The sequence below is a fragment of the Bradyrhizobium sp. Kon10 genome (genome assembly GCF_055807395.1).
In genome coordinates this window covers 167,798-221,517 of record NZ_JBVVOZ010000010.1, presented here as the reverse complement: position 1 = coordinate 221,517, position 53,720 = coordinate 167,798, and the positions used below count along the sequence as shown (strand labels likewise).

Genomic DNA, 53,720 nt, shown 5'->3' with positions numbered 1-53,720 from the left:
ATCGTGATCACCCAGGCATAGACGATCGAGCTGGCGACGTTCCAGCGCACCGCCGAAAGGCGGCGCGCGGCACCGACGCCGACGATCGCACCGGTGATGGTGTGGGTGGTCGAGACGGGAACTCCGAGGAAGGTGGCTATGAACAGGGTCGCAGCGCCACCGGTCTCGGCGCAAAAGCCTTGCATCGGCGTCAACTTGGTGATGCGCAGGCCCATGGTGCGGACGATGCGCCAGCCGCCCATCAGCGTCCCCATCGCCATCGCCGCCTGGCACGACAACACCACCCAGAACGGCACGTAGAATTCGCCGCCGAGCTGGCCCTGCGAGTAAAGCAGCACGGCGATGATGCCCATGGTCTTCTGCGCGTCATTGCCGCCATGGCCGAGCGAATAGAGCGAGGCGGATGCAAATTGCAGGATGCGAAAGGCCCGGTCCACGGCAAACGGTGTCGAGCGCACCGACGCCCAGGAGACGATCGCGACCAGCACCATCGCCAGCAGGAAGCCCACCAGCGGGGACAGCACGATGGCGATGACCGTCTTGGACAAACCACTCCAGACTGCCGCCGAGAGCCCGGCCTTGGCGACGCCTCCGCCGAACAGGCCGCCGATCAAGGCGTGCGACGAGGACGATGGAATGCCGAGCGCCCAGGTGACGATGTTCCAGACGATGGCGCCGACCAGGGCGGCGAAGATCACCTGCGCATCGACGATTGCGGGATCGATGATGCCGGTGCCGATGGTCTGGGCGACGTGCAGGCCGAACACCATGAAGGCGACGAAATTGAAGAAGGCGGCCCAGAACACCGCGTATTGCGGCCGCAGCACGCGGGTCGAGACGATGGTCGCGATCGAATTGGCGGCGTCGTGCAGGCCGTTCAGGAAATCGAACAGCAGCGCGACAGCAATCAGTCCGAGCAGGACGGGAAGACCCAACGCAGCATCCACGGCGCGGCCCCTGCGCTAGACTTGTTCAATGACGATGCTGTTGATCTCGTTCGCCACGTCATCGAAGCGATCGGCGACCTTTTCGAGATGGTCGTAAATCTCCGCCCCCACGATGAAGTACATCGCACTGCCGTCGCGATGCTTGAGGAACAGCTCCTTCAGGCCGATGTCGTGGAGGTCGTCGACCCGGCCCTCCAGCTTGCCCAGTTCCTCCGTGATCGCCGTCAGCATGGCGACGTTCTGGCCGATCGCCTGCATCAGCGGCAGCGCGCGCCCGACCAGGTTGGCGCATTCGATCAAGAGCCCGCCGATCTCGCGCATCGGCGGTTCGAAGGTGCGGACCTCGAACAGCATCACGGCCTTGGCCGTCTGCTGCATCTGGTCGATGGCGTCGTCCATCGACGTGATCAGGTTCTTGATATCGCCACGGTCGAACGGCGTGATGAAGGTGCGGCGTACCGCGGTCAGCACCTCACGGGTGATGTTGTCGGCATCGTTCTCGAACTGGTTGACGCGCTGGCAATAGACCGGCGTCTCCTCGCCGCCGTTCAACATGCCCTGGAGCGCGATGGAGCCCTGGATCACGGTCTGGGCGTGGCGGTCGAACAGGTCGAAGAACCGTTCTTCCTTGGGCAGGAAAGCGCGAAACCATCGCATCATGGGGATAGGCTACCGGTTGAAAATGGTACGACCCGATCAGGCCGTCATTAAACCGTCATAGACCATTTTCGATCCGCGCGCGTGCCACCTCACGCCCGCGGAGCCGGATCATCCACCGCTTTCGATCAGCAGATAAACTGACGTGATATCAAAGATTTAGAGCGATCGCCGGAAGTAATGCGCGATTTCCCCGACCACGCCGCGGCGGAAGGTGAGCACGCAGATCACGAAGATCGAGCCCTGGATCACCGTCACCCACTGGCCGAAGCCCGCCAGATATTGCTGCATGGCGATGATCGCGAAGGCGCCGACCACGGGCCCGAAGATCGTGCCGAGACCGCCGACCAGCGTCATCAGCACGACTTCGCCCGACATCGACCAGTGCACGTCGGTGAGCGAAGCATTCTGCGCCACGAACACTTTCAGCGATCCGGCAAAACCGGCGAGCGTGCCCGAGAGCACGAAAGCCAGGAACTTGTACTGGTCGGTCCGGTAGCCGAGCGAGATCGCGCGCGGTTCGTTCTCGCGGATGGCCTTCAAGACCTCCCCGAACGGCGAATTGATGATGCGGTAGATCAGCAGGAAGCCGCCGAGGAAGCCAACCAGCACGACGTAATAGAGCACGGTCGGCTTGGTCAGATCGAACACGCCGAACAAATGCCCTTGCGGAATGCCCTGGATACCGTCCTCACCATGGGTGAACGGGGTCTGCAAATAGAGGAAATACAGAAGCTGCGACAGCGCCAGCGTGATCATCGAGAAATAGATGCCCTGGCGGCGGATCGAGATGTAGCCGGTCACGATCGACAGCACGAAGGCTCCGGCGACACCGACGAGGATGCCGAGCTCCGGCGGCAGGCCCCACACCTTGAGCGCGTGCGCGGAGCAATAGCCGGCAGTGCCCAGGAACATCGCGTGGCCGAACGACAGCAGGCCGCCATAGCCGATCAGCAGGTTGAAGGCGCAGGCGAGCAGCGCGAAGCACAGCGCCTGCATCACGAAAAACGGATAGATGCCGCTGAATGGCACCGCGGCCAGCAGCAGCGCCATCGCCGCGAACACGATCATCTCGTCGCGCATCGCGCGCGGGGTCACCGGCAGCGTGTCGTCCGTCAAGGCTGTCATGTCAGGCCGCCCTTCCCGTCAATCCGGTTGGCTTCACCAAGAGCACCAGCACCATCAGCACGAACACGACGGTGTTGGAGGCCTCGGGATAAAAATACTTGGTCAGACCCTCGATCACGCCGAGCGCAAAGCCGGTGATGATCGATCCCATGATCGATCCCATGCCGCCGATCACAACGACCGCGAACACGACGATGATGAGGTCTGCGCCCATCAGCGGCCGCACCTGGTTGATCGGCGCCGAGAGCACGCCGGCGAGCGCGGCAAGCCCGACGCCGAGGCCGTAAGTCAGCGTGATCATCCGCGGCACGTTGATGCCGAAGGCGCGCACCAGCGTCGGATTTTCGGTCGCGGCGCGCAGATAGGCGCCGAGCCGCGTCTTCTCGATCAGGAACCAGGTGGCCACACAGACGACCAGGGAGAAAATGACGACCCAGGCGCGATAGATCGGCAGGAACATGAAGCCGAGATTGATGCCGCCCTTGAGCTGATCCGGAATGGCGTAAGGCAGGCCGGACGAACCGAAATAGTTCTGGAACACGCCCTGAACGATCAGCGCGATGCCGAAGGTCAGCAGCAGCCCGTAAAGGTGATCGAGCCCGGTCAGCCATTGCAGCATGGTCCGCTCCAGGATCATGCCGAAGATGCCGACCACGATCGGCGCGATCAACAGGGCCCACCAGTAATTCAGACCCGCGAGGTCCAGCAGGAAATAGGCGCAGAACGCACCCATCATGTAGAGCGCGCCGTGGGCGAAATTGATGATGTTGAGCATGCCGAAGATCACGGCGAGCCCGAGACTGAGCAGCGCGTAGAACGAGCCGTTGATCAGTCCCACCAGTAGCTGTGCATAGAGAGCCTGCATCGATCCCGCACCCAGTCCCTTCGGCGTTCCTCTGAAAGTCGCCCGCAGACCTGACGGCCTGCGGGCGGTCGTCTTATTTCTTCAAAAGCGCACATTTGCTTTCGGACAGCGGCGTGAAGGCCTGGTCGCCCGGCACCGTGCCGACCAGCTTGTAGAAGTCCCACGGTCCCTTGGACTCGGAGGGCTTCTTCACCTCGAACAAATAGGCACTGTGAATGGTGCGGCCGTTGGGCTGGATCTCGCCCTTACCGAACAGATCGTCCTCGGTCGGCATCGACTTCATCTTGTCAACCACCTTGATGCCGTCATGCGGATTACCGCCGAGCGCGTCCAGCGCCTTGAGATAGTGGCGCACGCCTGCATAGACGCCCGCCTGCACCATGGTCGGCGGCGCGTTGTTCTTCATCTTCGCGGAGAAGCGCTTCGAAAACGCCCGGGTCTGGTCGTTCATGTCCCAGTAAAAGGTCTCGGTGAAGTTGAGACCCTGCGCGGTCTCAAGACCGATCGCCTTGACGTCGGTGAGGAACAGCAGCAGCGCCGCGAGCTTCTGACCGCCCTTGACGATGCCGAATTCGGCCGCCTGCTTGATCGTGTTGGTGGTGTCACCGCCGGCATTGGCAAGGCCGATGATCTTGGCCTTGGAGGCCTGCGCCTGCAGCAGGAAGGAGGAGAAGTCCGGCGTATTAAGCGGATGCTTGACGCCACCGACCACCTTGCCGCCATTGGCGATGATGACCGCCGTGGTGTCACGCTCCAGCGCGGCGCCGAAGGCATAGTCCGCGGTCAGGAAGAACCAGGTGTCGCCGCCGGCCTTCACCAGCGCCTGACCCGTCGTGTGGGCCAGCATGTAGGTGTCATAGGTCCAGTGCACGGTATTGGGCGAGCACTGCGCGTTGGTGAGGTCCGAGGTCGCCGCACCCGAATTGATGTAGACGCCGTTCTTTTCCTTGACGACGTTGTTCACGGCGAGCGCGACGCCGGAGTTCGGCACGTCGACGATGGCGTCGACCTTGTCGACGTCGAACCATTGCCGAGCGATCGCGGTGCCGATGTCCGGCTTGTTCTGGTGATCGCCCGAGATGACATCGATCTTCCAGCCCTTCGCGGCCAAGCCCGAATCCTCGACAGCCATCTGGGCCGCAAGCGTGGAGCCCGGACCGCCGAGGTCGGCGTAGAGACCGGACTGATCGGACAGCGCGCCGATCTTGACGGTCTTGTCCTGCGCGAAGGCAGCGCCTGCCGCAGTCAACGTCAATGCCGTACCGAGCAGAAACGACGCAATCGACTTTGTCTTCATGCTACTTTCCTTGTGAATCTTCTTTAGCCGTTCGACTTTGTGCCGCACTAGACGCCGAGATAGGTGTGGAGCTTGTCCATGTTGGCGGCGAGCTCCGAATTGGCAAATCCGTCAATGATCTTGCCGTGCTCGACAACGTAATAACGGTCGGCGACAGTGGATGCGAACCGGAAATTCTGCTCGACCAGAAGAATGGTAAAGCCCTCCTTCTTGAGCCGCGCGATGGTGTGGCCGATCTGCTGGATGATGACGGGCGCCAGGCCTTCGGTCGGCTCGTCCAGCATCAGGAAGCTTGCGCCGGTGCGCAGGATGCGCGCGATCGCGAGCATCTGCTGCTCACCGCCGGACAGCTTGGTGCCCTGGCTGTTGAGACGCTCCTTCAGGTTCGGAAACAGGTCGAAGATCTGTTCGAGCGGCAATCCGCCGGCGCGCACCACCGGCGGCAGCAGCAGGTTCTCCCGCACGTCGAGGCTGGAGAAGATTCCCCGCTCCTCCGGACAGAACGCGATGCCCATGCGCGCGATCTTGTCGGAGGTCGCACGGATGATGTCCTGGTTGTTGAATCTGATCGAGCCGGTGCGCTTGCCGATGATGCCCATGATCGACTTCAGCGTGGTCGTCTTGCCGGCGCCATTGCGCCCCAGCAGCGTGACGACCTCGCCCGCATTCACGTCGAAATCGATCCCGTGCAGGATGTGGGACTCGCCGTACCAGGCTTCCAGGTTGCGCACGGCGAGGATGTTGCCGCCTGTCGCAGCCTTCGCCGGAGCGTCGGCAATCGCAGTATCAGGCATGACCGGCTCCCAGATAGGCTTCCTTGACGCGCTCGTCCTTGGTGAGTTCGCTGTAATGGCCTTGCGCCAGCACCTGCCCGCGCGTCAGCACGGTGATGATGTCGGAGAGATTGGCCACCACGCTCAAATTATGCTCGACCATCAGGATGGTGTATTTCGCCGAGATGCGCTTGATCAGCGCGGCGATCTTGTCGATGTCCTCATGGCCCATGCCGGCCATCGGCTCGTCCAGGAGCATCATCTCGGGATCGAGCGCGAGCGTGGTTGCGATCTCGAGCGCGCGCTTGCGCCCGTAGGGCATCTCGACCGCCGGGGTGTTGGCGAACTCGCTGAGGCCCACATCGTTCAACAATTCACGCGCGCGGTCGTTGAACTGATTCAGCACCGACTTGGAGCGCCAGAAATCAAACGAGCTGCCGTGCTGGCGCTGAAGCGCGACGCGGACGTTCTCCAGCGCCGTGAGATGCGGAAACACCGCCGAGATCTGGAACGAACGCACCAACCCCAGGCGCGCCACGTCAGCGGGCGCCATCGCGGTGATGTCCTGTCCCTTGTACAGGATTTTTCCGGCAGACGGTTTGAGGAACTTGGTCAGAAGATTGAAGCACGTCGTCTTGCCGGCCCCGTTCGGCCCGATCAACGCGTGGATACTCCCACGGCGAACCTTGAGCGCAACGTCGCGGACGGCAAAGAAGCCCGCGAACTCCTTGGTCAAGCCTTCCGTTTCGAGAATGAACTCATCGGCCAAACAAATTTCCCCCTGCCCGCGCAACGCGCCTGGCTATCCTTGTTTCCTTCGGCTTTCCGGAGGCCTTGGAGCCTTCCCGGAACGCCGCCTCCGCGCGCGGAATATGCCGGAGGTGACGGGGGTTAGGCAAGGCGGAAAGCTGAGCAGGTCAGGCCTCCGGCCGGGAGACTTATGCTCCCTTAGTCGGAGGTGTTTTGATGTCGCGCCTGCCCGGCCTCCCGGTTCGCAAGGCACCGGTCATCAACCGTCGATAACGGTGTTTGCTCCCGCGCGCCAGCCTTCATCGAAAATTTCGCGCGCGCCGCATCGGTCGCGTTCTCCAGCCGGTCGCGGCGCCGTCACCGATCGAGCTGTACTAGCTCTTGCGCGCTTTGACGCCGACTTCCTTGTCGTAAATATCCGGCTTGAAGCCGACCAGGAGCTTGCCGCCGATTTCGAGCACAGGTCGCTTGATCATCGATGGTTGCGCTAGCATCAACGCCAGCGCCTTCTTCTCGGTCAGGCCTTCCTTGTCCGCATCGGGCAGCTTCTTGAAGGTGGTGCCGGCGCGATTGAGCAGCGTCTCCCAGCCGAGCTTCTCGCTCCATTGCTTGAGCTTGTCCTTCTCCACGCCCGCGGCCTTGTAGTCGTGGAACTGATAGGCGACGCCATGCGTGTCGAGCCAGGCGCGCGCCTTCTTCATGGTGTCGCAGTTCTTGATGCCGTAGATGATGTTGGGCAAGACGTCCTCGCGCATGCGTCGTGTGATGCTGTGGCCGCGGCGTTGTACGAAACTCCAGTTCACGCGACAATATTGCGAGCGAGATTTCCAACTCCCTGAACGGACACATCATGCACGTCACTCACGACCCCGCCGCGGCCTCCTCGCCGACCATCGACTTCAACAGCTTTCTTGCGGTCGATATCCGCGTCGGCACCATCGTCGATGCAAAGCCGTTTCCGGAGGCTCGCAAGCCCGCGTGGCGGCTGTGGATCGATTTCGGCCCGGCCATCGGTGTGCGCAAGAGCTCGGCGCAGATCACAGAAAATCACCCGATCGAGACGCTGGTGGGACAACAGGTCGCCGCCGTCGTCAATTTCCCGCCGCGCCAGATCGGCCCGGTCGTCTCGGAGGTGCTGACGCTCGGTTTCCCCGATGCCGACGGCAAGGTCGTGCTGGTGCAGCCAGGCAAGCCCGTGCCGAACGGCGGACGGCTGTTCTAGCTCACGGCCGTTTCGGAATGTTCAGCCCACGCTGCACGGCGGGACGTGCAAGGCCGCGTTCGAGCCAGCCAGCGACCGATTTGAACTGGCTGAATTCGACGAGATCGCCGGCGCCGTAGAAGCCGATGAGATTGCGCACCCAGCCGAGCATGGAAATGTCGGCGATGGTGTAGTCGTCGTCCATGAACCATTGCCGGCCGGAGAGATGCATCTCCATCACACCGAGGAGGCGCTTCGATTCGCTCGTGTAACGCTCAAGCGGACGCTTGTCCTCAAAATCCTTGCCGGCGAATTTGTGGAAGAAGCCGACCTGGCCGAAGATCGGCCCGATCCCGCCCATCTGAAAATGCAGCCACTGGATGGTCTGGTAGCGGCGCGCGGCATCCTGCGGCAAAAGCTTGCCGGTCTTTTCCGCAAGGTATTGCAGGATCGCCCCGGACTCGAACAGCGGCAGCGGCTTGCCGCCGGGACCGTTGGGATCGAGGATCGCCGGAATCTTGCCGTTCGGATTGAGCGAGAGAAACTCAGGCGTCTTCTGGTCGTCCTTGCCGAAATCGACGAGATGGACCTCGTAAGGCAGCCCGATCTCCTCCAGCATGATCGAGACCTTGACGCCGTTCGGCGTCGGCAAGGAATAGAGCTGAAGCAACTCCGGATGTTTGGCCGGCCAGCGCTTGGTGATGGGAAAGGCGGAGAGATCGGACATCGGGACCCCGGCTTGGTGCGTCAGATGTCGCCTAGTCTAGGGGAGCGGACGAATGACGCAAGGCCGGGCAGCCGTCGCACGATCTCGCCACGCGGAGTCCGCGTTACAATGGCCGCAGCAGATGACTGGTGGAATAGATGACATCGCGTTGCGCGCGTTGCTCGGTGAAGAGCTGCCCGGTGACGAGCAGTGCTCCGGCGAAAACGAGCGCGAGCATCGCGGTCGCGAATTGACTGGCATCATTCATCGCGGGACTTCTCTATGCGGTTCGCACGGGAAACGCCGCCCGACCATCGCCGGTTCCTTCACACCTCAAATAAATTGCCACATATTCCCGAATTTCGACTCGTCCGCCGGAGCTCAATAGTGGATCTCCATCCGAAGTCCGCGCGGATCGATCTGGTCCTCGCCGAGCCGCTGCGTGCTGTCGCGCGCCGCGACCGCGCAGGCACAGGCGTCAATGAGATCGTCACGCCCGATGCCGGTGCCGTGGCGCTGCGTCAGCCATTCCGGCAGGCGCGTGAAGCCGCGCTGCTCCAGAAGCGCGATGCGCTGCTGGCGGCCTTGCGCTGACGTCTTCCTTGCGAGCCGGGCGCGCCCTGCCAGATTCCAGAAGATCAATTCGGGATGCGCTTCTCCGACGATCGCCTGCCGCGCCGGCGTCATGATCTCGTCGACTTCCCTGATCTTGTCCCTGATGTTCCAGAGTTGAGCCGACACGCCCCGGCCCTTGCCCTCGCTCTTCCAGTAATGCCTGTTGGCGGCGGCCATGTCGGCAAACGTCCAGAGATCACGGCGCGCGCCGAGAAACACGGCGGGGCCGACCAGCTCGCGGCCGCGCAAGTCGCACGCGCGGTAGCCGTTCGCGCGCAATCCGATCGGCATGTCGATCATCCCGCGCGCATGCGGTATCGCGAGCAGACGCGTGAGGCCGGGCGAATAATCGAAGCCATGCCGACCATGATCATCGATCCAGGCTGCGACCCAGCCGAAGCGGAAGCCGTCGAGGCCGAGATAGGTTGGCACGGATCGCCGACCGGCCTCCCTATGCATCAGCCCCCAACCGCTTGATAGGCCAGCCGCTTGAACTCGAAGAAGAAGGGATTCCAGTAACCCATGTAGCGCTGGGCCATCAGCACACCGGCTGTATTGGCCTGCGGGCAGATCCACCAATGTGTGCCGGCAAGGCCGCCCCATTGGAATTCGCCAGTCGAATTCGGGGGATCAAAGGGCATCGGCGCGAAGGTGACGGCGCCGCCGAGACCAAAGCCCTTGCCGGGGATCGGCCCGAGGGTTGCGAAGCGAATGACCTCGCCTGCCGGCAGCTGGTTCGTCATCATCTGCCGCAGCGTGTCCGGCTTCAGGAGCGCGTCCGAACCGGGCAACAGCGCGCGCACCAGCGCGAGCATGTCCGGCAGGGTCGAAACCAGTCCGCCGCCACCTGACAGCCGCGGGAACGGCCGCCGATAGGCTTGTGGATAAGGCACATCGTCGGCGCGCGTCAGCCCGGGCTTCATCGGATCGAGCACGTCGGCGCCATTGTAGAGTGCGACCAGCCTGCCCTGCTCCGCCTCTGGCACTGAAAAGTCGGTATCGGTCATTCCGAGCGGATCGAAGATGCGCATCTTGAGGAAAGCATCCAGCGACTTGCCCGAGACGACCTCGACGACACGCCCGAGCACGTCTGTCGCAACCGAATATTCCCAGCTCGTGCCGGGGTGATAGGACAGCGGCAGGTCGGCGAGCTGGTCGATCATGTCGGTCAGCGGCGTCAGCGGATTGAGCACGCGTGCTTCGTTGTAGGCTTTGAAAAGGACCGTCCCTGGATCGAAGAAACCGTAGCTAAGGCCCGAGGTGTGGGTCAGCAGCTGCCGGATCGTGATCGGGCTTTTCGCCGGCTCGACATCAGCAAGGCTCACAGCGCCCTGCTTCAGCACCTTGCGACCACCGAGTTGCGGCAGGAATTTTTCAACGGCGTCATCGACCCGGATGCGGCCTTCCTCGACCAGCAGCATGATCGCGCAGGTGACGAATATCTTGGTGTTGGAAAATGCCCGAAAAATATGGTCGGATCGGAGCGCAACGTTGGCCTCGCGATCGGCGAAGCCGACGCATTGCTGATCGACGACCTCATGGCCGCGCAACACCGCCCAGGACGCGCCCGGAATGATCTCCTGATCGACGTAGCGCTGCATTGCCGTCCGCACGGCGGAAAAATCGGTCGTCCTGGCGTCCATGTGTTTCCCCGAATTGTCGTTGAGATGGGGTATAGCGCAAAATCACCGGATATGAAGCCCGGTGATTGGCGCTCATCCCTCTTTCATTAGCGCGGTCACGTACAGGCGGCGCCGGATTTTCATCCCCTGCCGCTGATACAGCGCGATCGCGGACGCGTTGCTCGAAAACACGTGCAGGAATGGAATTTCGCCACGCGCCTCGATCTGGCGCGCCACGGCCGCGAGCAACGCCTGCGCGTAGCCGCGGCCGCGATATGCGGGATGCACACAGACCGCTGTCATCTCGGTGAAATTGCCGGGCTTCATCCGTTCGCCGGTCATCGCGACCAGCTCGCCGCCGGCGCGGATGCCGAGGAACGTGCCGAGTTCGTGCGTGCGAGCGGCAAACGGGCCGGGCTTGGTCAGCTCGGTCAACGCCATCATGGCGGGAACGTCGGCTGCGCCGAGCGTCACAATCGTAGCATCGCGAAGCGGACTATCGGCCGGCGAGCCAATCATCTGCTCGCCGCTCTCCGCGAGCACGACCTTGAAGCCCGCGGGAACGTTGACGGGCTCCGGCGTGAACAGCGCGGCGACCTGCGAGCCCGACAGGAGGTCGCCGAGCGCGGCGAAGCTTGCGGCGGACATGTCGACCATATCGGCGAACGGCGTCATCGCGACGGGATAGCGCAGCGCGCGTGGGCCGCCCTCCGCCAGGCTTTTCTGGCGCGTCGTCAGCGCACTCCAGATCGGGCGATCCAGCAGCCGCTCATCACGATCCGACATCGGTTCTAGTCCTTGTCGAAGCTGACGATGACGGCAGCGTTGGCGATCAGGATGGGGTCGTTGGCCTGCTCCGTGGCCGAGGGAATCTCGAGCCCGCCCTTGACCGCGTTGACGGTCACGGTGCCGTAAGGCAGCTCCTTGGCGACGGCTTCCTTGTCGACGGCCTCGGGGTTCGGCACTGCGATCGTGACATCGACGAACATATCGTTCGCGGTCTTGCCGATCATCCGGAAAAACCCGAGGCTCGAATGCCTGATCGCATCCGACACCGCACGCTTGGCCGCTTTGGTGGCGTCCCTGCCGTGAACGTCGACGCCCATGCCCATTTCGGTGATACAGCGAACGCGAGTCATGTCATATTCCCGTGGTTGATTGATTGTTCGAATGTCGGCGATCGCGGATCGCGACACAAGTGCGGCTCAGATGTCGGCAAGCGGTTCTCGCCGAGAGCTCCGTCATTGCGAGCGCAGCGAAGGATCTTTCCGCGGCGACAGATTGGATTGCTTCGCTGCGCTCGCACTGACGATGTGGAAATCGTTTCGCCTCATCAAATCACATTTTCGATTCCTCCCGCGCCCTGCGAGGGCTCAGGTTCGTTGAACACCTTGGCTGTTGGCGACGGCGCGTGCCGATAGCGTGACGACACCGAGCAGCATGGCAAGCATGGCGAAGGCGACCGGCAGGCTGACGATATTTGCGATCAGCCCGATGCCGGCAGGTCCGACAAGGACGCCGGCATAGCCTGCCGTGGTGATCGCAGCGACCGCGAGCCCTGCCGGCATCGCGGTCTGTGCGCCCGCGCGCCGAAACAGCACCGGCACGAGATTGGACGCACCCGCGCCGATCAGCAGAAAGCCGGCCATCGCGATGGCGGCGATCGGCGCGGCGAGCAGCACGACAAACCCCATGATTGCGAGCAGGCTGCCCCAGAGGAGCGTCCTGCGGTCGCCGATCCGCGCGGTGACCGCGTCACCACCGAGGCGGCCTGCGGTCATCGCAATCGAGAACAGCATGTAGCCGAGGCCGCCCTGCGCGTCCGGCACCAGGCCGCGGCCGACCACGAGCAGCGCACCCCAGTCCAGCATGGCGCCCTCCACCAGGAAGGTGGTCGCGGCGAGCGCGGCCAACAGCAACACGATGCCGTGCGGCAGGACGAACAGCGGCCCCTCCTGCACCTGCACCCTCGCCAGCAACCGCGGCCAGGCCAGCCCCATGGTGATCAGCATCAGCATCGCGCAAATCAGGCTGCCCGCGAAGGCGCCGATTTGCAGCGACAGCAGCGCGGTCATCACCGCGGATCCGGCAAAACCACCGACGCTGAATAGCGCGTGAAAGCCGGACATCAGGGGACGTGCCGCTGCGCGCTCGACCTCGACGGCATGGATATTCATGGCGACGTCGATCGAGCCGAGCGCGGCGCCAAACGCGAACAGCGCCAGGCCCAGTGTCCAGGGGGTGCTCGCAAGCGTGAGCGACGGGAGGATGAAGGCCAGGCCGATGCCGCCCACAAGAATGATCGGCTTGCTGCCGTAGCGCGCGCTCAGCGCACCCGTCAGCAGCATCGCCACGACCGAGCCAATGCCTAGGCAGAGCAAGAGCAGACCAAGCAGACCGTCATCGACCGCCAGCCGTTGCTTCGCGAAGGGCACCAGCGGGGCCCAACAGGCGATGCCAAAGCCGGCGACGAGAAACGAAAGGCGGGTCGCTAGCCGGGTTGCCGGGCGATCGGCAGAGGACATCGGTGGAAACTCCGGAAATTGGCTGCAGGCGGAGGGTGGTGGTCAAGAGCAAGGTAAGGTAACGCCCAGGCGCGGGCGGTGAGCCATAAGGGCACAAACACTTACCCGCTCGCAGCCTCTGTCGTGCAGTGACAGTTCGCTGCGGCGAATTCGGGGCGGGCGGTGTCGTCCCACGTCACGATTTGTCGTGAGATCGCGGTCGACCGCGCTATCGCTGTCAACCGAGATGCGCCTTGAGGGTCCCGTTCGCCAACATCAGGGTGCCGCAGGCCGCGCCGTCTCCATGATTCGATTTCGTTCCGCGATCTGCGAACGTGTCACGCAATGGCCCCGCAGTTTTTCGAGGCTATCGTGGCGCGTCAAGCTGCCCCGCGGCGCAAAGTCGTAGCCAAGGTGGAGAGTATGCCGGCCAGCCGGTCTGCGATCTCCGGAGACGGAAGCGGAACTCTGAGGCTTTGGGTGCCGCTGGTCGGGTCGCGTTCGATCCAGGGATGATTTGGCGAGCGGGAGTCCATCACGGCGCCGAAGAACTGCGCGCCCATCTGAACCAGCGCCTGCCAGGGATCGGAAGCTGCATCGTGAGCTGCCGACGCGTGTTCTGCGGCGGCTTGCGACACCGAAGCCTCGCTTGCGGGAACGCTCGCGGCCTCGACACCGCCGGTGCGGTCGGCCGGCCCAGCCTCCTCCGCGCTCGAGACCACCTCGCCGCTTCCCATGCTCCCGGTGACACTCTCGACATCCTTCATGAAGCGGGTCAGCCGCGACCCGCCCAGCGAGATCTCGTTGCTGCCGCCGTCGAGAATGCCTTCCGCCAGAGATCGCTTGAAGGCGAGGACCGACAGCATGCCTTCCTCGATGGTCCCCTTGGCGACGAAATTGACGATCTGGACCGGACGTCTCTGGCCGAGGCGATGGATGCGTGCGATGCGCTGCTCGAGAACGGCGGGATTCCACGGCAGGTCCATATTCACCAGCGTCGAGGCGTGCTGGAGATTGAGACCCGTGCTGCCCGCATCCGTCGACAGGAACACACGACAGTTCGGGTCATCCCGGAAGCGCTGGACCAGCTCCGGCCGCTTCTCGGACGGTATGCCGCCGTGGAAACTGACATAACCGATCCCGCGCGCTTCGAGGCGGCGGATCACGATGTCATGAGTGCGCGTCCACTGTGAAAACACGACCGCTTTGGCGTCCGGTGCGGCAAACAATTGATCCAGCAGTGCTGCAAGTTCGTCGGTCTTGACGCCGTGGTCGCTTTCCTGATCCAGCAGGTAGGTGCTGTTGCAGGACATCCGCATGTTCTGAAGTGCGCAGGCCAGCCGGCGCTGGTCCTTGTCTGAGAGAAATTTGGTCTTGCGCCAACGTTGCACGATCTTGGCCACGTCGTCGGCGTTCTCTCGATGCAAGTCCATCTGTGGGCCGGTCATCGGCACCAGCATGGTCTGATCGGTGCGGTCCGGCAATTGCCGTAACACCTCCGACTTGCGCCGACGGATCATGATCGGAGCGAGAGTGTCGCCGATCCTACCCAGATCTCGATAGCCGGTGACACGGCCGGTCTCATCCTTGACCTGATGTTCGTTCAGCAGCTTCCAGGTCGGTCCCAAGCGATGCTGATCGACGAACTGGACGATTGAGATCAGTTCTTCGAGCTTGTTCTCCAGGGGGGTTCCCGTAAGCACGATCGCATAGGGGCTGTCGATGCGCTTCAGCGCCCGCGCCGCGATCGTATTCCAGTTCTTGACCCGTTGGGCTTCATCGACGATGACCAGTTCCGGCGACCATGCGCCAATCAGGTCCAGATCCGGCTGGAGCTTCTCGTAGTTTGTGATCTTGCAGAAATCGTCCAGCAAATAGTCGTTCTGTCGTTGCGCGCGGCCACCGCCGATGACGCGGGCCCCGCGCTTGTCCTTTCGCCCGGAGAACCGGGCGATCTCGCTTTGCCACTGGTACTTGAGCGAGGTCGGGCAGATCACCAGCACTCGCGACACGCCGAAGTGACGGGCCAGGATTTCGGTCGCCGCAATCGCCTGGATGGTCTTGCCTAACCCCATGTCGTCGCCGATCAGCGCCCGGCCGGCGCGAACCGCAAACAATGTTCCCTCAGCCTGATACGGATAGAGGTCCGCCTTCAGCAGTCGATGCAGCTTGGGATCTGCTGCCCCACGCGGAAACAATCGGGTGAGCTTCGCGGCGCGGCGCTCTGCATCCCGTCGTCCCGCGACGAAATCGAGCACATCGTCATAAGCGCGCAGCTCATGCCCGCTCTTCGACACCGCGCCAATGAAATCGTCGAGCTCGCTCAGACGATTTTCGGCCAGGATGCCGTCGTGCGCCGGATCGAACAGGCGAACGGCGGCCTTCTTCACGTCGGCCGGGCAATCGGTTCCGGCACGGAAATGAATGCTGCGTCGCCCCTGGTTGCGCAGATAGAGTTCCGAGAACGGCGGCTGGTATCCTCTTGCGAACGCCATCTTGGCGCCGCGCTTCTTTTCCAGCCGGGCAAGCGTAAACTCGAGGTGCTTGCAGGTGCCGAGCTCGTTGGTGGCATAGTCCGGGCAAGAGCAGAAATTGCCGCCCGGGCCGCGGCCGCGCACCGCCACGCGATAGCTCGATTTCGAAGCCGGATTGGTGACCCTGAACTCCGAGAAGAACGGTTCGACGCCCAGATTCTCCAACAGGAAGGATTGCTCGCGGCCGAATTGGCGGCGCAGCGCACGTTGCCACTCGATCGGCGATAGATCTGGCGGCGCGGCCATACGCGACAGCTTGGCCGGTTTGCGTGCTGCGGCGCGTCCTGTTGAAGATGTCATTTCGGGCTTCCGTTCTGCGCAGATCATGAGTGGTGCACCAGATAGTAGCGCCGGCGCAACCGCGGCAGAACCGGTTTCGGTTCGAAATCCACCGGCCAATTGACAGAGACAAATACCTGACTAAAGTCAGGCATCATGCTCGACCCCGTCTCCCGCGTCCGCCGCTTCAACCGTGCCGTCACGTCCGCCGTCGGCGCGCTCGACAATTCGTTCCTCGGGCGCGGGCGGCCGCTGGGGGCAGCGCGCGTGCTCAACGCGATTGGGCATGGACGTTCGGACGTGGCCGAGATTCGCGACTATCTTGGGCTCGATTCCGGGCTAATGAGCCGGCTGTTGCGCGGCCTCGAGGACGAAGGGCTGATCGAGACCGCGGCGCAGATGGACGATGCGCGCCGGCGCGTCGTCCATCTGACGCGCGCGGGCCGGCGCGAGTTCAATGCTTACGAGGCGCTGTCGAACACGCAAGCCGACGGCTTCCTCGGCCGCCATTCGCAACGCGAGGCGCTGTTGGCGGCGATGGACCTGGTCGCCTCGGCACTGACACAGGACCGGATCGCGCTGGACGAGACGGACCCGCGCAGCGACGCCGCGCGCTATTGCCTCGGCGAGTATTATGCCGAGCTCGGCCGCCGCTTCAAGCAGGGGTTCGACGTCTCACTGTCGCGCGATCCCGACGCCAAGGACATGCGCCGGCCGCGCGGAACATTCGTGGTCGCGATGTCGGACACGCTGCCGATCGGCTGCGTCGGGCTGAAAGGAACCGATCACGGCTACGCCGAGATCAAGCGGCTGTGGGTCGCACCCGCCGCGCGCGGATTGCGGCTCGGCCGGCGCCTGATGGAGACCGCCGAGAATGCGGCGCGCGAGCTCGGCATCGGGCTGCTGCGGCTCGACACCAACAGCGCGCTGGCGGAAGCCGGCCAGCTCTACCGCCGGAGCGGCTGGCGCGAGATCCCGCGCTTCAACGACGACCCCTACCCGGACCTGTTCTTCGAAAAACGTCTCTGAGCGACGGCGTCGATTGCCCTGCTGCCGCGTTATGGCCGAAGCCGCAGGAGCATCGCCGTGACCCGATCAGACCTCGCCGATATCTATCGCAACTACATCGCCTGCCTGAACCGGCAGGACTGGGCGATGCTCGGACAATTCGTTCATGACGATGTCGCCCATAACGCGCGACAACTCGGACTGTCCGGCTATCGCGCGATGCTGGAGCGGGATTTTCGCGAAGTTCCGGACCTGCTTTTCAACATCGAGCTGCTGGTCTGCGATCCGCCCCACCTCGCCTCCCGTTTGAAATTCGATTGCACGCCGGTTGGACAATTCCTGGGGCTCGACATCAACGGCAGGCGCGTGTCCTTTTGCGAAAACGTGTTCTACGAGTTCCGCGACGGAAAGATCTGGCAGGTGTGGTCCGTGATCGACAAGATCGCGATCGAGGCGCAGCTCTAGCGCGGCGCCTCGATCAAACCCGTTCACGCCGGGACAGGCGCCGCCTGCTCTCGTGGCTTCGCGAACGGGCGGAAATTCATCGCCATCAGGAAGGCGCCGAGGCCCATCGCCCAGGAGCCGATATAGAGCCAGGCGTAGCTCGAGAACGCGTCGTAGATCAGGCCGCCGGCGAGCGGACCAGTCGCCATGCCGAGGCTGCCGGCCATCGCCGTGCCGCCGATCACCGTGCCCATCATCCGAAGCGGAAAGTTTTCCCGCACCAGCACGGCGTAGAGCGGCATCGTCCCGGCATAGATGAAGCCGAATACGGCGGCGACCGTGTAGAACGTCGCGAGCTGATGCGCGAAGACATAAGCCAGGGCGCCGAAAGCCTGCAACAGCAGCCCTGAGACCAGCACGCGCTTGGCGCCAAAACGGTCGCCCATCAGGCCGAAGGCGATGCGACCGCCCAGGCCCGCAAGACCCTCGACGCTGTAGATCGTCACCGCCGCGATCAGCGGGATGCCGCAGCTCACGGCGTAGCTGACGGTGTGGATGATCGGGCCGGAATGGGTGGCGCAGCAGAAGAAATTGGTCGCAAGCAGGATGATGAATTGCGGCGAGCGCAGCGCCTCGCCGACGGACAGCTCGCCCTGCGCAGCGCCCGCCGCCGACGGCGCGACTGGAGCGTGGGCCAGCGCCGGCGGACGGCGCACGAGCAGCGACACCGGAATCATGATGGCGCCGACCACCAAGGCCACGATCTGCATCGCGGTGCGCCAGTCATGGTTGGAGACGAGCCAGGCCGCGAGCGGCGCCATCGTCATCGGCGCCACGCCCATGCCGGCCGACACCAGCGACACCGCGAGGCTGCGATGGGTGTCGAACCAGCCGGTCACGGTCGCCATCATCGGCGCGAAGATCGCAGCGCAGGAGGCACCGACCAGCAGACCGAACACGAACTGGAACGCGATCAGTGACGTTGCATGGCTCGCGGCGAAAAGGCTGAGCGCCAGCACCGTCGATCCCGTCAGCACCACGGGCAGCGGCCCGAACCGGTCGGTCGCGGTGCCCCAGGCCATGCTGGTGCAGGCCATTGCCAGAAAGCCGATCGTCATCGCGCTGGAGATGCCGGTCACCGACCAGCCGGTCTCCTTGGCGATCGGCTGCAGGAACACCGGTAGCGAAAACATACCGCCGATCGCGACGCACCCAAGCAAGCCGCCGGCGGCGACGATCACCCAGCGATAAGAGGAAGGTTTCATTTTGGTCTCCCGTCAGGTCTGTCTGGGTGGAAGACGAATGGGAACTTCGGCGGCCGACATCGGCAATGGACGATATCGCAAGATTTTTTTGGCCCGCAAAACAAAAAACGCGAGAAACAACCCCATGCACAGTAGCCGGCACGTGCGGGATCAATGACTTACCGACCGCAGACAACGTCAGAACGCGATTTGACTCGTCGGGCAAAACACCGGCACAATATCATCATCCCAGCAAATGCGATCGCTGAAGGCGCCTGCCACATGCGCACCGCTACGCGTCGAAGGCAGAAGGAAACGCTCGCCCCTGTCCGCGAGTGCCGTCAACGATTCGGGGCTGAAGCCGGGCGCCGAAACCAGCGCGGCCAGCAGCGGCGCAAGATCGCGCCGCTCGCCTTCGATCTCGATGCCGAGTGACAGTTCGAACCAGTCGATGCCACTGGACTCGAACTCAGCGTCAAAATCGCCCGACGACTCCGCCAGCCGGAACGGAAAATCGTCGTCGACCAGGATCTCGAATCCCTCAGACCGCAGTTGCTCGGCGTGCAGAGCGAGAAAATCGAACCAGCCGTGCTGGTCGCGCAGCGTAAAGTCCATGGCATGGCGGTAATCGAGCATCGGAAGCACCGACCTTGCCTCGATGAGCCCCGCGTCGGCGAGGCGCTTACGCGCTTGCCTCTCCTTCGGCTGACGACGGATGATCGCATAAACCTGTCCGCCCTGGAACAGCTCCAGTCGGCTCGCTCGCTGGCTCGGATCGATGTCGAACCCACCGTAGCGGAAGCCGAGGCTGGCCACGCCGGCCGGGCCCGACTGTTCGTTCTTGTTGCGATAGTAATATTAGCTTGCACCGACATGACCCAGCTTCAGCCGCAGCACGGGACGCGGATCTTCGTCGACGAGCACTGCAGCCGCCGGTGGCACCGGCAGCAAGCCGTGGTGAAGCTCAGGCAGCCTCTGGCTGAGGCGGCGCGACACTTCTTCGAGTTGTGCGCGGGGAATGGAGGGCGCAGCCAGGAACTGGCAGGCGAGCCGAGGCGGCAGGCCGAGTTGGACGGGCCCGATCACATTGCGGGCTTCGTCGACATAGACCGGCGGTTCGGCGTTCAACGCGACCGCTCCCGATACGACGAGGGTCGGTGCAACACCCTTGCCGCGCCCTGGCTGCCATTCGATCCGGCCCTCGCGCGCGTCGCCCCAGCTCAACGGCGCTCCCTTGTGGTCAAGCCAGAATGCGCGGCCGGTCGCGACAATCCGGCGCAGAAACTCCTCCGAATACGGCCCCTGAGTGTAGTGGTTGCGTAAACGGCCGGATATCTCCGTCACAATATCGACGTCGACGTCGCGGAAATATTTTGGCGCCCGGTCCGGCTTGAATTCGTAAGGACTGGGACTGCTATAGTTGGCGGCATACGCTCCACCCTTGCGCAGCTGGACCGATCGCAGGGACACCGCGAGATAGGGCATCGGGCCGTCCGACGCCTGCAGGCAATACAGCAATCGCGGGCCCTCGTCCGCGGCATCATCGCTGCTCCGTACCGCGCGGCCCACATTGTCGATCCAGCTGTTGACCTCGATGCCGAGGACCGGCGGAGCCGAGGTCGCTTGCGCCAGAGCGGGCTTGGCTACCTGCGGGGTTGGCACAGGAGCCAGTTTCGACGGTTCGTTGCCGCTCAGCGCTTCAAGCAGGGTCGCCGCGACATGCTTGCAGTTGAGGGCCATCGGACAACTGCAATCGCCATCCATGTCGACGAGCCTGCCGCGGTCGAACGTTAACGCGATGTCGACGCGATAATTCCTGGACTCGCTGCCTCGCACCTGGAACTGACGTGTGTCAGGTCGTCGCTGACGTCCACCGCCGAGACCCGGCCCTGCGCCTGATAGGCGTGCGCCTTCTCCATCGCCGAGCGGCTGAAATAAGTATAGATTTCTTTGCGCTTGAGAACGTCCGAGAGCACTTGCAGCGATTCCGCGACCCAGCTTTCCAGTAGTATAACCGTTTCGGCTGGAGCGTTGTAGTCGCGGAATCCGCTTCGCCCGCGGAGAGCCCGTCGGCGCCGGCCGGAATCACCCCGTCAAGTCATTGCCGTAGAGCGCTGAGAGGATGGATGCATCGATCGGCCGCGAATGGTAGGAGCCTGCATGACCATCCGCCCCATCGTCCGCTATCCCGACCGCCGGCTCGCGATCCCGGCACGCCCCGTGACCGAATTCGACGACGCGCTACGCGAACTTGCTGCGGACCTGCTTGAGACGATGCGGGCCGCGCCCGGCATCGGCATCACCGCGCCGCATATCGGCGTGCCCTTGCGCGTCGTCGTGCTCGAGCTCGACGCCAGAGGCGGCGCGCAGACCTACGTCAATCCCGCGGTTGAATGGGCCTCGCCCGAGGTGATCATGCATCGCGAGGGCAGCGTCTCGATGCCCGGCGTCAACGACGAGGTCCAGCGCCACGCGCGCGTGCGGATCAACTATCGGGATCTCGACGGCAACATGAACACGGAGGAGTCGGACGGCTTGCGCGCGGTGTGCCACCAACACGAGATCGACCAGCTCGACGGGATGTTCTGGATCCAGCGGCTGTCCCGGCTGAAGCGGGATCGGCTGCTGAAGAAGTTCGAGAAAATGTCGCGGAACTCGTAGTTGTGGTCCCGATCTTGAATTCCGCGGTCCAAAGCACGACGATAGCAGGATGCTGCTCGTGCGCGCCTTTGCGGGACTCGTCTTCCTTTTCGCGACCATCTCCGTCGTGCTATTCGGCTCGGCGGGGACACTGCACGTCGGCCGCGCCTGGATGACCTTGGCAGTGTTTTTTGGATGCGCCGCGGCGATCACCGTCTGGCTGTGGCTTCACGACAAGGCGCTGCTGGAACGGCGCGTGAAGGCCGGACCGGGGTCTGAGCCCGATCCGATCCAGAATGTCGTCCAGGCGCTGGCAGGACTCGTATTCATTGCGACCTTTGCCATACCGGGGCTCGACACGCGCTTCGGCTGGTCACACGTGAGCCTCGCCGTTTCGGTGGCTGGTGCGGGGATAATCGCCATCGGGTTCCTGATTGTTTTCCTCACCTTCCGGGAGAACACGTTCACTGCCGGAACCATCGAGATCGCGGAGGGCCAGCAGGTGATCGTCACTGGTCCCTATGCGATCGTACGCCACCCGATGTACTCGGGTGCGCTGGTCATGGCTGCGGGGATACCTCTGGCGCTTGGCTCGTGGTTTGGGCTCCTCCCGGCCGCACTGCTGGTCCCGGTTCTCGTCTGGCGACTCATGCGCGAGGAGAGCTTCCTGCTGGCACATCTCGCCGGCTACAGCGATTACTGCGATCGCGTGGGCTACCGGTTGGTGCCGATGTTCTGGTAGGTGTCGAAGCCGACGACTGTCGCGCGCTATGGCAGGTCGCCGTCCCCGCAGCCCAGTTCGCTTCACTCTGTCCCCCTGACGGATGGCATCTTATCCCCTAACGAACGACTCGGCTGTCCAAAACGGATCGATGGACAAGCCTGCGAGAGCGGTTATCCGCTTGGCTCGATAGGCGGCCTCATACGGGCGGTGCATATATGCACAACCGATGTCGAGGATTCCGCAGTACCGCTTCGTGGTGCACTCCCCAATTAATTCCACGATGAGGCGGTAGCATGCGTCTTGCTTCGCGGTCGGGCGGCCTCCTTACCAGGATCAATCGAGAAAATAGAGGTCGAAATGCACGAGGCAATCAGGTGGCCGCAGGACATGACTCCCAGCCGGTCGCCGATTCATTTTACAAACGAGCTAGAGGTCGCAGCATCTCCCGAAACGATCTGGTCGCTGCTCGTGGATACCGCCGCCTGGCCGAGCTTCTACCCGGGTGTCGAACATGTCGAATTGCTGGGCGGGCATCAGCAGTTGCGCCTGGGCACACGTTTCGAAACCAATCTGGCCGGCCAGGACGTCTACGCCTCCGTGCAGGAATTCGAACCGATGACGCGCATCGCCTGGGGCGGCGGCCCCAAGGCGTCGCCAGAGTCCAGAGCCTATCACGCCTGGATCATCACGCCCACGCCGAATGGGACTCACCTCTGGACCGAAGAAACGATGCAGGGACCACTGTGGATCGAGCTGGCGAAGCAGGCTCCCGACCTCTTTTGGCGCACGCATCAGAAGCTTCTGGAAGATCTCGCGAAGGTCGCCACACAGGGCGGCAACTCTCCCACGCGATAAACGGCCGGGATAATCAGCATCAACGCAGAAAGGCGGTCAGCTCGTGCAGGCGCGGGACAAGAGCTGGGCGTCATTGATCTCCCGGGATCTGTTCAAAAGGACAAATGAACCATGTACGACCATGTCAACTGGCCGAAGCAGTATGCCCCCAGAACGTCGGCCATCTATGCGCTGAACGACATCGACATCAAGGCGCCGCCTGAAGTGGTCTGGAAGCTGCTCGTCGATGCCGAGAATTGGTCGAGCTACTTTCCCGCCGAAGATCAGGTCCATATCCTGACCGGTGAGCCGGAACTGGCGCTCGCAACCAGATACAGCCGGGTGACGGTTGGATTCCCGATGAGTCTGGTCGTGACGGAGTGCGAGCCGTTCCGCAGGCTTGCGTGGGCAACGACAGTCGATGGCGACGAGACCGGCTCGAGCGCGTACCACGGTTGGGTCATCACACCGACGGCCAATGGCTGCCATGTGCTGACCGAAGAGACGCAGCAAGGCCCGTGGTTCATCGAGGAACTCGGACGCAAATATCCCGGTGCGCTCTATCGCTATCACCAGGAATGGGTCGAAAGCCTCGCCCGCGCATCGGAGGCAGTGGTCGCGAAGACGTCAGCTTGATGCTGTCTGTCCGAGTCGCTTTCGACCGAAGGTGACAATGCGGGTGTCTAGCCCAGATCAGCGCATTGATCGCCGCACCTCTTCAATCGGAGATAAATCAGATGAATATCGACTTCAACGGCCGCAAGGCGATCATTACCGGATCCACCGCTGGTATCGGCCGCGCCACGGCGGAGGGACTAGCCCTTGCCGGCGCATCGGTCGTCATCAACGGCCGTGGCGCTGCACGGGTCAACGATGCGGTACGGCAGATGCGGCAGGCCTTTCCCGGAAGCGACATCTCGGGAGTTGCCGCCGATCTTGCAACAGCGGAGGGTGCCGAAGCCCTGATCGCACGAGCGCCGGACGCCGATATCCTCGTCAACAATTTGGGTACGGCGCACATCCGGGACTACAATGGCATCGAGGACTTCGCGAAGATCCCCGACGAGGACTGGCTTGGCCTCTTCCAATTGAACGTCATGAGTGGCGTGCGCGTGACCCGTCATTACCTGCCGCGGATGGTGGCGAAAGGCTGGGGCCGCGTCGTGTTCGTGAGTAGCGAGTCCGCAGTCAACATCCCCAAGGAAATGCTCGACTACGGCATGACCAAAACAGCTCAGCTCGCGGTCTCGCGCGGGCTTGCCGAGGCGGTCGCGGGCACGGGCGTCACGGTCAACGCCGTCCTGCCGGGACCAACCCGCTCCGAGATCCTGGGCGACTTCATGGCCAAGCAGGCCGAAGCAAACGGAATCACGCAGAAGGAAGCCGAGCAGGGCTTCCTGAAGGCGATGCGTCCGACCACCCTCATCCAACGCTTCGCGACCACCGATGAGGTGGCCAACATGATCGTCTACGCTTGCTCGGAGCAGGCTTCGGCGACAACCGGCGCGGCTCTGCGGGTGGATGGCGGCGTCGTTCGTTTCGTCGCGTAGCAGGGCGACCGAATTTGTTCCGTTCGCCCGCTCGAGTCCGCACCTCAGGCAGTTTATTACACCATCGCGGCCGCGCCCATACGCGGTTTTCAATTCCAGTGCAGCGACTGTCAACGCGACACCGGAAGCGGTCACAGCTCCGTCTTCGTGTTCGCGCGCAACGCGGTCTCGGTGACCGGCGAGCTGCGCGAAATCGCGCGCACTTCCGACAGCGGCGCCGTCAAGCGCAAGGGGTTTTGTCCAAATTGCGGCTCGCCGATCTACAACCAGCCGGAGGAGAAGCCGGACTACATCGGCATCTATGTCGGCACGCTGGACGATGCCAGCACATTCAAGCCATCCGTCGTGCTGTTCTGCTCGCGCGGATACGACTGGGATCGTCTCGATCCTGAGATCCCCAAAACTTCCGGAATGGCATCCGGGATCGAAATAGATGGAGTCGCGACCAAAATCGGTCGGGAGAACAAGACGGCTGAAACCCGGATTGAGCTTGCAGGATTGGGGGCGCAGCGATGCCCATCCTCGATCGGTTGAACCGAAGGTGCTGCGACGACGACTACAGAAGCGCACGGTCCCTGTGCTCAAAACGCTCATCGGTGTTCCGATGATCGGACGGTGCAGTCTGCTGTTCTTCGACTTCAGGGGGTGAGCGTGGAGACGTACCGCACCGGTGGAATGACCGCGATAGCTGTGCTCAACGTCATCTTGGGCGGCATCGGAATCCTCAACGGGTTATTCCTGCTTCTCGGCGCCCTCTACCTCATGGCCGAGTTATTGCGATTGGGCGCTTTCTACATCCCGATAGCCCGCCTGGCGTTCTGTCTCCTGATTTTGGCAACGGGAGTCGTCGGGCTCGTCGCAGGAACCGGAATATTCAGACTGCGCTCGTGGGCGCGCGCATTGAGCCTTGTCTACGCTGGACTGCTGTTCCTTTCGTCTGCGCTTTCCTACCTTACCGTCCCTGTTATCGCGACCATCGGTAGCTACGACATGGGTTCGATCAGTGCAGACGGCTTGGTACGGCTGATCTTATTCGGCGCAATATACGTTGGATTCCCCATTCCCTATTCTGTTCTTTTGTGCGTCGTTTTCTACAAGCCTGCATGGAAGGCCGCCTTCGCAAGAGGCGGGACGGCATAGTGCAGCGCGTAGGAGGGTGGAGCGCTGCGAAACCCATCAGCTCCTTTGTGGAAGAGCGATCACGGGTTTCGCTTCGCGCGACCCATCCTACACCTGGAGGGCGCGCTATTTCAGCGGCAGAAAAACCTCCGCGACCGCCTCGTGCTCCGGCACCTCCGGGAACAGGCTCAGCCGCTGGCAATAGATCGGGAAGTCGCGGGCCTCCTCGCCGCTGGCCGGAAGCCAGTCGCGGTAAAGATACAGCGCGGCGGGCTCCAGATTGTCGGTGTTGCCGATGACGCGCAGCACCGCACAACGTCCGCCGGGGATCTCGCCGGCCTTGATCTGTTCGCCGTTTGCCTCGATCGGCTCTTCGGTCCCGACGCAAAGGTCCGTGCAGTAATCGGCAGGCGACGCGGGACGCCGCTCGGATCGCCAGACATTGAAGGTGGGACTCGTGCTGGGGTGCAGACCCGCTTTCTTGCGCCACGCGATGAAGCGCTGGATGGTGGCGCCGAGCGTCGCGGGGCTCCCCCGATGCTCCATGATCGCCACCCGTGTGGGAGGCACGTCGCGTATCGTCACGTCGTCAGTGGTAAAAGTCTTCATGAGTTTGCTCCTGGCGCGGTCGAGAGGCCCGAAGGCCGCAAGCCACGGCTCCCAGTCGGGAGAATTCCGGAACGACGACGGCGATTGCCCGAACCGTTGCCGAAAGGCGCGGGCGAAGGCGTCGGGTGCGTCGTAGCCGGCATCCATCGCGATCTCCGTGACGCTTTGGCCGTCCGTGTAGGCCAGCCAATGCGACGCGCGCTTCAGACGGGCAAGCTGGACATAGCGATGCACGGACAACCCGAAGGTCGCGGTGAACTGCCGGTGGAAATGAAATTTCGAGAAGGCCGCAACGCCGCTCACCGTGTCGAGGTCCAGATCGCTTTCGAGGTGCCGGTCGAGATAGTCCAGCACCCGCCGCATCCGGGCCTGATAGTTTTCAAGCGCCGCCTTCATCGTCCCTCCTCCGTGGCGGCTCCAGTTAGTCGCTGACGGCTGCGAATTGCTCGACCGATCTTGCGGTTTTGCATGGATCGGGCTGAAATATCCAGCGACCGCGTTCAGACAAGTCCGGGGCAACGAGGCCCATTGACGTTTTTTTCATTTGAGGCGTATGTTCGCCTCACGTGAGGTGAAGTCCATATGGGTAGTCAAGCTACTATTCTAGCCGACCTGTTCGGCATCAAGTCGAGGACACCGGAGACAACACTCACACTGGCCACTTCGGTGGAAAAGGGCCTTCCGGTGTCCGCGCTGGACAAGCTCGCCGGGCGCATCTCGCCGCTGGACGTGCGCGGCTTCGCCCATCGCATTGTGCCGAAGCCGACGCTGGAGCGCCGCCGCAAGCATAAACAGCATCTGACGACCGACGAGAGCGACCGCTTGGCGCGTGTTGCCAAGGTCTTCGCCTTTGGCCTCGAAGTCTTCCGCGACGAAGCGAAGGTGCGCGACTTCCTCAACCGCCCGCATCCGATACTGGACAACAAGGTGCCGCTGGACCTTGCGCTCGCGACCGGTCCCGGCGCCGATGCTGTGCTGAATCTGCTGGGACGCGCGGCTTACAGCGGCGGCGTCTGAACGTGCAAAAAAGCGATCGCGTTCTCAGATGCTATCGCATCGGCGATCCCGACGGCGCGTTTCCGATCTATGACGCAGAGGGAGCGCGGCTCTATCCGGGGCGCTGGAACACGCCCTGGAGTCCGGTGATCTACACTTCCGAGCACTATTCCACCGCGATACTGGAGAAACTGGTTCACGCCAATCTGGTGATGCCCGCCAACCAGCACTTCATCGAGATCACCATTCCGAACGGTGTCTCCTACGAGGTCTTTCAGACCGCCGCCCATCCCGGCTGGGATTCGCGCAACGAGACGATCTGCAAGAATTTCGCGCAGGTCTGGTACGACGAAAAGCGCTCGGCGATGCTGATCGTGCCGTCGATCCCGGCGCGGCTGGAGCGCAACTTTCTGATCAACCCGACGCATCCCGACGCCAAGAGCCTTAGTCATACGATGCCGGAACCGGTTTGGTGGGATGAGCGGCTTTATAGTCGGGGGACGTGAGGCTGCGACGCCGCCCGCTATCTGCTAGTCCGGCGCGGCTGCATCGGATATTAGTCATGCGAGGAATTGCCGACCGATTTGCGCCCATGGATTCGCCTATTGCTTGAAGCAATTGTCGCGATGCCATTTCAGGAAATGAGGATGCGGACGATCTGATAGCCGCCGCGGCTCTAGCGCGTGGCCGGTCTTGTTGACAATCGATCTTACGCTCTCGGGATCGTTTGTCTGGCGTGAGATCAATATCTCCAGATCATCCGCCAGACTGATGAGACCGCGATCGAACATCCAATGCGCGGTGCCTGAAAGAGCAATCCCGTTGCTAACGATATCCGGCCCGTTCGCTTCGACCGGCCGGATGTGAGCGGCGGCCACCTCGGCGCGCCCCATTCCATTGATGAGCTTCAGCCCGGTGATCGCGCAACGCTCGTCATAGGCGCGAAGCACGATGCGGCGGAAAATCCGGTCGCGTAAAATTCTCGATACGGTCAGGCTGACGCGATCACGCTGTTGGTCGAACCTGAACAGCGCCTGCTCCTCGTTAAGATCGAGCGATCGGACATCGTCGTCACGCCGGGGCAGGAGCGGTACATTCTCGGCGAAACCGAGCTCGCAGATTCTATCGAAATCTTCGTGCGAAACTGGACGGACAGCGGACTGAGCCCGTCCCGAAATTCGTCCCTGCTCGTTCAAAATACCCCGCTCGACCGGCCCGTTCGAGCCATTGAACGCGACCGGATTGGCGAAATCGAGATAGCTGCCTGGCTCGATCACCGCGAGGTACATCCCGGCAGTACCGGGATCCGGAATCACTTGCTGAACCCTTGCAATCGCAAAGTAGCCTCGCGTGTCAGCTACCTTGCTCGGCTCATAATAGATGACCCAATCGCCGACGCAGGCCTCGACACGATGCAGGTACTGACTGGGAAACTGATAACGTTCAGCCGGGCTGTCATCGTAGATCGAGTCAGATCGATGGATGAACACCCCGAATGCCATTGCTCGATTTAACTCGTCGGAAGCGATACCCGTCAATCTCGTTCTGCGGTTGCGATGGGTTTCGCTGCGCTCTACCCGTCCTACTTAGACCCGCCTACGCGAGCTATCCGGCGTCGACGTCGGCAAGCCCTCGCATGAGGTTCGGCGTGGACCAATTCGCGAACCCGGTCCCAGCACTTGGAGCTGAATGCACCCTCACGGGGAGCCCGCCGTATCGCGGCCCCTCTCGTACGTTCCGACGCGATCCGGCTGCTACTGGCCAGCAGGCGCCAGCGCCTTTTGCACCATTGCGGTGTCGACATATTGCGTCATGCTGGCGATCCTGCCGTCCTTCACCAGATAGAGATGCGCGAAATTGGCGCGCATGGATTTGCCGGTCGCCTTGTAGGTTCCGGAGTAGACGCCGAAGGCGGCGACGCGGTCGCCGTCTTCGAGATAGGTGTGAACATCGGCGCGATAGCTGGTCCATTCGGTGGCGAGACGCCGGAACACGCCGGCGATGATCGCGTCGGGTCCCACATAGGTGCCCGCGTACGGAAACCCTTCCGCTTCGGTCCACGCCGCATCGGGGGCGAGAGCGGCCAGGAGATTGCGGCCGTTCTCTTCCGACGATGATCCCTCATAGGTGGCGCGGATCAGGTCGAGATTCGCACCCACCTCAGCCCCACTTCATTTCGCCGGTGGCGACCTTGGCGCCGATGTCGAGCGCAACGCCCATGCCGAGGCCGGGGAAACGCGCTTCCATCGCCGCCTTGAGCGCCGCGGAATCCTTGGCCCTGGCCAGCTCTTCGTCGAACGCCTTGAGGTAGGCGATCGTGTGCTCGACACCGGACAGATCGGTCTTTGCATCCACCGACAGATGGCCCGCCACGACGATTGCCGGCTTGCGCGCCGCGATCTTTTCGAGATTGGCGATCCAGGCGGCGCGCTGCTCTTTGGTCGGCGTGTCGGCGGTCCAGACATGGACGCCGGAGAAGATCAGCACGCCGCCGAACACCGCGTTCAGCGACGGCACGAACAGATAACGCCGGTTGACCAGCCCGTCTGCGCTGACGATCTCGATGGTCTCGCCGTCCACGCTGAGCGTCTTGCCGTCGAACGCGTCGGGGATGACCACATCGGCGAGCACTTGCGGGCCGTTCGCCTTGAGCTGCGGACCCCAGACGGCAAGCTTCTTTTCGACGCTGGCGTTAATGGCCGCCACTGTTGCGGGCGCCGCGATCACGCGAGCCTCCGGGAACGCCGCCTTAATGGCGCGGAGACTGAAGTAGTAATCCGGGTCCGACTGGGTGATGTAGATGGTGGTGAGCTTCTTGCCGGTTGCCTTGATGGCGTCTGCGACGGCCTTGCCATCGGGCAGCGTGAAGCCGCCATCGATCAGCACGGCTTCGCTCGGCCCGGACACCAGAACGGGAGCCCGGAAGAAGCCGTTCTGTCCGGCCGGAAAATGCTTCCAGGCGAGCCCGCCGGCGGCATGGCCGAGGCCTGCGGGTGCGAAGACTGCGGCGACGCCCGCGGCGAGAGTGGTTTTCATGATGGTTCTCCTTGTCGGCATGTTGGTCTCCTGGTGTGGTCTGCGGTCGCGAAATTGAAGCTGGATGTCCGGTCTCTGTTGATCGCTGCGCTCAGGCCGCCTTCAGTCCGTCGACGAGGACGTCCAGGCTGCCGAACAGCGCGCTTGCCTGCATCAGGCGCCGATCATTGCCGGTCCCTACGATCAGGGCCGGGACGCCATTGGCGCCGAACCGGCGCATCTCGGCACGCGCAGCCTCGAGGCGCGCGCGATACGCGGCGACCAACGCGGCGTCGGGCGTCGCCAGACGCGCGGCAGCCTCCGGCAAGTTCATCGCGCGCAGCACCTCCGACAGAACGCCGATGTCCGTGCTGTCGCGGCCTTCGACATAGCGGACGACCTGAAGGGCCTTCAGAGCCTCGAGCTCCCGATCGGGAGCCGTGAGCGCAACGCCCGTGAGCGCCAGCGTTGCCGGGCCGGAATCGAACAGGCGCGTGCGGTCGCCCAGCACATCGCGGCGATAGGCTTCGCTGAAGGGCTGGCCGCTCGAGCGCGAAATCCGCTGGTCGTTGCTCCAGGCGTAGGCCGCAAAGCCGTCGTCCATCGGCCGGGCGCCGTCGCCGGCGAACAGGCCGGTCGGCGCGAGCGCGACAGCGAAATCCGCTCGGGCCGCAAGCTGTTCGAGCAGCGTGGAGGCGCCGTAGCACCAGCCGCAGAGCGGATCGAAGAGGTAGGTAATGTGAATGGGCGCGGACATGTCGATCTCCTTGCCCGCACTTGTGGCACGCGCCAATTGATAGAAAAATAGCAACAAAGCAGACAGAATGTATGTCATAGACTTACAGTCGATCTGACGGACAAAGCCAATGAACCTGAACCGCCTGGCCTATTTCGCAGCCGTCGTGGACACCGGATCCTTCACCCGGGCAGCCGAGCGGCTCGGCATCACCAAAGCCGTGGTGAGCCAGCAAGTGGCGCAGCTGGAGCGCGATCTCGGCACCAGCCTTCTCGTGCGCACGACGCGCCGGGTCCATCCAACCGAAGCCGGCCGGATGTTTCATGCGCGCTGCGTCATGATCTTGCGCGAAGCCGAGGATGCCTTCGACGAACTCGCCCAGGCCGCCGCCGCGCCGACCGGCACATTGCGGATCACCGCGCCCAACGACTACGGCACGGCCGTCGTCGTCGCCGTCGTCACGGCCTACGCGGCCCGCTATCCCAGCTGCCGGGTGGAGTTGACGCTCGAAGATCAGACCGTCGATCTCGCGTCAGGCCAGATCGACATGGCGATCCGCGTCGGATGGCTGGTGGATTCCAGCCTGCAGGCGCGCAAGATCGGCGCGTTTCGGCAATTCCTGGTCGGCGCTCCCGCATTCACGGATCGGATCGCAGCCGCGCGCGATCCCGACGATCTGGTGGCGCTGCCGTTCATCGCCAACATGGCGCTGCGCGAGCCGCTGCTGTGGCAGTTCTCGCGCGGCGATCTCGATCGACGCGCCGTGCGCCTGCAGGCGAACATTGCGATCGACACGACGCCGGGGGCGCTCGCGGCCGTACTCGCCGGCGGCGGCCTTTCGGTGCTGCCGGATTTCCTGGTGGCCGACGATCTGGCGGCGGGCCGCCTCATTCACATTCTGCCGCAATGGCAACTGCCATCCGGCGGCATCCACACGGTCTACCCAGCGGCCCGCTTCCGTCCGCCGAAGGTGACGGCGTTCGTGGAGATGCTGATCGCGGCCCAGCGACAGGCGAGTCCGATTGGGGCGGATTAGCCGAAGGGCCAATGAGACGCCGTGATAGAGTAATTCCTTCCGGATTACGGCAAGCCTCTCCGGCGACCTGCCCGACCTCAGTCCCGCGCTGCCGACAACCCCGCCAGCAGCGGCGCGTAGGCGGCGAGCCTGCGGGATACGAACTCGGTGAAGAGCCGCACGCGCTTGGTCTTGCGTGTCTCGCCCTGGGTGAGAAGCCAGACCGTTCCGTACATGTGCAGCTCGGTGCCCGGCACCCTCGCCAATAGCGGGTCGGCATCGCCGACGAAGCACGGCAGTGTCGTGATCCCGAGCCCTTGCCGTACGGCAGCGATCTGCCCGGCGGCGTCCGTGGTCCTGAATGGAACGCCCGTGGTACGAACCTCCCCCTCGCCCGCCCAATCCGGAATTCCATGCATGCTGATGACGATCCACCGCATGGGATCGGGCGCGCCCGCACGCCACGCAGCCAATCGATCCCGGGACATGTAGACGGCGCCGAACAGCTCCGGTCCTTTCGTGCCGTGAAGATTGAGCGGCAGGGTTTTGCGGTCGTAGACGACGCGGATCGCGACGTCGGCCTCCCGGTTGGTCAGGTTTGCCAGCTCGCCCGCCGACAGGATTTCCATCTCGATGTCCGGATGCAGGCGCGCGAATTCGGCGAAGTCCGGCATGAGCAGATGTGTCGCAAGCGGCGGCGCCAGCGTCACCCGCAGACGCCCGCGCACGCTCTGGTCGCGCCCGAAGACGCGCGTCTCGAGCTGGTGCGACGACGCTTCCATCTGGTCCGCGAATTCGAGAACCTCCTCGCCGGCAGCCGTCAGGCGGTAGCCCGACGGCAGCTTCTCGAACATGTGGACCCCGAGGCGTTCCTCGAGCTGGGCGACGCGTCGCAGCACGGTTGCGTGGTTGACGCCGAGGCGCTCGGCCGCAGCCCGCACCGAGCCTCCGCGCGCGACGGCAAGGAAGTAACGAACGTCATCCCAGTCGATCATGGTGCAATCCCGCACCGCGCGGTGCGCCTTCCAAAGCCGGTCTCTACGCCTCCTACCGCAGTACGGGCGGTCATCATAGCCGGTTCCGACCAGCGCGCCCCGGTTCCGAACGGCCGACACCGGTCGGGGCGGCTGGCGTCGGTCGTCCGACCGGATCGATTTCGCACCACCGATGTGCGCGCCTCCGCACTCAACGTCTGACTCGAGCGGACCTATGTCGGGGTCCTCGGGGGCAGATGCTGTCCCGACACGACGACAGGAGAAATTATGGGAAAGCTTGAAGGAAAAGTTGCAGTCATCACCGGTGGATCGAGCGGCATGGCGCTGGCGAGCGCCAAGCGGTTCGTTGAAGAAGGCGCCTATGTTTTCATCACGGGCCGAAAGCAGGAGGCGCTCGACGCGGCCGTCAAGCTGATTGGCCGGAACGTGACCGGCGTGCGCGGCGACGCGGCCAATCTCGACGACCTGGACCGCCTGTTCGACACGGTCAAGCGGGCAAAGGGCAGGATCGACGTCCTGTACGCGAGCGCCGGCATGGGCGAAGCCGTCCCACTGGGCGAGATCACCGAGCAGCATTTCGATGCAACGTTCGGCCTCAATGCGCGCGGCACTCTGTTTACGGTCCAGAAGGCGTTGCCGCTGTTCAGCGATGGCGGATCGATCTTCATGACCGGGTCGGTTGCTTCGATCAAAGGTTTTCCCGGTTATAGCGTGTATGCGGCGAGCAAGGCGACCTTGCACGCATTTGCACGCGGTTGGCTCAACGAACTCAAGGGCAGGAATATCCGGGTGAACGTGCTGCACCCGGGGCCGATCGCCACACCGATGCAGGACCAGGTCCTCACCGAGGAGGCGAAGCGGATGTTCGAATCCCTGATCCCGCGGGGAAAGATGGGTCGTCCCGAGGAAATTGCGGCAGCCGCGCTGTTTCTGGCTTCGGACGATTCGAGCTTCGTGAATGGGGTGGAGTTGTCCGTCGACGGCGGCTTCTCGGCGATCTGAAGCGCCAGCACATCAACATCAGCAACACGGATCGGAGAAATTAGAATGAGCTATGCGATTGTCGGATTCGGCAAGATAGGCCAGGCCCTCGCCCACGCCTTCGCCCGTAAAAACATCGACGTCACCGTCGCGAGCCGCCGGCCGCCCGAGACGTTGGCGCCGCAGGCTCGGGCGATTGGAGCCAGTGTCGTCGCCAAGTCGCTGCGGGACGCACTCGAGGCCGAAACCATCATCCTGGCGGTCCCGTTCGGGGAGCATCGCGAGGTTGCGAAGGCGCTGCCGAGCTGGAAAGGCAAGACCATCATCGACGCGATGAACGCGTTTCCGGTCCCTGACGAACTGGACGGCCTGCCGTCCTCCGCCTTCGTCGCGAAGTCGTTCACCGGCGCCAGGCTCGTGAAAGGCTTCAATCACCTGGGTGCGGCCAAACTGGCTGCCGATCCGGCCGTCGAGGGCGGCCACCGGGTCGTGTTTCTGTCTGGTGACGACGAGGACGCGATCGCTCCGGTGGCGGCGTTGGCCAAACAACTCGGCTTTGCACCCGTGAAGCTCGGAAAGCTCAACGAGGGTGGCGCGCTGGTGCACGCACGCGGCCGCGTTTGGGGCCCGCTGATCTTCCAGGATCTGTTCAAGAAGGAGCAGTAGTCGATCCACGACCGTGTGATCGACGCCGAGAACAAGTCGCGCGCTGACTTCTGCAGCGCGCGGCCGCCCCTGTTCTCATGCGGGCCGACGGCCGTGCATATTGAGTGCGCTGTCACCGTTATGGATCGAGCGCGATCCGATCGGAGCGAGATGGAGAAATGACGAAGAGCACCGAGACGAACGTCCAGACAGTGAAGGATTTCTTTGCCGCGATCGGACGCGGCGACAAGGAGGCTCTGTTGGCACTGGTCGCCGAAGACATCGAGTGGATCATTCCGGGCGAGGGCTGGCCCCTGGCCGGAACCCACCGCGGGCACGCGGAGTTGGCGGCTGTGCTTCAGAAGGCGTCCGAAGAGGTGGAAACGACATTCCCGGAACCGCCCGAATTCGTGGCGCAGGGAGACCGGGTTCTGGTCATCGGCGTCGCTACGGGGAAAATCAAGGCCACGAGTAAGCCGTTCAACGACGACTGGGTCTTCGCCATTACCGTCCGGGACGGCAAGCTGAAGAAGATCCGGGAGTACATCGACACGCAGGCGCTGGCGTGGGCCGCGCAGCCGTCGAATGCCCAGCCGTAACGGAGATCCCAATGTACGACCAATCCAAACTGTCCGAATTGATCCCGTTCGCACGAATAGAAGCCGGCACCACCATCATCGATGTTTACCCAGGCGACGGCGACTGGACGCGCCTCTTCTCGGATGTCGTCGGACCCGAAGGACGGGTCTACAGCTTCGTGCCGGCCGAGGTCGCCCACTTCAAGAACGATCCGTTCGGCCGCATGCGGACGCTAGCGAAGGAGCCGGGCCGCGAGAACGTCGAAGCCGTCTCGGGGGACCTGGTGGCGATGCCGCAGGCCACGCCTGTGGCTGCACCTGTTCTACCACGATCTCCACACCGCGCTGATCCAGGCCAGGGGCGCGACGGCGGCCCAGTTCAATCGAGCTGTCTACGAGCGGCTGAAGCCCGGCGGGTCCTACGTCATCGTCGACCACGCCGCTGCCGTCGGGACGGGCGCGCGCGACGCCCAGTCGCTGCATCGGATCGAGCCTGCCTCCGTTCGCGCGGAGGTGGAGGCGGCCGGCTTCGTGCTGGACGCGGAAAGCACCCTGCTCGCGAACAAGGACGATCCGCACGCGATCAAGGTGTTCGATCCCGCGATCAAGGGACAGACCGATCGCTTCGCCTATCGGTTCGTGAAGCGCTGACAGGTCGGGTGCGGCGAATTCATGTCGACCTCCCGGCGAGACCGCCGATATGACCTGCGCGAACGCCGCAACAGTCGAAAAGGCAATCTGCTTCATTATTTCCAAATACGTTGCTATCTTTCGTCAAAAGAAGCTCGACGGACCGATCAACCGAGGCCCTGCGAATGAAAAGCTTGAACAATCTGGAATGCGTGACCCTCTTCGTCGACGACCTCGCGCGCGCGCGGGCATTCTACGAGGCCGTGTTCGACGCCAAGCCGATCTATTCCGACGCCGTATGCAGCGTGATCGGGCTCGGTGGCGTCATGGTCAATTTGCTGCAGGACACCGAGGCACCGCAGCTCGTGCAGCCGGTGGTGCCGGCTGCTTCGAGCGCCGGACCTCGCATGCTCATGACCATTCGAGTCGCCGATGTCGATGAGGCCTGCGCGAGGCTCCGGCAAAGCGGCGTAGAGTTGGTGAACGGCCCTATCGATCGTCCCTGGGGTCGCCGCACCGCCGCCTTTTCCGACCCATCCGGTCACATGTGGGAGATCGCACAGGAGATACCCTCCTAGCATCCCTCATCCGCGCCGGGACGTCTGCACCAAAGCGGTCCTCATTGGCGAATGGCGCCCCAGTTCTTAAACCTTCGGTGCAGCCGGATCACTTTTTAGTCGTGCCCTCGGATGGCTGCTCTGCCGACCCGCCGATTTTCTTCGAGACCACGTAGACGTCGACGCCCCTCATCGAACATTCCTCGCTTGATGCCTGGCTATTCGTGATGACCTCGATCGTCTTGCCATCCTTGGTCTGAAACGTGATGTCGTAAACCTGCTGGTAGAGGTCTTTGCCGATCTTTTCGGATGCGAGACGAACGGCCCTGGTCTGCGCGTCGATCACTGATGCGATATCAATCAGGCCGGCGTTCTTGAGGTGCGTGAGGGCCATGTTGGTGGGCCAACTCGCGCAGTCCGGAGACTTCGCCAGAGCCGCCGCAGCCGGCATAGCCAGTGTTGCGGCCATCACCACTATCAACGCGGCGCGCATCAATGCACCACTTCGCTTGTGCCGTCGCCACTTTCCCGGATCTGCTTGCGCCTTTTGACGGGCAGGACGGCGACGTCCATGCCGTCGCCGCGCTTGTAAAGCTTCTTGCCACGCTTAAGCTTCTGAAGTCCCGTATCGGTCAACAAGCTATTCTCCGTCCGGTTCGCCGCCAGATACCATCATGGACCATGATGGTACAGAACCGACCGAAATGGAGCCACCGTATTTCCGTTTGTGCGATGGGCTCCGCGAGCATGAACGGGTTAGTAGAGAAATCAGCGGCCGCCGGAATCCTCATATTCGCCGATAGAGCAGTGCCCGCCCGCCGGGCATGAGCTGGAGCAGGATATCAAAGTCACCAATATTCGTCGTCAGCACGACAAGGCCGAGCTTCCGCGCCTGGAGGAACAGCACACTATCCGCGAGCGCACGCAGCTTCAGATCGTTCCCGTAGCCCTGGAGCCGGCAGAGGATTCCCGACAGCAGCGCTGCTCTGCCGAGCACCTCGATGTCTGGCGTAAAGATTCGATGGGGCGGCATCGCTTTGATCCGCTTGCCAATCTCGGCGGTGACCCGTGGGGTCCGCTTGTCCGCCGGGTTCAGCACGCCGACAGTGTGCATCAATTCCTGAATGGCCACCGACGAATGATTGACCTCGCGATGCGCGATGAGCTCTTCCAGCAGAGCTGGCGCGCGCCCCTGCATCTGGTCGATGTAGACGCAGCTGTCGAGCAAGAGCGCCTGCCCACCGATCTGGCCGGCAGCAACAAAGGGAAGGACGTTGTCATGACGCCGGGTGAGCGTTCGCTTAGGGTTGAACCGAGCCCACCTGCACGCGGCGTCAAAGTCGAACTCCGCCACGTCAGAAGCCGAGTTTCAGATCACGATCGACCTTGCCTCGTGACTTCCGAAAGTCCTCGGCGAAATTGTCCTCCAGAGCGATGGTGGCCAGAGCAAACTCGATCAGGTCCGTGTCGGCCACGATTCCGGTCTGCCGCTTGGCTTGCCTGATCAGCGCCGGACTGACGCGGCCGGCGATCCGGCCGCTCTTCCTACTGAGGAGACCCGATTGCTCGGCGGCCCGCATCACCGCCTCGACGCGTACGCTGCCGAGCTGGATTTCGCCTTTTGCGCCAGCTTCGACGCGCTTTGGCCGCCGCGTCACGCCCGTAAGGCCACTGCCCGGCGACCGCCGCCGACCCCGCGCCGCCGGCCGTTTTGTCGAAGCTCCTGCCATGGCGCTCCCTCATGTTGAACAAATTGGCAGATTGTTGAACATACAGCTTTTGTTCGCCGGCTTCAAGACGCGAGGTCGCGGCAGCTCGCAGGATGCGGTGGAGCTCAGCGATACCCACGCCGACGGTCTTGACCGGGAGCAACACCCGCAAAGGCCTGCCAGATATCGTCGTAGAGGCCGTGCTTGCGGATCCAGTCGATGTAGACGACGTCGGCCTTGCGCAGGATATCGAGCTTGTCAGGCAGGCGCCTGGACCTGGTGGGGCCTGGGTCGGGCATTGCAAGTTTTATGCACTTGTCACCGCAATGCCGTACTATGTTGTCCATTGCTCCCAATAGAACAGACCAGCAGGATCTCGGGTGCCTTTGCCAAGCTTTTGGGGATACCGTTGCGGCACACGCGCAATCTCATTCAGTAGACCAGCGACATTGTCGGCAAGTAGATCGGTCTCGACCGTATCACCCTGAATGAAATAGCCCCACCGCAGCCAACCTCCGAGATTGGAAGCCCAAGCAACGACGACAAGGCACGATCGAAAGCTCCTCCGCGAGTGAAAGGAAGCTGTAAACAAGCCATCGTAATGATGGCCCTCGATATAGCCACTCAGATTGCGGTGAAGCGCGGAAGTTCAATCTGGCTGCATCTCAATCTGTTCATATCACCGCGAGGAGATGGATTCCCCCTACTCCCACTCGATTGTTCTGATTCACATTAGCGCGCTGATTATTCGTAACAATTTTTTCTCCACTTAGCCAAAGACCGACACTCCGGTCCGTCACAAATTTGCGCTGTTGATATCAAAGGACAATTTCGACGATCCACGATTTGCTCGGTTTCAGCGACTATCGACATCGATTGGTCGATTTTCGAGGTCTTCGGCAACAAACCGTGCTCCCCTGGCAGCAAAAAACCGTCAGCTTCAGCGCTCCTCAACAAAGGTCGGCCTTCTCCGCTCGACGGAATGCCGGGAACGCGGCAAAGGCTACGACGTTAGCTCGAAGACGACGTCATGAGAGAGAGACCATCAAACGTGACTGAACGCGTAGCCGTTGTGACCGGTGCAGGGCGCGGCCTTGGACGCGTTATGGCCTTGGCTCTGCTGAACGCGGGACATCGTGTATTCCTGACTTCAACAGATATTGAATCGCTCGAGGATACGCGGCGCGCCAGCAGAGCGGGCGAGTACGCGGCTGTGGGCACTGCCGATCTCAGCAATGAGCGAGAACTGCACGGCTTGGTCGATGCTGCGGTGCGCGCATTTGGGCGTGTCGATATCCTTGTTAACAATGCGGGCATCCCGAATCCTTCGGTGCAACGGCCTCTGGACATTACGTCGGATCAGTTGCGCCGATTGTTCGAGATCAACACCTTCGCACCGATTGCTCTGACCCGACTGGTCGTGCCCGACATGATTGAGCATGGATGGGGACGAATCATCTTCATCTCCACCAGTCTCGATACAATGCTCGAGTCGGATCATGTCGCCTATGGCATGACCAAGGCATCCGGAGAAGCGTTCATAGCAGCTTTGGCGGCGTCCCTTCAGCCGACCGGCGTCACGGCGAATGTTCTATCGCCCGGCGGTCCCGTTGCAACACGGATGGCGGCAAATCTTGGCGATCCCAAGAGCCTGCTTCAGCCGGCAATCATGGGAGCACCTGTGGCCTGGTTGGCATCGAACGCTTCGAACAACGTGACCGGCCGACGCTTCATCGCGGCTAAGTGGAATGCCGGATTAGCTCCCGCGCAAGCGGCGCAAGCCGCAAGCGCGCCGGCCGCATGGGGCGGCTATGGCGACAAAAGTATCAGACCATGAGCGGGTCGTGACCAGTCAGACCGATCAATAATTATCGACTACGTTCACTCGAGAATAATTTCCTTCAATAGCCCACGCGGCTCCATTCTACGCTGCAGTACTCCCCCCTCACTCCCACTCAATCGTCCCCGGCGGCTTGCTGGTCACGTCATACACCACCCTATTCACGCCCTTCACCTCGTTGATGATGCGCGTGGCGGTCTCGCCCAGGAATTTCATGTCGAACTGGTAGAAGTCCGCGGTCATGCCGTCGGTGGAGGTGACGGCGCGCAGGCCCACGACGAAATCATACGTGCGGCCGTCGCCCATGACGCCGACGGTCTTGACCGGGAGCAGCACGGCAAAGGCCTGCCAGATCTCGTCGTAGAGACCGTGCTTCCTGATCTGGTCGATGTAGACGGCGTCGGCCTTGCGCAGGATGTCGAGCTTGTCCTTGGTGATCTCGCCGGGGCAGCGGATGGCGAGGCCGGGGCCTGGGAACGGGTGGCGGCCGACGAAGATTTCGGGCAGGCCGAGCTCGCGGCCGAGCTTGCGGACCTCGTCCTTGAACAGCTCGCGCAGGGGCTCGACCAGCTTCATGTTCATGCGCTCGGGCAGACCGCCGACATTGTGGTGCGACTTGATCGTCACCGAGGGGCCGCCGGTGAAGGAGACGCTCTCGATCACGTCGGGGTAGAGCGTGCCCTGCGCCAGGAAGTCGGCGCCGCCGATTGTCTTGGCCTCGGCTTCGAACACCTCGATGAAGAGGCGGCCGATGGTCTTGCGCTTGGTTTCGGGATCGGTGACGCCTTCGAGCTCGCCCAAAAACTGTTTTGAGGCGTCCACGTGCACGAGCGGGATGTTGTAGTGGTGGCGGAACAGGTCGACTACGGTCTTGGCTTCGTCGAGACGCAGCATGCCGTGGTCGACGAACACGCAGGTGAGCTGGTCGCCGATGGCTTCGTGAATCAGGACGGCCGCGACTGCGGAATCGACGCCGCCGGACAGGCCGCAGAGCACCTTGCCTCGGCCTACCTGCGCGCGGATCTTGGCGATCTCCTCCTCGCGGAAGGCGCGCATGGTCCAGTCGCCCGAGAGGCCTGCGATCTTGCGCACGAAATTGCGAATGAGTTTGGCGCCGTCGGGCGTGTGCACCACTTCGGGGTGGAACATCAGGCCGTAATATTTGCGCGTCTCGTCCTGGATGATCGCGAACGGCGCGTTCGGCGAGGTGCCGGCGACGGAGAAGCCCGGCGGCATTTTGGTGATGCGGTCGCCATGGCTCATCCAGACCTGGTTCTTGCCGCCGGGCGACCAGACGTCCTCGAACAGCTTGCTCGGCGCCTTCACCTCGACATCGGCGCGGCCGAACTCGCGATGATGGCCGCCCTCGACCTCGCCGCCGAGCTGCGCCGCCATCACCATCTGGCCGTAGCAGATGCCCATCACGGGCACGCCGGAGGCGAAGATCAATTGCGGCGCGCGGGGCGAGCCTTCCTCGTGCACCGATTCCGGGCCGCCGGAGAGGATCACCGCTTTCGGCTGCATCGCGTTGAAAGCCTCTTCGGCCTTGTTGAACGGGACGATCTCGCAATAGACGCCGTCCTCGCGCACGCGGCGCGCGATCAGCTGCGTCACCTGGCTGCCGAAATCGACGATGAGAATCTTGTCATGCGCCGAGGCCATTGGGGGCGTCGACGCGGAGCGGTCGGTCTGTGCTGCTGTCATGGCAAGCCAATACGCGACAGCGTCCCTGCCCGCAACCGCGCGGATTGCGCGCCCACATCCTTCTTTGGGCATGGACAAATCGATATAGGTAAGTATTATTGACCTAATTGCCCCACATGCCAAACAGGGGCCAGTCAGGGAGAACGCCATGCCACAGCATCAGCCATCACAGCTCGCAGCGCTCGGCCGGATCTGGGTCGAGGCCTGGAATGCGCGCGACCTCGAGCACGTGCTCTCGCTCTATGACGACGCAGCCGTGATGACCTCTGACCGCATCCCCGCGCTGGGGTTTGGTGCGGATGGCACCGTGCGCGGCAAGGATGCGCTGCGCGCCTATTGGAGCAAGGCGCTCGGGCTGATTCCGAACCTGCATTTTTCGCTGATCGACGTGTATGTGAGCCCGGACAGCCTCGTCGTGTTTTACGAGAACGAGCAGGGAAAGCGGATCTGCGAGTATTTGCGGGTGAATGATGCCGGACTGATCGTGCAGGGATCGGCGAATCATTTGGTGGAGTGAGGGCCTCACGCACCGCTGTCATTCCCCGCGAAAGCGGGGAATCCAGTACGCCGTAGCTTCTCAATGAACCACGAACCTCTCGGATTACTGGATCGCCCGATCAAGTCGGGCGATGACAGCGAGAGTGAGGGACGCATGTGTCCCAAGCTCGCAACGGAGACTGCGGCGAGCGCCTGCGCTAACAACATCACCGCCGGCTCTGACACACAGGACGTCCCATGAAACTCCCCACCTCCCCCTTCACCGTCACCGACTGGAGCAAGGTCGAGGCGACCGTGCATCCGGGCGAAACCGGCGAGGCCCTGTGGCGGACGCTGAACATCGGCGATCTCCGGGTGCGAATAGTGGACTATTCGCCGGGCTATCTCGCCGATCACTGGTGCGACCGCGGCCACGTGCTTTACGTGCTGCAAGGCGAGCTCGACAGCGAGCTGCGCGACGGGCGCAAGTTCAAGCTCACGGCGGGAATGAGCTACCAGGTTTCGGATTTCGGCGATGCCGCGCATCGTTCCTCGACGGCCACCGGCGCGACGCTGTTCATCGTGGATTGACCGGGCTCAAGCACCGCATTTTGCAGCGCAAAATAGCAAAGCCATGGGGGCTCGCCGCGAGCGCGTGGCGCCTTGAACTTGCCCCATTAATTCGCTACATTGTGATCATCGATCCTTGGCCGAACGACTGGGCCGCTCCGTCTCATTTCCAATGGACGAGCACGTTTCAGGTATTTCTCCAAAATCGACCAACCGGGACGATGGGCGCAAATTTATGCGCATTTGTCCCCCTGAGTGCATCGTCTATGAAAGGAAATGACTATGGCAATGGGCACCGTGAAGTGGTTCAACAACCAAAAGGGTTTTGGTTTCATTCAGCCGGACAACGGCGACAAGGACGTCTTCGTTCACATCAGCGCCGTTGAGCGCGCTGGTCTGAGCACCCTCAACGAGGGTCAGAAGGTTTCGTTCGACATCGTCGCGGACCGCCGCAGCGGCAAGTCCTCGGCTGACAACCTCCGCGCCGGCTAGTCGGCCGCGCAATTCGCGATCTGACCACGGACGTACCGGCAGGTCGTAGGATTACAGAAGCCCCGCCACCGAGATTTCGGTGGCGGGGTTTTTGTTTTGGAATGGTTGATTCTTGTAGGGTGGGCAAAGCGAAAGCGTGCCCACCACTTCTATTGCAACCGCGGAGAGATGGTGGGCACGGCGCGTCGCGCCTTTGCCCACCCTACGAAGCTACGAAGCCTTCTTCAGCACCGAGACGAAGAAGCCATCGGTGCCGGTGCGGCGGGGGGTCATCAGCCAGCCTTCGTCGGACTGACGCGCGGCTTGCGAAAATTCCTCGGCCTTGTCCCAGAGCACGCTCGCGGTCTGCTCCGGCGGCACTACGGAAAAATCAGGGTGACGCTCGATGAACGCCCTCACCTGCTCGCCGTTCTCCTCCGACAGCACCGAGCAGGTGATGTAGGCAATGCGGCCGCCGGCCTGCACCAGCGGCACGGCGCGCTCGAGCACCTCGGCCTGGTCCTTGAGGCGGATCTCCAGCGCACCGGGACGCATCCGCCATTTGGCGTCGGGGTTGCGGCGCCAGGTGCCGGTTCCCGTGCAGGGCGCGTCGATGACGACAAGGTCGGCCGAGGCGCGGATGTCGGCCAGCGGGTCCGTGTCGCCCTTGGGCGTGCGGACATCGGCATTGTGGACGCCGGCGCGCGACAGCCGTTCATGGATCGGCACGAGCTGCCGCTTGTCGCTGTCGGTCGCGATCAGCCGGCCCTTGCCCTGCATCATCGCGGCCAGAGCCAGCGTCTTGCCGCCGGCGCCGGCGCAGAGGTCGATCACCTGCTCGCCGGGTTTGGCCGCGGTGAAAAGCGCCGCAAGCTGCGATCCCTCGTCCTGAACCTCGACGGCGCCCTTGATGAAATCCTCCTCCGCTTGGAGCCCGGGATTGCGGGCATCGGCGGAAAGCTCGACGCGCAGGCCGGTTGCGGACCAATGCGTCGGTTTCGCATGAAGATGAGCAAGCGCCTTCAGCATCTTGTCGCGGTTGGACTTTAGCGTGTTGACGCGAAGGTCGAGCGGCGCCCGGCTCGCCATCGCGACCGCCTCCGCGACCCGGTCCTCGCCGAAGGCTTTTGCCAGATAGGGATCGAGCCATTCCGGATAGTCCCCGGCAATCGCGGCGGGCGCGTTGTTCAGGGAGCGCGTGGCGAGCGCGGCCTGCTCGGCCTCGGTGAGCGGCGCGGGTGCGAACCGGCTGCCGTCGAACAGCGCGGCCATGGTGGCGCTGTCCATGTTGCGCTCGAGGCGCAGCATGCCGATCAGCCGCGCCCGCGCGGTGTCGGAATCCATCAGATACGCGCTGGAGGCGTAGCGGCGCAGCACGTCCCAGACCAGGCCGGCAATCGCCGCACGGTCACCGGAGCCGGCGAAGCGGTGCGCGGTGCCCCACTCCTTCAGCGCCTTGGCCGCGGGCACGCGGTCTCTCTCGATGGTGTCGATCAGTTCGATGGCTGCGGACAGCCGGGCGGCGGGAGTCATTTGAATCTTTCAGATCAGCAACAAAATCTTCAGTGCGAAGTAGATCCACATCGCCAGCAGCACCAGCACGCCGGCGAGCCAGACCGAGGAGCGCCGGCCGAGATCGTTCGAGGAAACGAAGACGCCGGCATGGGCAAACCGCGTCACCACGAACACCCAGGACATCAGCACGATGAAGAGGTCGGCATGGCGCAACGGCAGCGCCAGCGCGATCAGGGCGTAGAACAGCACCGGCAGCTCGAACTGGTTGCGGTAGCAGTTCGCGATTTGGGTGGCGCCCTTCGGCCAGTTCGGCTCGCCGAGCGCAATGTCGCGAATCCTGGTCTCGCCCGAGACCAGCGCGTTCCGGCGCCTGAACACCATCCCGATCAGGAGCGCGAAGGTGAGCCCGATCTGCACGAAGACCGGCAGCAAAACCATTTGAACGGACATCGGAACTTTCCCACTCGGCGGGGGCCGCCGGATCCATGCTCTAGCCGCCGCTCCTCCTCCTGACAATCAGCGACTTGAACCGGCGTTCCGGCTTCGGCGACCAAGGGTCGATAGTTAAAGCGATTTCGGCCTTTCGGGCCTGACGAGATACCGCCATGAACACCCTCTTCGGCCAGATAGCGGGCATGATCGGCCCTTTGACCGAATCCGCTGACGGTCGGCTCGGCCTGCTGATGTCGGCGCTGTCAGGCGTTGCGGCCGCGCTCGCGGTCGCCCTGACGCTGACGGTCTATTTCCGCATGGCCTACCGGACCTGGCGCGACGTGCTCAGGCACGGCCTGGCGGCGCTGGCCGCGGCCGCGCTGTTCGCCTTTGCCGCCTACGACATGCGCCACGCCGCGCTCGCCTATCTTGGCCTCAACCCGTCCAAGCCCGCGGTCGAGTTCGAGATCCGCATGCCGCGCGAGACCCTGACGACGGCGTCCGACAGCCAGATCGAGTTGCACACCGACCGCAACCAGACGCTCGCACTGGTCGACGGCGTCAGCGACCTCGCAGACGGCCGCGCGCTGCTGCGCGGCGCGGTCGCGCTCGACCACCGCACCGCCGACCGGGTGCTGGTGGTGAACCTGCCCGGCAAGGGCACCTTCGAATTCCGCCTCCGCCTGCCCGCCGAGCCACATCGCTCCGAGCAGTATGGTCCGTGGCATCTCGCCGACCGCATTGCCACGCCGCAGGCCGGCCCCGTCGCGCCGCAGGACGCCTACACGATCCGCTATCGCGTGCTTTAAACTTTGTTTCATGGGGAAGCGTGCGCGCGCGTCATCGTTCCGACGCTTGGCCGGGCAATACTTCGTCCATGTCCGAATTTCGCCTGACCCAGATTTCCGACACCCATCTCGGCCGCCGCTTCCCCGGCCTGATCGCCAACTTCCATCGCGTCTGCGAGCACATCGACGCCGATAGACCCGATCTCGTCATCAACACCGGCGACGTCTCGTTCGACGGGCCGACCAGCCGCGACGATGTCGTGTTCGCCAAGAGCCTGCACGACGCCCTGCCGGTCGCCTGCCGCTACCTGCCGGGCAACCACGACATCGGCGACAATCCGACCGCGATCGGGCCGGCGCCCAAGCCGCCGGTCAGCGAGGCGCACCGCCAGCAATTCCGCGACATCATCGGCGCGGATCATTGGTCGTTCGAGGCGGCCGGCTGGCGCTTCATCGGCCTCAACTCGCTGGTGATGAATTCAGGGCTCGCGTTCGAGGCCGCGCAGTTCGACTGGCTCGCCTCGGAGATCTCGCGCAGCAATGGCGGGCCGGTCGCGCTGTTCCTGCACAAGCCGCTGTTTCTCGACCAGCCCGACGATCCCGAAACTCCCGAGACCTCGATCCGCTACGTGCCGCAACCGGCACGGGCGCGACTGATCGAAATGTTTTCAAGCCTCGATCTGCGCCTTATCGCCAGCGGCCACGTGCACCAGCGCCGCGACTTCACCTATCGCCACACGCGCCACGTCTGGGCGCCTTCGGCGGGCTTCGTCATCAACGACAAGCGCCAGGACCGGATCGCGATCAAGGAAACCGGTCTGGTCGAGTACCGCTTCCAGCCGGACAGTCTTGAAGTTCGCCACCTCAGGGCGCCCGGCCAGGTCGATGTGGATGTCGAAGAGCTGCTGGCGCAGATGGGCGCGCAGTAGCGCGCGCCTCAGGCGACGCTCTTTAGATCCTGCTGGATCGCGGCGAGCAAGGACTGCAGCGCGTCGCTGTTGACCGGCCTGGCCGGCTCTGAAGGCGGCTGACCATTGGACGGCGGCGCTTTGACCGGCCGCTTCGGAAACGGTGGACGCGGTGGCGGCATCGACGGCGGGCTGGCCTCGTCGTCGGCATGAACGAACTTGCCATGGATGACGTCATCGCGACGGCCCATGACGAACATGGTCGTCCAATAGCCCGCGGCGACAAGGATTACGCAGAAAAGACTGATCTCTAACATCGCAACACCTAAAATATGCGCGATGATTCAATGCCTTCCCCGGCGCGTCAATGAACCGACGACCACACCTGCGGCTTTTGCCGGCGGGTGTGGCCGATCGGTCACTCTTTGTTAACCATACCCCGGCCGCTGAGCGGGCCGGGAGCGGCGGATCAAGCCTTGTCCGGCCCGACCCGGACCAACTGCTTGCCGAAATTGGCGCCCTTGAGCAGCCCGATGAAGGCCGCCGGCGCGCTGTCCAGGCCCTCGGTGACGAACTCCTTGTACTTCACCCGGCCGTCGCGGACCCAGCCCGACATGTCGCGCAGGAAGTCGCCATGGCGGGCGGCGAAGTCCGAGACGATGAAGCCGCGCAAAGTCAGCCGCTTGGTGAGGATGTTGCGCATCATCGCGCCGGCCCATTTCGGCGGCTTGGCCTCGGTGTCGTTGTAATGGGCGATCAGGCCGCAGACCGGCACGCGCGCAAACGCGTTGAGCAGCGGGAACACCGCCTCGAACACCGCGCCGCCGACATTCTCGAAATAGACGTCGATGCCCTTCGGGCAGGCATCCTTCAGCTTGGCGGCCAGATCAGGATCGCGGTGATCGAGACAGGCATCGAAGCCGAGCTCCTTCACGACGAAGTCGCACTTGTCCTTGCCGCCGGCGATGCCGACCGCGCGTGCGCCCTTGATCTTGGCGATCTGGCCCACGGCCGAGCCGACCGCACCGGAAGCGCCGGCGACGACGACGGTCTCGCCTTGTTGCGGCTTGCCGATATCGAGCAGGCCCGTATACGCGGTCATGCCGGGCATGCCGAGCACGCCGACAGCGGTCGAGATCGGCCCAAGCTTTGGATCGATCTTCGCGAGCCCCTTGCCGTCCGAGATCGCATGCGTCTGCCAGCCCGCACGCGAAAGCACGATGTCGCCCTTGGCGAAGTTCGGATTGTTGGAGGCCGCGACCTCGCACACGGTGCCGGCTTCCATCACCCCGCCGATCGGCACCGGTGCGGCATAGGACGGACCCTCGCTCATGCGCCCGCGCATATAGGGATCGAGCGACAGCCAGATGGTGCGCAACAGGACCTCGCCTGCGCCTGGCGTCGGCACTGCGAATTCCTCGATGCGGAAATCGGACGGCTTGGGCTCGCCGACGGGACGCGCGGCAAGAACGATGCGTTTGGCTTGGGACATGGGCTTCCTCCACTTTCTGTCAGTGCGAGCGAAGCGAAGCAATCCAGCCGCGTCAATACAAAAGGACTGGATTTGCGTCGTCGCGAAAGCTCTTCGCAATGACGAGCTTGTGGCAGGCGCACGCCACACACTCGCTGTCATCGTCCGCCTTGTGCGCAATTACGCACTGGGGCGGACGATCCAGTACTCCGAGACAATTGTGATTGAGCCGAGAAGCCGCGGCGTACTGGATGCCGCCTTCGCGGGGCATGACACCGTCTTCTTGGCACGTGCTGAGCGAACCTAACCGCTGCCCGGATAGTTCGGCGCCTCGCGCGTGATGGTGACGTCGTGGACGTGGCTTTCGCGCAGTCCCGCGCCGGTGATGCGGACGAACTGCGCCTTGTTGTGCAGCTCGTTCAGATCGCGGGCGCCGACATAGCCCATCGCTGCGCGCAAGCCGCCGGCGAGCTGGTGCATGACGTTGCCGACCGGGCCCTTGTACGGCACCTGGCCCTCGATGCCTTCAGGCACGAGCTTGAGCGTGTCCTTGATGTCCTGCTGGAAGTAGCGATCGGCCGAGCCGCGCGCCATCGCGCCGACCGAGCCCATGCCGCGATAGGCCTTGTAGGAACGGCCCTGCCACAGGAAGACTTCGCCGGGCGTCTCGTCGGTGCCGGCCAGCAGCGAGCCGACCATGGCGATGTCGGCGCCGGCGGCGAGCGCCTTGGCGAGATCGCCGGAGAATTTGATACCGCCGTCGGCGATGACGGGAATGTCGGACTTCTTCGCCGCTTCCACCGCATCCATGATCGCGGTGAGCTGCGGCACGCCGACACCGGCGACGATGCGCGTGGTGCAGATCGAGCCCGGCCCGATGCCGACCTTGATGCAGTCAGCGCCTGCATCGATCAGCGCCTGCGTACCCTCGGCCGTTGCGACATTGCCGGCGACGACCTGCACCGAGTTGGACAGGCGCTTGATGCGATTCACCGCATGCAGCACGTGGCGCGAATGGCCGTGCGCGGTGTCGACGACGACGAGATCGACGCCGGCATCGATCAGCCGCTCGGTGCGCTCGAAGCCGGTATCGCCGACCGTGGTGGCGGCGGCAACGCGCAGGCGCCCTTGCGCGTCCTTGCAGGCGAGCGGATGAGCGACCGCCTTCTCCATGTCCTTCACGGTGATCAGACCGACGCAGCGATACTGCTCGTCGACGACCAGCAATTTCTCGATGCGGTGGTGATGCAGCAACCGCCTGGCTTCGTCCTGACTGACATTCTCGCGCACCGTGACGAGGTTTTCGTGCGTCATCAGTTCGGAGATTTTTTGCTGGCGATTGGTTGCAAACCGCACGTCGCGGTTGGTGAGGATGCCGACCAGCTTGCCCGGTATCGACTTGGCGGCGCCGGTGACGACGGGAATGCCGGAGATGCCGTGATCGCTCATCAGCTTGAGCGCATCGTCGAGCGTCGCCTCGGGGCTGATGGTGAGCGGATTCACCACCATGCCCGACTCGAACCGCTTGACCTGCCGCACTTGCGCGGCCTGCCCTTCGGGATCGAAATTGCGGTGGATGACACCGATGCCGCCGGCCTGCGCCATGGCGATCGCCATGCGGGCCTCGGTCACGGTATCCATGGCGGACGCCATGATCGGGATGTTGAGCGGGATGGCGCGGGTCACGCGCGAGCGGATGTCGACCTCGCCCGGCATGACGTCCGACAGGCCCGGCTTCAACAGCACGTCGTCGAACGTAAAGGCTTCGCGGATGCCTTGTTGCACCGTGGCCATGTGCCAACTCCTTCCTGCGGCGATGCCGCAAATAGCTATGGATGAGCGCCGCCCTCGGCGTGCCTTGCGGCATCGCCGGAGAATCGGAGCCCATCGGTGGGGTTGACGCGGGTCGATAGCACGGCCCGGTGACGAATCAAAGCAATTCGGACCGCTGGCCAGCCATGCACAGGCTTTTTAGGCCAAGTCGGTGGGGATGGCCCGGCGGCGGGCTGCCTCAGTCGATCAGGAGGTCGACTGGAACGCCCAAGGCGCGCGCAAACTTCTTCTGTAGCTCGGCAGGTCCCTTACGCCGGCCGTTCTCGATATCAGAGAGGTAGTTCTGACTGATACCAGCTGCTGCGGCCAATTCGTCCTGAATCATACCGCGCCATTCGCGGATCACGCGGATCGCGTTCTCTCCTGCGGTCAGCCGGTCAACGACCACCTTTGGCAGCACCACCTCGCGGCCTTCTTTCAGAGCGCGCATGGAGTTCCGAACAATCCGGCTTGCGGCGGCATCTTCCTGCGCTTCTGCCGCAAGCGCCACCAGCCGGTCATACTCGTTGCGTGGCAGGACTGCCAGATCATCGCCCGCGGGTGTTCGGATGAACTGGACAATGCTCTTCGCAGCGCCGGATTTAGCCATGGTGTACCTCTCAATCATAGATTTCACGGCGGTGCCCAACGGCGTGAACTGTAAGCCTGTTGCCTCTCACCGTGAAAAGCACCCGCCAGTCGCCAGCGCGGAGCCGCATGCCGTGCGTCCCCTTGAGCGCCTTGACATCGCCCGCTCCGGTCCGCGCAAAGGTCTGCAGCTTGAGATCGATCTGAGCGCGCGTGGCAGCCGTAAGCTTGCGCCACTGGCGGACCGCAGCCGAAGTGAACTCGATCTCCTTCACATGCCGAACATCGCACATTGCGATGCCGCAAGCAAGCATGTCTATCGCAAAGTGCGATGGTCGCCCGTGCAGGATTTAGGTGCTATGCGTTGATCCGCAATGGTCCCGGCCGAGTCGCGGTGATAAGCCGCAATTCCCGCTCCTCCTTCCGATTGCCATTACCAATCCGTCATGGTCGACAAGCAACGCATCATTCCACTGATCGTGGCCACCGCTCTGTTCATGGAAAACATGGACTCGACGGTGATCGCGACCTCGCTGCCGGCGATCGCGGCCGATATCGGCACCAGCCCGCTGACGCTGAAGCTTGCGATCACCTCCTACCTGCTGTCGCTTGCGGTGTTCATTCCGGCCAGCGGCTGGACCGCAGACCGCTTCGGCGCGCGGATGGTGTTTGCGATCGCGGTCGGCGTCTTCATGGCCGGATCGGTCGGCTGCGCGCTCTCGACCTCGGTGAACGATTTCGTGTTCGCGCGCATCCTCCAGGGCATGGGCGGCGCGATGATGACCCCGGTCGGCCGCCTGGTGCTGCTGCGCTCGGTCGACAAGAGCGCGCTCGTCAACGCCATGGCCTGGGTCACGGTGCCGGCGATGATCGGTCCGGTGATCGGCCCGCCGCTCGGCGGCTTCATCACCACCTATGCGTCCTGGCACTGGATCTTCCTGATCAACATCCCGATCGGACTGCTCGGCATCTTCATGGCGCTGCGCTTCATCGACCCGATCAAGAGCGAGGAACGCGAGCCGTTCGACCTCTACGGCATGGTGCTGGCGGGCATCGGGCTTGCCGGCATCGCCTTCGGTCTGTCTGTTGCCGGGCTTAATCTGCTGCCGTGGAGCACGGTTGCCGGCCTGGTCATCGGTGGGTCGATCTCGATGACGCTGTATGTGCTGCACGCCCGGCGGACGGGATCGCCGGTGCTGGATTTCTCGCTGCTGAAGCTGCCGACATTGCGCGCGGCCATTCTCGGCGGTTTCATGTTCCGGCTCGGCATCGGCGCGCTGCCGTTCCTGCTGCCGCTGCTGATGCAGATCGGCTTCGGCCTGTCGCCGTTCAAGTCTGGCCTCGTCACCTTCGGCTCCTCGCTCGGCGCCATGGGCATGAAGACGCTCGCCGCGCGCATCATCCGCGCCTTCGGTTTCCGCAACCTGATGGCGGTGAACGCGATCATCAGCGCGGTTTTCCTCGCCGCCTGCGCGCTGTTCACGGTGACGACGCCGCTGCTCATCATCATGATCATCCTGGTGGTCGGCGGCTTCTTCCGCTCGCTCGAGTTCACCGCGATCAACACGGTCGCCTATGCCGAGGTCGAGACCGCGCAGATGAGCCGCGCCACCACGCTCGTCAGCGTCAACCAGCAGCTCGCGGTCTCGGCCGGCATCGCCGTCGGGGCGGCCTCGGTCGAGACCACGATGTGGCTCAATCATGTCAGCGAGCTCGACGCCACGATGTTCGCGCCGGCCTTCGTCGTGGTCGCGCTGACCTCGGCGGCGTCGAGCTGGTTCTTTTGGCAGATGCCCGGCGACGCCGGCCACGAGATCTCCGGCCGCAAGGCCGTGGAGATCGCGAGCCGCAAAGGCGCGGCCAAGAGCGCGGCGAATGCCGCCGTCAAAACCGCGACCGAGGATACCCAGAACGCGCGGGACCAAAGGTTGGGATAGGTTCACGCAATGGCGCAACACACTCCGTGTCGTCCCGGCGCAGGCCGGGACCCATAACCACAGGGAGGAGTTGTGGCGCGAGACCCGCAACTCCGAGTCCCCGTAACCACACCTGCTTGTGGTTATGGGTCCCGGCCTTCGCCGGGACGACTGCGGATATTGGGGTTCAAGCCCCCCCGAAATCCCGTCGCCAGCACGTAACGCTCCGACGAATCCTGCCGGCTGGCGGCGGGCTTCACATGACGTACCGTGGCAAAGTCGCGTTTGAGCTGGGCCAGCAGGTCGGCGTCGGCACCGCTCTGGAACGTCTTGGCGAGGAACGCCCCGCCGGGCTTGAGCACGTCGCAGGCGAACGCGGCCGCGGTCTCGATCAGGCCGACGATGCGGAGCTGGTCGGTCTTGCGGTGACCGGTGGTGTTGGCGGCCATGTCGGACATCACGACGTCGGCGCCGCCCCCGAGCATGGCGTTGAGCTTCTCCGGCGCGTCGTTCTCCATGAAGTCGAGCTGCGCGAAGTCGACGCCGGCGATCTCCGGCATGTCCAGCAGATCGATCGCGACGACCTTGCCCTTGCCGTCGACCGAGCCGACGCGCTTGGCGGCGATCTGGCTCCAGCCGCCCGGCGCAGCACCGAGATCGACCACGGACATGCCGTGTTTCAGCAGCCGGTATTTGTCGTCGATCTCGAGCAGCTTGAAAGCGGCGCGCGAGCGATAGCCCAAAGCCTTGGCCTTGACGACATAGGGATCGTTGAGCTGCCGCTCCAGCCAGAGCTTCGACGACAATTTGCGCTTGCCGCCGGTCTTGACCTGGACGTGCAAGCGGCCGGTGGTGTCCTTGGCCATCTCACCAGCTCCTGAGCGCGCCGTCCTCGCGCATCATCTCGACCAGCATGCCCTCGCGCAGGCCGCGGTCGGCGACGCGCAGGCGCGGCAGCGGAAAAGCGTGGCGGATCGCATCAAGGATGGCGCAGCCGGCCAGCACGAGGTCGGCACGCTCGATGCTGATGCAGTTGTTGTTGGCGCGATCCTCGTAGCTCATGCCGAGCAGCCTGCTGATGGTCGCGGTAATGTCGGAATCATTCATCCACACGCTGTCGATCCGGCGGCGGTCATAGCGCGCGAGGTTGAGGTGGATGCCGGCGAGCGTCGTGACCGTGCCGGAGGTGCCGAGCAGATGCATGTCGGCAAGATCGCCGCCATGCGCTTCCGCGAACGGCGCGACGTGGTTCGCCACCTCCTGCTCCATCGCGGCATAGATCTCCGGCGTGACGTCGCGGCCGCCGAACTGCTCGGCGAGC

Annotated in this window: 63 protein-coding genes and 2 pseudogenes (2 of these 65 running past the window's edge); 26 read left to right on the top strand and 39 right to left on the bottom strand. The window is 63.4% G+C overall.

Annotated elements, in window-relative coordinates:
- From AC0L2O_RS16940 to AC0L2O_RS16905, 8 genes are all read right to left on the bottom strand, one after another.
- A protein-coding gene (locus AC0L2O_RS16940) for an anion permease (RefSeq protein ID WP_473370491.1) crosses the window boundary here: on the bottom strand, positions 1 to 947 show its 5' portion. It extends 61 nt beyond the left edge of the window; the window shows 947 of its 1,008 coding nt (coding positions 1-947); the start codon lies at positions 945 to 947; the stop codon falls past the left edge of the window.
- A 15-nt stretch (positions 948 to 962) separates the two neighbouring features.
- On the bottom strand, positions 963 to 1,607 hold the full coding sequence (locus AC0L2O_RS16935; RefSeq protein ID WP_369724334.1) for a DUF47 domain-containing protein: 645 nt from the start codon (positions 1,605 to 1,607) through the stop codon (positions 963 to 965).
- 156 nt (positions 1,608 to 1,763) lie between these two features.
- Positions 1,764 to 2,732, bottom strand: coding sequence for a branched-chain amino acid ABC transporter permease (locus tag AC0L2O_RS16930; RefSeq protein ID WP_369724336.1), 969 nt, complete (start codon positions 2,730 to 2,732; stop codon positions 1,764 to 1,766).
- A gap of 1 nt (position 2,733) precedes the next feature.
- Positions 2,734 to 3,597 carry a branched-chain amino acid ABC transporter permease gene (locus AC0L2O_RS16925; protein ID WP_369724338.1) on the bottom strand — a complete coding sequence of 288 codons (864 nt, stop codon included), beginning with the start codon at positions 3,595 to 3,597 and terminating at the stop codon, positions 2,734 to 2,736.
- Positions 3,598 to 3,670: 73 nt separating this feature from the next.
- Positions 3,671 to 4,894 (bottom strand): ABC transporter substrate-binding protein, encoded by a 1,224-nt coding sequence (locus tag AC0L2O_RS16920; protein ID WP_473370490.1) that lies wholly within the window; start codon positions 4,892 to 4,894, stop codon positions 3,671 to 3,673.
- Positions 4,895 to 4,941: 47 nt separating this feature from the next.
- A complete protein-coding gene (locus AC0L2O_RS16915; RefSeq protein WP_473370489.1) occupies positions 4,942 to 5,688 on the bottom strand; it encodes an ABC transporter ATP-binding protein in 747 nt (248 codons plus the stop codon).
- On the bottom strand, positions 5,681 to 6,436 hold the full coding sequence (locus AC0L2O_RS16910) for an ABC transporter ATP-binding protein (protein WP_409189078.1): 756 nt from the start codon (positions 6,434 to 6,436) through the stop codon (positions 5,681 to 5,683). The genes AC0L2O_RS16915 and AC0L2O_RS16910 overlap by 8 nt, the downstream gene beginning before the upstream one ends.
- Positions 6,437 to 6,791: 355 nt before the next feature.
- Positions 6,792 to 7,157, bottom strand: coding sequence for an ArsC family reductase (locus tag AC0L2O_RS16905; RefSeq protein ID WP_369726784.1), 366 nt, complete (start codon positions 7,155 to 7,157; stop codon positions 6,792 to 6,794).
- A 110-nt stretch (positions 7,158 to 7,267) separates the two neighbouring features.
- On the opposite strand from AC0L2O_RS16905, the gene AC0L2O_RS16900 reads away from it, so the two are divergent.
- On the top strand, positions 7,268 to 7,639 hold the full coding sequence (locus AC0L2O_RS16900; RefSeq protein ID WP_369724343.1) for a tRNA-binding protein: 372 nt from the start codon (positions 7,268 to 7,270) through the stop codon (positions 7,637 to 7,639).
- Between the two features lies 1 nt (position 7,640).
- Here the strand turns inward: AC0L2O_RS16900 and AC0L2O_RS16895 are convergent, their stop codons facing one another.
- From AC0L2O_RS16895 to AC0L2O_RS16860, 8 genes are all read right to left on the bottom strand, one after another.
- Positions 7,641 to 8,345, bottom strand: coding sequence for a glutathione S-transferase family protein (locus AC0L2O_RS16895; protein ID WP_473370488.1), 705 nt, complete (start codon positions 8,343 to 8,345; stop codon positions 7,641 to 7,643).
- A gap of 103 nt (positions 8,346 to 8,448) precedes the next feature.
- Complete coding sequence (locus AC0L2O_RS16890; RefSeq protein WP_369724346.1) at positions 8,449 to 8,592, bottom strand: hypothetical protein; 144 nt, start codon at positions 8,590 to 8,592, stop codon at positions 8,449 to 8,451.
- A 113-nt stretch (positions 8,593 to 8,705) separates the two neighbouring features.
- Positions 8,706 to 9,371, bottom strand: coding sequence for a DUF429 domain-containing protein (locus AC0L2O_RS16885; RefSeq protein WP_473370487.1), 666 nt, complete (start codon positions 9,369 to 9,371; stop codon positions 8,706 to 8,708).
- A gap of 26 nt (positions 9,372 to 9,397) precedes the next feature.
- Positions 9,398 to 10,582 (bottom strand): serine hydrolase domain-containing protein, encoded by a 1,185-nt coding sequence (locus AC0L2O_RS16880; protein ID WP_473370486.1) that lies wholly within the window; start codon positions 10,580 to 10,582, stop codon positions 9,398 to 9,400.
- Between the two features lie 72 nt (positions 10,583 to 10,654).
- Positions 10,655 to 11,347, bottom strand: a complete 693-nt coding sequence (locus AC0L2O_RS16875) for a GNAT family N-acetyltransferase (RefSeq protein WP_473370485.1) — start codon at positions 11,345 to 11,347, stop codon at positions 10,655 to 10,657.
- 5 nt (positions 11,348 to 11,352) lie between these two features.
- The gene (locus tag AC0L2O_RS16870) at positions 11,353 to 11,700 is read right to left on the bottom strand and encodes a Lin0512 family protein (protein ID WP_409189083.1); all 348 of its coding nucleotides are present in this window, start codon (positions 11,698 to 11,700) and stop codon (positions 11,353 to 11,355) included.
- A gap of 234 nt (positions 11,701 to 11,934) precedes the next feature.
- Entirely contained in the window at positions 11,935 to 13,086 is a 1,152-nt protein-coding gene (locus AC0L2O_RS16865; protein WP_473370484.1) for an MFS transporter, read from the bottom strand.
- Between the two features lie 359 nt (positions 13,087 to 13,445).
- Complete coding sequence (locus tag AC0L2O_RS16860) at positions 13,446 to 15,899, bottom strand: DEAD/DEAH box helicase (RefSeq protein WP_473370483.1); 2,454 nt, start codon at positions 15,897 to 15,899, stop codon at positions 13,446 to 13,448.
- A gap of 135 nt (positions 15,900 to 16,034) precedes the next feature.
- On the opposite strand from AC0L2O_RS16860, the gene AC0L2O_RS16855 reads away from it, so the two are divergent.
- Together AC0L2O_RS16855 and AC0L2O_RS16850 are read left to right on the top strand one after the other, a co-directional pair.
- Positions 16,035 to 16,907 carry a bifunctional helix-turn-helix transcriptional regulator/GNAT family N-acetyltransferase gene (locus AC0L2O_RS16855; RefSeq protein ID WP_473370482.1) on the top strand — a complete coding sequence of 291 codons (873 nt, stop codon included), beginning with the start codon at positions 16,035 to 16,037 and terminating at the stop codon, positions 16,905 to 16,907.
- Between the two features lie 57 nt (positions 16,908 to 16,964).
- On the top strand, positions 16,965 to 17,351 hold the full coding sequence (locus AC0L2O_RS16850; protein WP_409189086.1) for an ester cyclase: 387 nt from the start codon (positions 16,965 to 16,967) through the stop codon (positions 17,349 to 17,351).
- Positions 17,352 to 17,374: 23 nt separating this feature from the next.
- Here the strand turns inward: AC0L2O_RS16850 and AC0L2O_RS16845 are convergent, their stop codons facing one another.
- From AC0L2O_RS16845 to AC0L2O_RS16835, 3 genes are all read right to left on the bottom strand, one after another.
- A complete protein-coding gene (locus AC0L2O_RS16845; RefSeq protein ID WP_473370481.1) occupies positions 17,375 to 18,595 on the bottom strand; it encodes an MFS transporter in 1,221 nt (406 codons plus the stop codon).
- A gap of 177 nt (positions 18,596 to 18,772) precedes the next feature.
- A complete protein-coding gene (locus AC0L2O_RS16840; protein ID WP_473370480.1) occupies positions 18,773 to 19,390 on the bottom strand; it encodes a hypothetical protein in 618 nt (205 codons plus the stop codon).
- Between the two features lie 42 nt (positions 19,391 to 19,432).
- Positions 19,433 to 20,314, bottom strand: a complete 882-nt coding sequence (locus AC0L2O_RS16835; RefSeq protein WP_473370501.1) for a hypothetical protein — start codon at positions 20,312 to 20,314, stop codon at positions 19,433 to 19,435.
- A 420-nt stretch (positions 20,315 to 20,734) separates the two neighbouring features.
- Between AC0L2O_RS16835 and AC0L2O_RS16830 the strand changes: the two genes are divergently transcribed.
- From AC0L2O_RS16830 to AC0L2O_RS16800, 7 genes are all read left to right on the top strand, one after another.
- On the top strand, positions 20,735 to 21,235 hold the full coding sequence (locus AC0L2O_RS16830) for a peptide deformylase (RefSeq protein WP_473370479.1): 501 nt from the start codon (positions 20,735 to 20,737) through the stop codon (positions 21,233 to 21,235).
- A 49-nt stretch (positions 21,236 to 21,284) separates the two neighbouring features.
- Positions 21,285 to 21,956, top strand: a complete 672-nt coding sequence (locus AC0L2O_RS16825) for a methyltransferase family protein (protein WP_409189091.1) — start codon at positions 21,285 to 21,287, stop codon at positions 21,954 to 21,956.
- A gap of 339 nt (positions 21,957 to 22,295) precedes the next feature.
- The gene (locus AC0L2O_RS16820) at positions 22,296 to 22,793 is read left to right on the top strand and encodes an SRPBCC domain-containing protein (protein WP_473370478.1); all 498 of its coding nucleotides are present in this window, start codon (positions 22,296 to 22,298) and stop codon (positions 22,791 to 22,793) included.
- Positions 22,794 to 22,904: 111 nt separating this feature from the next.
- Positions 22,905 to 23,408: an SRPBCC domain-containing protein gene (locus tag AC0L2O_RS16815; protein ID WP_473370477.1), complete on the top strand. Its 504-nt coding sequence runs from the start codon at positions 22,905 to 22,907 to the stop codon at positions 23,406 to 23,408.
- 101 nt (positions 23,409 to 23,509) lie between these two features.
- On the top strand, positions 23,510 to 24,322 hold the full coding sequence (locus AC0L2O_RS16810) for an SDR family NAD(P)-dependent oxidoreductase (RefSeq protein ID WP_473370500.1): 813 nt from the start codon (positions 23,510 to 23,512) through the stop codon (positions 24,320 to 24,322).
- Between the two features lie 12 nt (positions 24,323 to 24,334).
- Positions 24,335 to 24,856 (top strand): GFA family protein, encoded by a 522-nt coding sequence (locus AC0L2O_RS16805; protein ID WP_473370499.1) that lies wholly within the window; start codon positions 24,335 to 24,337, stop codon positions 24,854 to 24,856.
- Positions 24,857 to 24,973: 117 nt separating this feature from the next.
- Positions 24,974 to 25,462: a hypothetical protein gene (locus tag AC0L2O_RS16800; protein WP_409189095.1), complete on the top strand. Its 489-nt coding sequence runs from the start codon at positions 24,974 to 24,976 to the stop codon at positions 25,460 to 25,462.
- 105 nt (positions 25,463 to 25,567) lie between these two features.
- Here AC0L2O_RS16800 and AC0L2O_RS16795 read toward each other — a convergent pair whose 3' ends face one another.
- Complete coding sequence (locus tag AC0L2O_RS16795; protein ID WP_473370476.1) at positions 25,568 to 26,446, bottom strand: AraC family transcriptional regulator; 879 nt, start codon at positions 26,444 to 26,446, stop codon at positions 25,568 to 25,570.
- Between the two features lie 186 nt (positions 26,447 to 26,632).
- Here AC0L2O_RS16795 and AC0L2O_RS16790 point away from each other — a divergent pair, with 186 nt between their 5' ends.
- Together AC0L2O_RS16790 and AC0L2O_RS16785 are read left to right on the top strand one after the other, a co-directional pair.
- Positions 26,633 to 27,067, top strand: a complete 435-nt coding sequence (locus tag AC0L2O_RS16790) for an antitoxin Xre/MbcA/ParS toxin-binding domain-containing protein (protein ID WP_369724375.1) — start codon at positions 26,633 to 26,635, stop codon at positions 27,065 to 27,067.
- On the top strand, positions 27,064 to 27,552 hold the full coding sequence (locus tag AC0L2O_RS16785; RefSeq protein WP_409192907.1) for an RES family NAD+ phosphorylase: 489 nt from the start codon (positions 27,064 to 27,066) through the stop codon (positions 27,550 to 27,552). Before AC0L2O_RS16790 ends, AC0L2O_RS16785 begins: the two co-directional genes overlap by 4 nt.
- 96 nt (positions 27,553 to 27,648) lie before the next feature.
- Here the strand turns inward: AC0L2O_RS16785 and AC0L2O_RS16780 are convergent, their stop codons facing one another.
- The 4 genes from AC0L2O_RS16780 to AC0L2O_RS16765 all read right to left on the bottom strand — a co-directional run bounded on the left by AC0L2O_RS16780 (position 27,649) and on the right by AC0L2O_RS16765 (position 30,818).
- Positions 27,649 to 28,548: an HNH endonuclease gene (locus AC0L2O_RS16780; RefSeq protein ID WP_473370498.1), complete on the bottom strand. Its 900-nt coding sequence runs from the start codon at positions 28,546 to 28,548 to the stop codon at positions 27,649 to 27,651.
- A gap of 252 nt (positions 28,549 to 28,800) precedes the next feature.
- Positions 28,801 to 29,205: a nuclear transport factor 2 family protein gene (locus AC0L2O_RS16775; RefSeq protein ID WP_473370475.1), complete on the bottom strand. Its 405-nt coding sequence runs from the start codon at positions 29,203 to 29,205 to the stop codon at positions 28,801 to 28,803.
- 1 nt (position 29,206) lies between these two features.
- Positions 29,207 to 30,103, bottom strand: coding sequence for an MBL fold metallo-hydrolase (locus AC0L2O_RS16770; RefSeq protein ID WP_473370474.1), 897 nt, complete (start codon positions 30,101 to 30,103; stop codon positions 29,207 to 29,209).
- Between the two features lie 70 nt (positions 30,104 to 30,173).
- Positions 30,174 to 30,818, bottom strand: coding sequence for a DsbA family protein (locus tag AC0L2O_RS16765; protein ID WP_473370473.1), 645 nt, complete (start codon positions 30,816 to 30,818; stop codon positions 30,174 to 30,176).
- 109 nt (positions 30,819 to 30,927) lie between these two features.
- Between AC0L2O_RS16765 and AC0L2O_RS16760 the strand changes: the two genes are divergently transcribed.
- Positions 30,928 to 31,833, top strand: a complete 906-nt coding sequence (locus AC0L2O_RS16760; protein ID WP_473370472.1) for a LysR family transcriptional regulator — start codon at positions 30,928 to 30,930, stop codon at positions 31,831 to 31,833.
- Positions 31,834 to 31,910: 77 nt separating this feature from the next.
- Here AC0L2O_RS16760 and AC0L2O_RS16755 read toward each other — a convergent pair whose 3' ends face one another.
- A complete protein-coding gene (locus AC0L2O_RS16755) occupies positions 31,911 to 32,807 on the bottom strand; it encodes a LysR family transcriptional regulator (RefSeq protein ID WP_473370471.1) in 897 nt (298 codons plus the stop codon).
- Positions 32,808 to 33,074: 267 nt separating this feature from the next.
- Here AC0L2O_RS16755 and AC0L2O_RS16750 point away from each other — a divergent pair, with 267 nt between their 5' ends.
- The 5 genes and pseudogenes from AC0L2O_RS16750 to AC0L2O_RS16730 all read left to right on the top strand — a co-directional run bounded on the left by AC0L2O_RS16750 (position 33,075) and on the right by AC0L2O_RS16730 (position 36,219).
- On the top strand, positions 33,075 to 33,809 hold the full coding sequence (locus AC0L2O_RS16750; RefSeq protein ID WP_409189101.1) for an SDR family NAD(P)-dependent oxidoreductase: 735 nt from the start codon (positions 33,075 to 33,077) through the stop codon (positions 33,807 to 33,809).
- Between the two features lie 45 nt (positions 33,810 to 33,854).
- On the top strand, positions 33,855 to 34,454 hold the full coding sequence (locus tag AC0L2O_RS16745; protein ID WP_369724388.1) for an NADPH-dependent F420 reductase: 600 nt from the start codon (positions 33,855 to 33,857) through the stop codon (positions 34,452 to 34,454).
- 158 nt (positions 34,455 to 34,612) lie between these two features.
- Entirely contained in the window at positions 34,613 to 35,032 is a 420-nt protein-coding gene (locus tag AC0L2O_RS16740; protein WP_473370470.1) for a nuclear transport factor 2 family protein, read from the top strand.
- A gap of 11 nt (positions 35,033 to 35,043) precedes the next feature.
- Positions 35,044 to 35,662, top strand: a pseudogene (locus tag AC0L2O_RS16735) (class I SAM-dependent methyltransferase).
- A 164-nt stretch (positions 35,663 to 35,826) separates the two neighbouring features.
- On the top strand, positions 35,827 to 36,219 hold the full coding sequence (locus AC0L2O_RS16730; RefSeq protein ID WP_473370469.1) for a VOC family protein: 393 nt from the start codon (positions 35,827 to 35,829) through the stop codon (positions 36,217 to 36,219).
- 88 nt (positions 36,220 to 36,307) lie between these two features.
- Here the strand turns inward: AC0L2O_RS16730 and AC0L2O_RS16725 are convergent, their stop codons facing one another.
- The 5 genes and pseudogenes from AC0L2O_RS16725 to AC0L2O_RS16705 form a co-directional block, all read right to left on the bottom strand.
- Positions 36,308 to 36,691, bottom strand: coding sequence for a hypothetical protein (locus AC0L2O_RS16725; protein ID WP_473370468.1), 384 nt, complete (start codon positions 36,689 to 36,691; stop codon positions 36,308 to 36,310).
- On the bottom strand, positions 36,691 to 36,837 hold the full coding sequence (locus tag AC0L2O_RS16720; protein WP_473370467.1) for an integrase: 147 nt from the start codon (positions 36,835 to 36,837) through the stop codon (positions 36,691 to 36,693). The genes AC0L2O_RS16725 and AC0L2O_RS16720 overlap by 1 nt, the downstream gene beginning before the upstream one ends.
- Positions 36,838 to 36,985: 148 nt before the next feature.
- Positions 36,986 to 37,552, bottom strand: coding sequence for a type II toxin-antitoxin system VapC family toxin (locus AC0L2O_RS16715; protein WP_473370466.1), 567 nt, complete (start codon positions 37,550 to 37,552; stop codon positions 36,986 to 36,988).
- Between the two features lies 1 nt (position 37,553).
- A complete protein-coding gene (locus AC0L2O_RS16710) occupies positions 37,554 to 37,928 on the bottom strand; it encodes a hypothetical protein (RefSeq protein ID WP_473370465.1) in 375 nt (124 codons plus the stop codon).
- Positions 37,929 to 38,043: 115 nt separating this feature from the next.
- Positions 38,044 to 38,203: pseudogene (locus AC0L2O_RS16705) on the bottom strand (GMP synthase (glutamine-hydrolyzing)); the annotation flags it as partial.
- Positions 38,204 to 38,937: 734 nt separating this feature from the next.
- Here AC0L2O_RS16705 and AC0L2O_RS16700 point away from each other — a divergent pair.
- Positions 38,938 to 39,744 carry an SDR family NAD(P)-dependent oxidoreductase gene (locus AC0L2O_RS16700; protein ID WP_473370464.1) on the top strand — a complete coding sequence of 269 codons (807 nt, stop codon included), beginning with the start codon at positions 38,938 to 38,940 and terminating at the stop codon, positions 39,742 to 39,744.
- 108 nt (positions 39,745 to 39,852) lie between these two features.
- On the opposite strand, the gene guaA is transcribed toward AC0L2O_RS16700, so the two are convergent.
- On the bottom strand, positions 39,853 to 41,451 hold the full coding sequence (gene guaA / locus AC0L2O_RS16695; protein ID WP_473370463.1) for a glutamine-hydrolyzing GMP synthase: 1,599 nt from the start codon (positions 41,449 to 41,451) through the stop codon (positions 39,853 to 39,855).
- 148 nt (positions 41,452 to 41,599) lie between these two features.
- On the opposite strand from guaA, the gene AC0L2O_RS16690 reads away from it, so the two are divergent.
- From AC0L2O_RS16690 to AC0L2O_RS16680, 3 genes are all read left to right on the top strand, one after another.
- Entirely contained in the window at positions 41,600 to 41,968 is a 369-nt protein-coding gene (locus AC0L2O_RS16690; RefSeq protein ID WP_473370462.1) for a nuclear transport factor 2 family protein, read from the top strand.
- A 218-nt stretch (positions 41,969 to 42,186) separates the two neighbouring features.
- The gene (locus AC0L2O_RS16685) at positions 42,187 to 42,519 is read left to right on the top strand and encodes a DHCW motif cupin fold protein (protein WP_473370461.1); all 333 of its coding nucleotides are present in this window, start codon (positions 42,187 to 42,189) and stop codon (positions 42,517 to 42,519) included.
- Positions 42,520 to 42,780: 261 nt separating this feature from the next.
- A complete protein-coding gene (locus AC0L2O_RS16680; RefSeq protein WP_045000506.1) occupies positions 42,781 to 42,990 on the top strand; it encodes a cold-shock protein in 210 nt (69 codons plus the stop codon).
- 210 nt (positions 42,991 to 43,200) lie between these two features.
- On the opposite strand, the gene AC0L2O_RS16675 is transcribed toward AC0L2O_RS16680, so the two are convergent.
- Positions 43,201 to 44,502: an RsmB/NOP family class I SAM-dependent RNA methyltransferase gene (locus AC0L2O_RS16675; protein ID WP_473370460.1), complete on the bottom strand. Its 1,302-nt coding sequence runs from the start codon at positions 44,500 to 44,502 to the stop codon at positions 43,201 to 43,203.
- Between the two features lie 9 nt (positions 44,503 to 44,511).
- Positions 44,512 to 44,934 (bottom strand): MAPEG family protein, encoded by a 423-nt coding sequence (locus tag AC0L2O_RS16670; RefSeq protein ID WP_409189112.1) that lies wholly within the window; start codon positions 44,932 to 44,934, stop codon positions 44,512 to 44,514.
- A 155-nt stretch (positions 44,935 to 45,089) separates the two neighbouring features.
- Between AC0L2O_RS16670 and AC0L2O_RS16665 the strand changes: the two genes are divergently transcribed.
- Complete coding sequence (locus AC0L2O_RS16665) at positions 45,090 to 45,725, top strand: acriflavin resistance protein (RefSeq protein WP_473370459.1); 636 nt, start codon at positions 45,090 to 45,092, stop codon at positions 45,723 to 45,725.
- Between the two features lie 68 nt (positions 45,726 to 45,793).
- A complete protein-coding gene (locus AC0L2O_RS16660; protein ID WP_473370458.1) occupies positions 45,794 to 46,633 on the top strand; it encodes a metallophosphoesterase family protein in 840 nt (279 codons plus the stop codon).
- An 8-nt stretch (positions 46,634 to 46,641) separates the two neighbouring features.
- Here the strand turns inward: AC0L2O_RS16660 and AC0L2O_RS16655 are convergent, their stop codons facing one another.
- The 4 genes from AC0L2O_RS16655 to AC0L2O_RS16640 form a co-directional block, all read right to left on the bottom strand.
- Complete coding sequence (locus tag AC0L2O_RS16655; RefSeq protein ID WP_473370457.1) at positions 46,642 to 46,929, bottom strand: hypothetical protein; 288 nt, start codon at positions 46,927 to 46,929, stop codon at positions 46,642 to 46,644.
- A 152-nt stretch (positions 46,930 to 47,081) separates the two neighbouring features.
- Positions 47,082 to 48,104: an NADP-dependent oxidoreductase gene (locus AC0L2O_RS16650; protein ID WP_369724410.1), complete on the bottom strand. Its 1,023-nt coding sequence runs from the start codon at positions 48,102 to 48,104 to the stop codon at positions 47,082 to 47,084.
- Between the two features lie 282 nt (positions 48,105 to 48,386).
- On the bottom strand, positions 48,387 to 49,877 hold the full coding sequence (gene guaB, locus AC0L2O_RS16645) for an IMP dehydrogenase (RefSeq protein ID WP_473370456.1): 1,491 nt from the start codon (positions 49,875 to 49,877) through the stop codon (positions 48,387 to 48,389).
- Positions 49,878 to 50,094: 217 nt separating this feature from the next.
- Positions 50,095 to 50,505, bottom strand: coding sequence for a helix-turn-helix transcriptional regulator (locus tag AC0L2O_RS16640; protein ID WP_409189114.1), 411 nt, complete (start codon positions 50,503 to 50,505; stop codon positions 50,095 to 50,097).
- On the opposite strand from AC0L2O_RS16640, the gene AC0L2O_RS16635 reads away from it, so the two are divergent.
- Positions 50,504 to 50,851 carry a hypothetical protein gene (locus AC0L2O_RS16635; RefSeq protein ID WP_473370455.1) on the top strand — a complete coding sequence of 116 codons (348 nt, stop codon included), beginning with the start codon at positions 50,504 to 50,506 and terminating at the stop codon, positions 50,849 to 50,851. The genes AC0L2O_RS16640 and AC0L2O_RS16635 overlap by 2 nt on opposite strands.
- Positions 50,852 to 50,929: 78 nt before the next feature.
- The gene (locus AC0L2O_RS16630) at positions 50,930 to 52,420 is read left to right on the top strand and encodes an MFS transporter (protein WP_369724417.1); all 1,491 of its coding nucleotides are present in this window, start codon (positions 50,930 to 50,932) and stop codon (positions 52,418 to 52,420) included.
- Between the two features lie 122 nt (positions 52,421 to 52,542).
- On the opposite strand, the gene AC0L2O_RS16625 is transcribed toward AC0L2O_RS16630, so the two are convergent.
- Together AC0L2O_RS16625 and AC0L2O_RS16620 are read right to left on the bottom strand one after the other, a co-directional pair.
- Positions 52,543 to 53,265, bottom strand: a complete 723-nt coding sequence (locus AC0L2O_RS16625) for an RlmE family RNA methyltransferase (RefSeq protein ID WP_473370454.1) — start codon at positions 53,263 to 53,265, stop codon at positions 52,543 to 52,545.
- 1 nt (position 53,266) lies between these two features.
- On the bottom strand, positions 53,267 to 53,720 hold the 3' portion of the coding sequence (locus AC0L2O_RS16620) for a Ppx/GppA phosphatase family protein (protein ID WP_369724421.1). 620 nt of this gene lie beyond the right edge of the window; the window shows 454 of its 1,074 coding nt (coding positions 621-1,074); the start codon falls outside the window, past its right edge; the stop codon is at positions 53,267 to 53,269.

Bases quoted from the DNA above. Each gene is read 5' to 3' on its own strand.
- AC0L2O_RS16730 (WP_473370469.1), top strand. From the start codon at position 35,827: ATGAAAAGCTTGAACAATCTGGAATGCGTGACCCTCTTCGTCGACGAC.
- AC0L2O_RS16820 (WP_473370478.1), top strand. From the start codon at position 22,296: ATGCACGAGGCAATCAGGTGGCCGCAGGACATGACTCCCAGCCGGTCG.
- AC0L2O_RS16660 (WP_473370458.1), top strand. From the start codon at position 45,794: ATGTCCGAATTTCGCCTGACCCAGATTTCCGACACCCATCTCGGCCGC.
- AC0L2O_RS16855 (WP_473370482.1), top strand. From the start codon at position 16,035: ATGCTCGACCCCGTCTCCCGCGTCCGCCGCTTCAACCGTGCCGTCACG.
- AC0L2O_RS16770 (WP_473370474.1), bottom strand. From the start codon at position 30,103: ATGCCGACAAGGAGAACCATCATGAAAACCACTCTCGCCGCGGGCGTC.
- AC0L2O_RS16640 (WP_409189114.1), bottom strand. From the start codon at position 50,505: ATGGCTAAATCCGGCGCTGCGAAGAGCATTGTCCAGTTCATCCGAACA.
- AC0L2O_RS16725 (WP_473370468.1), bottom strand. From the start codon at position 36,691: ATGCGCGCCGCGTTGATAGTGGTGATGGCCGCAACACTGGCTATGCCG.
- AC0L2O_RS16635 (WP_473370455.1), top strand. From the start codon at position 50,504: ATGGTGTACCTCTCAATCATAGATTTCACGGCGGTGCCCAACGGCGTG.
- AC0L2O_RS16835 (WP_473370501.1), bottom strand. From the start codon at position 20,314: ATGGCCCTCAACTGCAAGCATGTCGCGGCGACCCTGCTTGAAGCGCTG.
- AC0L2O_RS16930 (WP_369724336.1), bottom strand. From the start codon at position 2,732: ATGACAGCCTTGACGGACGACACGCTGCCGGTGACCCCGCGCGCGATG.
- AC0L2O_RS16670 (WP_409189112.1), bottom strand. From the start codon at position 44,934: ATGTCCGTTCAAATGGTTTTGCTGCCGGTCTTCGTGCAGATCGGGCTC.
- AC0L2O_RS16875 (WP_473370485.1), bottom strand. From the start codon at position 11,347: ATGTCGGATCGTGATGAGCGGCTGCTGGATCGCCCGATCTGGAGTGCG.
- AC0L2O_RS16795 (WP_473370476.1), bottom strand. From the start codon at position 26,446: ATGAAGGCGGCGCTTGAAAACTATCAGGCCCGGATGCGGCGGGTGCTG.
- AC0L2O_RS16710 (WP_473370465.1), bottom strand. From the start codon at position 37,928: ATGGCAGGAGCTTCGACAAAACGGCCGGCGGCGCGGGGTCGGCGGCGG.
- AC0L2O_RS16665 (WP_473370459.1), top strand. From the start codon at position 45,090: ATGAACACCCTCTTCGGCCAGATAGCGGGCATGATCGGCCCTTTGACC.
- AC0L2O_RS16865 (WP_473370484.1), bottom strand. From the start codon at position 13,086: ATGTCCTCTGCCGATCGCCCGGCAACCCGGCTAGCGACCCGCCTTTCG.
- AC0L2O_RS16745 (WP_369724388.1), top strand. From the start codon at position 33,855: ATGAGCTATGCGATTGTCGGATTCGGCAAGATAGGCCAGGCCCTCGCC.
- AC0L2O_RS16870 (WP_409189083.1), bottom strand. From the start codon at position 11,700: ATGACTCGCGTTCGCTGTATCACCGAAATGGGCATGGGCGTCGACGTT.
- AC0L2O_RS16675 (WP_473370460.1), bottom strand. From the start codon at position 44,502: ATGACTCCCGCCGCCCGGCTGTCCGCAGCCATCGAACTGATCGACACC.
- AC0L2O_RS16915 (WP_473370489.1), bottom strand. From the start codon at position 5,688: ATGCCTGATACTGCGATTGCCGACGCTCCGGCGAAGGCTGCGACAGGC.
- AC0L2O_RS16845 (WP_473370481.1), bottom strand. From the start codon at position 18,595: ATGAAACCTTCCTCTTATCGCTGGGTGATCGTCGCCGCCGGCGGCTTG.
- AC0L2O_RS16765 (WP_473370473.1), bottom strand. From the start codon at position 30,818: ATGTCCGCGCCCATTCACATTACCTACCTCTTCGATCCGCTCTGCGGC.
- AC0L2O_RS16790 (WP_369724375.1), top strand. From the start codon at position 26,633: ATGGGTAGTCAAGCTACTATTCTAGCCGACCTGTTCGGCATCAAGTCG.
- AC0L2O_RS16900 (WP_369724343.1), top strand. From the start codon at position 7,268: ATGCACGTCACTCACGACCCCGCCGCGGCCTCCTCGCCGACCATCGAC.
- AC0L2O_RS16830 (WP_473370479.1), top strand. From the start codon at position 20,735: ATGACCATCCGCCCCATCGTCCGCTATCCCGACCGCCGGCTCGCGATC.
- AC0L2O_RS16895 (WP_473370488.1), bottom strand. From the start codon at position 8,345: ATGTCCGATCTCTCCGCCTTTCCCATCACCAAGCGCTGGCCGGCCAAA.
- AC0L2O_RS16880 (WP_473370486.1), bottom strand. From the start codon at position 10,582: ATGGACGCCAGGACGACCGATTTTTCCGCCGTGCGGACGGCAATGCAG.
- AC0L2O_RS16780 (WP_473370498.1), bottom strand. From the start codon at position 28,548: ATGGCATTCGGGGTGTTCATCCATCGATCTGACTCGATCTACGATGAC.
- AC0L2O_RS16925 (WP_369724338.1), bottom strand. From the start codon at position 3,597: ATGCAGGCTCTCTATGCACAGCTACTGGTGGGACTGATCAACGGCTCG.
- AC0L2O_RS16690 (WP_473370462.1), top strand. From the start codon at position 41,600: ATGCCACAGCATCAGCCATCACAGCTCGCAGCGCTCGGCCGGATCTGG.
- AC0L2O_RS16760 (WP_473370472.1), top strand. From the start codon at position 30,928: ATGAACCTGAACCGCCTGGCCTATTTCGCAGCCGTCGTGGACACCGGA.
- AC0L2O_RS16860 (WP_473370483.1), bottom strand. From the start codon at position 15,899: ATGACATCTTCAACAGGACGCGCCGCAGCACGCAAACCGGCCAAGCTG.
- guaB (WP_473370456.1), bottom strand. From the start codon at position 49,877: ATGGCCACGGTGCAACAAGGCATCCGCGAAGCCTTTACGTTCGACGAC.
- AC0L2O_RS16650 (WP_369724410.1), bottom strand. From the start codon at position 48,104: ATGTCCCAAGCCAAACGCATCGTTCTTGCCGCGCGTCCCGTCGGCGAG.
- AC0L2O_RS16825 (WP_409189091.1), top strand. From the start codon at position 21,285: ATGCTGCTCGTGCGCGCCTTTGCGGGACTCGTCTTCCTTTTCGCGACC.
- AC0L2O_RS16920 (WP_473370490.1), bottom strand. From the start codon at position 4,894: ATGAAGACAAAGTCGATTGCGTCGTTTCTGCTCGGTACGGCATTGACG.
- AC0L2O_RS16755 (WP_473370471.1), bottom strand. From the start codon at position 32,807: ATGATCGACTGGGATGACGTTCGTTACTTCCTTGCCGTCGCGCGCGGA.
- AC0L2O_RS16680 (WP_045000506.1), top strand. From the start codon at position 42,781: ATGGCAATGGGCACCGTGAAGTGGTTCAACAACCAAAAGGGTTTTGGT.
- AC0L2O_RS16935 (WP_369724334.1), bottom strand. From the start codon at position 1,607: ATGATGCGATGGTTTCGCGCTTTCCTGCCCAAGGAAGAACGGTTCTTC.
- AC0L2O_RS16740 (WP_473370470.1), top strand. From the start codon at position 34,613: ATGACGAAGAGCACCGAGACGAACGTCCAGACAGTGAAGGATTTCTTT.
- AC0L2O_RS16655 (WP_473370457.1), bottom strand. From the start codon at position 46,929: ATGTTAGAGATCAGTCTTTTCTGCGTAATCCTTGTCGCCGCGGGCTAT.
- AC0L2O_RS16890 (WP_369724346.1), bottom strand. From the start codon at position 8,592: ATGAATGATGCCAGTCAATTCGCGACCGCGATGCTCGCGCTCGTTTTC.
- AC0L2O_RS16700 (WP_473370464.1), top strand. From the start codon at position 38,938: ATGAGAGAGAGACCATCAAACGTGACTGAACGCGTAGCCGTTGTGACC.
- AC0L2O_RS16625 (WP_473370454.1), bottom strand. From the start codon at position 53,265: ATGGCCAAGGACACCACCGGCCGCTTGCACGTCCAGGTCAAGACCGGC.
- guaA (WP_473370463.1), bottom strand. From the start codon at position 41,451: ATGACAGCAGCACAGACCGACCGCTCCGCGTCGACGCCCCCAATGGCC.
- AC0L2O_RS16685 (WP_473370461.1), top strand. From the start codon at position 42,187: ATGAAACTCCCCACCTCCCCCTTCACCGTCACCGACTGGAGCAAGGTC.
- AC0L2O_RS16750 (WP_409189101.1), top strand. From the start codon at position 33,075: ATGGGAAAGCTTGAAGGAAAAGTTGCAGTCATCACCGGTGGATCGAGC.
- AC0L2O_RS16815 (WP_473370477.1), top strand. From the start codon at position 22,905: ATGTACGACCATGTCAACTGGCCGAAGCAGTATGCCCCCAGAACGTCG.
- AC0L2O_RS16810 (WP_473370500.1), top strand. From the start codon at position 23,510: ATGAATATCGACTTCAACGGCCGCAAGGCGATCATTACCGGATCCACC.
- AC0L2O_RS16630 (WP_369724417.1), top strand. From the start codon at position 50,930: ATGGTCGACAAGCAACGCATCATTCCACTGATCGTGGCCACCGCTCTG.